56 protein-coding genes and 1 riboswitch (2 of these 57 cut by a window edge) are annotated in these 57,671 nt (G+C 48.8%); of the genes, 13 read left to right on the plus strand and 43 right to left on the minus strand.

What is annotated here, in order from left to right:
• The 8 genes from ABK447_RS18505 to ABK447_RS18540 all read right to left on the minus strand — a co-directional run.
• On the minus strand, positions 1-1,701 hold the 5' portion of the coding sequence (locus ABK447_RS18505; protein WP_072588804.1) for an APC family permease. It extends 120 nt beyond the left edge of the window; 1,701 of the gene's 1,821 nt are visible here — the first part of the coding sequence; the start codon lies at positions 1,699-1,701; the stop codon falls past the left edge of the window.
• 156 nt (positions 1,702-1,857) lie between these two features.
• Positions 1,858-2,004, minus strand: a riboswitch (cyclic di-AMP (ydaO/yuaA leader).
• 134 nt (positions 2,005-2,138) lie between these two features.
• On the minus strand, positions 2,139-4,244 hold the full coding sequence (locus ABK447_RS18510) for a cellulose biosynthesis cyclic di-GMP-binding regulatory protein BcsB (protein WP_094031511.1): 2,106 nt from the start codon (positions 4,242-4,244) through the stop codon (positions 2,139-2,141).
• A 5-nt stretch (positions 4,245-4,249) separates the two neighbouring features.
• Entirely contained in the window at positions 4,250-5,512 is a 1,263-nt protein-coding gene (locus tag ABK447_RS18515) for a glycosyltransferase (RefSeq protein WP_007410185.1), read from the minus strand.
• The gene (locus ABK447_RS18520; RefSeq protein WP_020955341.1) at positions 5,505-7,232 is read right to left on the minus strand and encodes a DUF2334 domain-containing protein; all 1,728 of its coding nucleotides are present in this window, start codon (positions 7,230-7,232) and stop codon (positions 5,505-5,507) included. The genes ABK447_RS18515 and ABK447_RS18520 overlap by 8 nt, the downstream gene beginning before the upstream one ends.
• A complete protein-coding gene (locus ABK447_RS18525; protein WP_033575066.1) occupies positions 7,222-8,070 on the minus strand; it encodes a diguanylate cyclase domain-containing protein in 849 nt (282 codons plus the stop codon). The genes ABK447_RS18520 and ABK447_RS18525 overlap by 11 nt, the downstream gene beginning before the upstream one ends.
• A complete protein-coding gene (locus ABK447_RS18530) occupies positions 8,051-9,136 on the minus strand; it encodes a hypothetical protein (protein WP_039062633.1) in 1,086 nt (361 codons plus the stop codon). The genes ABK447_RS18525 and ABK447_RS18530 overlap by 20 nt, the downstream gene beginning before the upstream one ends.
• A gap of 233 nt (positions 9,137-9,369) precedes the next feature.
• A complete protein-coding gene (locus ABK447_RS18535; protein WP_094031909.1) occupies positions 9,370-11,556 on the minus strand; it encodes a DNA topoisomerase III in 2,187 nt (728 codons plus the stop codon).
• Positions 11,557-11,619: 63 nt separating this feature from the next.
• A complete protein-coding gene (locus tag ABK447_RS18540; protein ID WP_007410180.1) occupies positions 11,620-12,054 on the minus strand; it encodes an Lrp/AsnC family transcriptional regulator in 435 nt (144 codons plus the stop codon).
• 175 nt (positions 12,055-12,229) lie between these two features.
• On the opposite strand from ABK447_RS18540, the gene ABK447_RS18545 reads away from it, so the two are divergent.
• Complete coding sequence (locus ABK447_RS18545) at positions 12,230-12,520, plus strand: DUF3817 domain-containing protein (RefSeq protein WP_007410179.1); 291 nt, start codon at positions 12,230-12,232, stop codon at positions 12,518-12,520.
• 37 nt (positions 12,521-12,557) lie between these two features.
• Here ABK447_RS18545 and ABK447_RS18550 read toward each other — a convergent pair whose 3' ends face one another.
• The 9 genes from ABK447_RS18550 to ABK447_RS18590 all read right to left on the minus strand — a co-directional run bounded on the left by ABK447_RS18550 (position 12,558) and on the right by ABK447_RS18590 (position 23,592).
• A complete protein-coding gene (locus ABK447_RS18550) occupies positions 12,558-13,367 on the minus strand; it encodes a lipid II flippase Amj family protein (RefSeq protein ID WP_012116831.1) in 810 nt (269 codons plus the stop codon).
• A 497-nt stretch (positions 13,368-13,864) separates the two neighbouring features.
• Positions 13,865-14,287, minus strand: a complete 423-nt coding sequence (locus tag ABK447_RS18555; protein ID WP_003156270.1) for a pyridoxamine 5'-phosphate oxidase family protein — start codon at positions 14,285-14,287, stop codon at positions 13,865-13,867.
• Between the two features lie 6 nt (positions 14,288-14,293).
• A complete protein-coding gene (locus ABK447_RS18560) occupies positions 14,294-14,917 on the minus strand; it encodes a GNAT family N-acetyltransferase (protein ID WP_094031510.1) in 624 nt (207 codons plus the stop codon).
• Between the two features lie 86 nt (positions 14,918-15,003).
• The gene (locus ABK447_RS18565; protein WP_025284250.1) at positions 15,004-15,507 is read right to left on the minus strand and encodes a D-lyxose/D-mannose family sugar isomerase; all 504 of its coding nucleotides are present in this window, start codon (positions 15,505-15,507) and stop codon (positions 15,004-15,006) included.
• 12 nt (positions 15,508-15,519) lie between these two features.
• Complete coding sequence (locus ABK447_RS18570; protein WP_007410307.1) at positions 15,520-16,380, minus strand: SDR family oxidoreductase; 861 nt, start codon at positions 16,378-16,380, stop codon at positions 15,520-15,522.
• 158 nt (positions 16,381-16,538) lie between these two features.
• Positions 16,539-18,053: a class I adenylate-forming enzyme family protein gene (locus ABK447_RS18575; RefSeq protein WP_076425687.1), complete on the minus strand. Its 1,515-nt coding sequence runs from the start codon at positions 18,051-18,053 to the stop codon at positions 16,539-16,541.
• 222 nt (positions 18,054-18,275) lie between these two features.
• The gene (locus ABK447_RS18580; RefSeq protein ID WP_038456977.1) at positions 18,276-20,360 is read right to left on the minus strand and encodes a BglG family transcription antiterminator; all 2,085 of its coding nucleotides are present in this window, start codon (positions 20,358-20,360) and stop codon (positions 18,276-18,278) included.
• A 299-nt stretch (positions 20,361-20,659) separates the two neighbouring features.
• Complete coding sequence (locus tag ABK447_RS18585; RefSeq protein ID WP_038456976.1) at positions 20,660-21,562, minus strand: aldo/keto reductase family oxidoreductase; 903 nt, start codon at positions 21,560-21,562, stop codon at positions 20,660-20,662.
• A 113-nt stretch (positions 21,563-21,675) separates the two neighbouring features.
• The gene (locus ABK447_RS18590; RefSeq protein WP_227749561.1) at positions 21,676-23,592 is read right to left on the minus strand and encodes a penicillin-binding transpeptidase domain-containing protein; all 1,917 of its coding nucleotides are present in this window, start codon (positions 23,590-23,592) and stop codon (positions 21,676-21,678) included.
• Between the two features lie 244 nt (positions 23,593-23,836).
• Between ABK447_RS18590 and ABK447_RS18595 the strand changes: the two genes are divergently transcribed.
• Positions 23,837-24,157: an antibiotic biosynthesis monooxygenase gene (locus ABK447_RS18595; RefSeq protein WP_003156282.1), complete on the plus strand. Its 321-nt coding sequence runs from the start codon at positions 23,837-23,839 to the stop codon at positions 24,155-24,157.
• On the opposite strand, the gene ABK447_RS18600 is transcribed toward ABK447_RS18595, so the two are convergent.
• The 9 genes from ABK447_RS18600 to ABK447_RS18640 form a co-directional block, all read right to left on the minus strand.
• Positions 24,128-24,343 carry a YczI family protein gene (locus tag ABK447_RS18600; protein WP_369719110.1) on the minus strand — a complete coding sequence of 72 codons (216 nt, stop codon included), beginning with the start codon at positions 24,341-24,343 and terminating at the stop codon, positions 24,128-24,130. The genes ABK447_RS18595 and ABK447_RS18600 overlap by 30 nt on opposite strands.
• A 195-nt stretch (positions 24,344-24,538) precedes the next feature.
• The gene (locus ABK447_RS18605; RefSeq protein WP_007609458.1) at positions 24,539-25,180 is read right to left on the minus strand and encodes a GDSL-type esterase/lipase family protein; all 642 of its coding nucleotides are present in this window, start codon (positions 25,178-25,180) and stop codon (positions 24,539-24,541) included.
• A 64-nt stretch (positions 25,181-25,244) separates the two neighbouring features.
• Positions 25,245-25,994, minus strand: coding sequence for an IclR family transcriptional regulator (locus ABK447_RS18610; protein WP_007410299.1), 750 nt, complete (start codon positions 25,992-25,994; stop codon positions 25,245-25,247).
• A 17-nt stretch (positions 25,995-26,011) separates the two neighbouring features.
• Positions 26,012-27,019, minus strand: coding sequence for a biotin-dependent carboxyltransferase family protein (locus ABK447_RS18615; protein WP_103715923.1), 1,008 nt, complete (start codon positions 27,017-27,019; stop codon positions 26,012-26,014).
• Between the two features lie 2 nt (positions 27,020-27,021).
• Positions 27,022-27,753, minus strand: a complete 732-nt coding sequence (pxpB, locus tag ABK447_RS18620; RefSeq protein ID WP_012116821.1) for a 5-oxoprolinase subunit PxpB — start codon at positions 27,751-27,753, stop codon at positions 27,022-27,024.
• Positions 27,754-27,782: 29 nt separating this feature from the next.
• The gene (locus ABK447_RS18625) at positions 27,783-28,556 is read right to left on the minus strand and encodes a putative hydro-lyase (protein WP_230245839.1); all 774 of its coding nucleotides are present in this window, start codon (positions 28,554-28,556) and stop codon (positions 27,783-27,785) included.
• 25 nt (positions 28,557-28,581) lie between these two features.
• Positions 28,582-29,796, minus strand: coding sequence for an NRAMP family divalent metal transporter (locus tag ABK447_RS18630; RefSeq protein ID WP_007410295.1), 1,215 nt, complete (start codon positions 29,794-29,796; stop codon positions 28,582-28,584).
• Between the two features lie 22 nt (positions 29,797-29,818).
• Positions 29,819-30,583 carry a 5-oxoprolinase subunit PxpA gene (locus tag ABK447_RS18635; RefSeq protein WP_007410294.1) on the minus strand — a complete coding sequence of 255 codons (765 nt, stop codon included), beginning with the start codon at positions 30,581-30,583 and terminating at the stop codon, positions 29,819-29,821.
• Positions 30,584-30,788: 205 nt separating this feature from the next.
• Entirely contained in the window at positions 30,789-31,538 is a 750-nt protein-coding gene (locus tag ABK447_RS18640; protein WP_007410293.1) for a Cof-type HAD-IIB family hydrolase, read from the minus strand.
• A 127-nt stretch (positions 31,539-31,665) separates the two neighbouring features.
• On the opposite strand from ABK447_RS18640, the gene ABK447_RS18645 reads away from it, so the two are divergent.
• The gene (locus ABK447_RS18645; protein ID WP_003156294.1) at positions 31,666-31,830 is read left to right on the plus strand and encodes a hypothetical protein; all 165 of its coding nucleotides are present in this window, start codon (positions 31,666-31,668) and stop codon (positions 31,828-31,830) included.
• Positions 31,831-31,868: 38 nt separating this feature from the next.
• Here ABK447_RS18645 and ABK447_RS18650 read toward each other — a convergent pair whose 3' ends face one another.
• From ABK447_RS18650 to ABK447_RS18670, 5 genes are all read right to left on the minus strand, one after another.
• On the minus strand, positions 31,869-32,264 hold the full coding sequence (locus ABK447_RS18650; protein ID WP_003156298.1) for a 3-hydroxyacyl-ACP dehydratase FabZ family protein: 396 nt from the start codon (positions 32,262-32,264) through the stop codon (positions 31,869-31,871).
• A gap of 68 nt (positions 32,265-32,332) precedes the next feature.
• On the minus strand, positions 32,333-33,454 hold the full coding sequence (locus tag ABK447_RS18655) for a mannitol-1-phosphate 5-dehydrogenase (RefSeq protein ID WP_020955331.1): 1,122 nt from the start codon (positions 33,452-33,454) through the stop codon (positions 32,333-32,335).
• Position 33,455: 1 nt separating this feature from the next.
• Positions 33,456-33,887, minus strand: coding sequence for a PTS sugar transporter subunit IIA (locus tag ABK447_RS18660; protein WP_216062091.1), 432 nt, complete (start codon positions 33,885-33,887; stop codon positions 33,456-33,458).
• A 24-nt stretch (positions 33,888-33,911) separates the two neighbouring features.
• Positions 33,912-35,351 (minus strand): PTS mannitol transporter subunit IICB, encoded by a 1,440-nt coding sequence (locus ABK447_RS18665; RefSeq protein WP_014720723.1) that lies wholly within the window; start codon positions 35,349-35,351, stop codon positions 33,912-33,914.
• A gap of 174 nt (positions 35,352-35,525) precedes the next feature.
• Positions 35,526-35,867, minus strand: coding sequence for a hypothetical protein (locus tag ABK447_RS18670; RefSeq protein ID WP_003156306.1), 342 nt, complete (start codon positions 35,865-35,867; stop codon positions 35,526-35,528).
• A gap of 176 nt (positions 35,868-36,043) precedes the next feature.
• Here ABK447_RS18670 and ABK447_RS18675 point away from each other — a divergent pair, with 176 nt between their 5' ends.
• From ABK447_RS18675 to ABK447_RS18685, 3 genes are read left to right on the plus strand one after another with little or no spacing between them, the layout of a single operon-like run.
• Positions 36,044-36,616, plus strand: a complete 573-nt coding sequence (locus tag ABK447_RS18675) for a DeoR family transcriptional regulator (protein WP_032870800.1) — start codon at positions 36,044-36,046, stop codon at positions 36,614-36,616.
• 32 nt (positions 36,617-36,648) lie between these two features.
• Entirely contained in the window at positions 36,649-38,277 is a 1,629-nt protein-coding gene (locus tag ABK447_RS18680; protein WP_349909108.1) for a copper resistance CopC/CopD family protein, read from the plus strand.
• A gap of 12 nt (positions 38,278-38,289) precedes the next feature.
• A complete protein-coding gene (locus ABK447_RS18685; RefSeq protein WP_039062620.1) occupies positions 38,290-38,901 on the plus strand; it encodes a YcnI family protein in 612 nt (203 codons plus the stop codon).
• 45 nt (positions 38,902-38,946) lie between these two features.
• On the opposite strand, the gene gdh is transcribed toward ABK447_RS18685, so the two are convergent.
• From gdh to gabT, 4 genes are all read right to left on the minus strand, one after another.
• On the minus strand, positions 38,947-39,732 hold the full coding sequence (gene gdh / locus ABK447_RS18690) for a glucose 1-dehydrogenase (protein ID WP_349909109.1): 786 nt from the start codon (positions 39,730-39,732) through the stop codon (positions 38,947-38,949).
• Positions 39,733-39,752: 20 nt separating this feature from the next.
• Complete coding sequence (locus ABK447_RS18695; protein ID WP_003156317.1) at positions 39,753-40,616, minus strand: RhaT/GlcU family sugar-proton symporter; 864 nt, start codon at positions 40,614-40,616, stop codon at positions 39,753-39,755.
• A gap of 154 nt (positions 40,617-40,770) precedes the next feature.
• On the minus strand, positions 40,771-42,159 hold the full coding sequence (gene gabD, locus ABK447_RS18700; protein ID WP_007410282.1) for a succinate-semialdehyde dehydrogenase: 1,389 nt from the start codon (positions 42,157-42,159) through the stop codon (positions 40,771-40,773).
• Between the two features lie 105 nt (positions 42,160-42,264).
• The gene (gene gabT / locus ABK447_RS18705; RefSeq protein ID WP_023356706.1) at positions 42,265-43,572 is read right to left on the minus strand and encodes a 4-aminobutyrate--2-oxoglutarate transaminase; all 1,308 of its coding nucleotides are present in this window, start codon (positions 43,570-43,572) and stop codon (positions 42,265-42,267) included.
• 107 nt (positions 43,573-43,679) lie between these two features.
• Here gabT and ABK447_RS18710 point away from each other — a divergent pair, with 107 nt between their 5' ends.
• Positions 43,680-45,089 carry a PLP-dependent aminotransferase family protein gene (locus ABK447_RS18710; RefSeq protein ID WP_322544310.1) on the plus strand — a complete coding sequence of 470 codons (1,410 nt, stop codon included), beginning with the start codon at positions 43,680-43,682 and terminating at the stop codon, positions 45,087-45,089.
• Between the two features lie 27 nt (positions 45,090-45,116).
• Here the strand turns inward: ABK447_RS18710 and ABK447_RS18715 are convergent, their stop codons facing one another.
• On the minus strand, positions 45,117-45,431 hold the full coding sequence (locus tag ABK447_RS18715) for a helix-turn-helix transcriptional regulator (RefSeq protein ID WP_003156322.1): 315 nt from the start codon (positions 45,429-45,431) through the stop codon (positions 45,117-45,119).
• 141 nt (positions 45,432-45,572) lie between these two features.
• Here ABK447_RS18715 and ABK447_RS18720 point away from each other — a divergent pair, with 141 nt between their 5' ends.
• The 4 genes from ABK447_RS18720 (at position 45,573) to ABK447_RS18735 (ending at position 49,101) form a co-directional block, all read left to right on the plus strand.
• Positions 45,573-45,860, plus strand: a complete 288-nt coding sequence (locus tag ABK447_RS18720) for a putative quinol monooxygenase (RefSeq protein ID WP_003156323.1) — start codon at positions 45,573-45,575, stop codon at positions 45,858-45,860.
• Positions 45,861-45,876: 16 nt separating this feature from the next.
• Positions 45,877-46,623 carry an oxygen-insensitive NADPH nitroreductase gene (gene nfsA / locus ABK447_RS18725; protein WP_349909110.1) on the plus strand — a complete coding sequence of 249 codons (747 nt, stop codon included), beginning with the start codon at positions 45,877-45,879 and terminating at the stop codon, positions 46,621-46,623.
• 160 nt (positions 46,624-46,783) lie between these two features.
• Entirely contained in the window at positions 46,784-47,659 is an 876-nt protein-coding gene (locus ABK447_RS18730; protein WP_015416814.1) for a TetR/AcrR family transcriptional regulator, read from the plus strand.
• A gap of 17 nt (positions 47,660-47,676) precedes the next feature.
• Positions 47,677-49,101, plus strand: a complete 1,425-nt coding sequence (locus ABK447_RS18735) for an MDR family MFS transporter (protein WP_094031503.1) — start codon at positions 47,677-47,679, stop codon at positions 49,099-49,101.
• A gap of 41 nt (positions 49,102-49,142) precedes the next feature.
• On the opposite strand, the gene ABK447_RS18740 is transcribed toward ABK447_RS18735, so the two are convergent.
• Genes ABK447_RS18740 through ABK447_RS18755 form a run of 4 tightly spaced genes read right to left on the minus strand, consistent with a single transcriptional unit; the run spans position 49,143 to position 52,751 of the window.
• Positions 49,143-50,087 (minus strand): siderophore ABC transporter substrate-binding protein, encoded by a 945-nt coding sequence (locus tag ABK447_RS18740; RefSeq protein WP_007410275.1) that lies wholly within the window; start codon positions 50,085-50,087, stop codon positions 49,143-49,145.
• 21 nt (positions 50,088-50,108) lie between these two features.
• Entirely contained in the window at positions 50,109-50,867 is a 759-nt protein-coding gene (locus ABK447_RS18745) for an ABC transporter ATP-binding protein (RefSeq protein ID WP_349909111.1), read from the minus strand.
• Positions 50,861-51,808: an iron chelate uptake ABC transporter family permease subunit gene (locus ABK447_RS18750; protein WP_014416905.1), complete on the minus strand. Its 948-nt coding sequence runs from the start codon at positions 51,806-51,808 to the stop codon at positions 50,861-50,863. The genes ABK447_RS18745 and ABK447_RS18750 overlap by 7 nt, the downstream gene beginning before the upstream one ends.
• Positions 51,798-52,751, minus strand: a complete 954-nt coding sequence (locus ABK447_RS18755) for an ABC transporter permease (RefSeq protein WP_059366593.1) — start codon at positions 52,749-52,751, stop codon at positions 51,798-51,800. The genes ABK447_RS18750 and ABK447_RS18755 overlap by 11 nt, the downstream gene beginning before the upstream one ends.
• Before the next feature lie 413 nt (positions 52,752-53,164).
• Here ABK447_RS18755 and ABK447_RS18760 point away from each other — a divergent pair, with 413 nt between their 5' ends.
• Together ABK447_RS18760 and ABK447_RS18765 are read left to right on the plus strand one after the other, a co-directional pair.
• Entirely contained in the window at positions 53,165-54,529 is a 1,365-nt protein-coding gene (locus ABK447_RS18760; protein WP_124934871.1) for an aspartate kinase, read from the plus strand.
• 79 nt (positions 54,530-54,608) lie between these two features.
• Positions 54,609-54,719, plus strand: coding sequence for a YjcZ family sporulation protein (locus ABK447_RS18765; protein ID WP_369719092.1), 111 nt, complete (start codon positions 54,609-54,611; stop codon positions 54,717-54,719).
• 148 nt (positions 54,720-54,867) lie between these two features.
• Here the strand turns inward: ABK447_RS18765 and ABK447_RS18770 are convergent, their stop codons facing one another.
• From ABK447_RS18770 to ABK447_RS18780, 3 genes are all read right to left on the minus strand, one after another.
• Positions 54,868-54,987, minus strand: coding sequence for a PhrC/PhrF family phosphatase-inhibitory pheromone (locus tag ABK447_RS18770; protein ID WP_003156334.1), 120 nt, complete (start codon positions 54,985-54,987; stop codon positions 54,868-54,870).
• On the minus strand, positions 54,971-56,119 hold the full coding sequence (locus ABK447_RS18775) for a Rap family tetratricopeptide repeat protein (RefSeq protein ID WP_007410270.1): 1,149 nt from the start codon (positions 56,117-56,119) through the stop codon (positions 54,971-54,973). The genes ABK447_RS18770 and ABK447_RS18775 overlap by 17 nt, the downstream gene beginning before the upstream one ends.
• A 152-nt stretch (positions 56,120-56,271) precedes the next feature.
• Positions 56,272-57,671, minus strand: the 3' portion of a protein-coding gene (locus tag ABK447_RS18780) for a HAMP domain-containing sensor histidine kinase (RefSeq protein ID WP_162303988.1). It continues 34 nt past the right edge of the window; only the last 1,400 of its 1,434 coding nucleotides appear in the window; its start codon lies off the right edge, out of view — the gene reads right to left on this strand; it ends in the stop codon at positions 56,272-56,274.

Below are 57,671 nucleotides of genomic sequence, written 5' to 3' on the forward strand. Positions count from 1 at the left end.
GAATTGCGGAAACAGCACCATCACGGAGAACTGTTCTTTTTTCGCTTTCTGTTCGACCGTTTCTAAAAACTTATCAAACGGATGAACCAGACTGCGGTATGAGGAATGCAGGGTGACGAGGCGGACGCCGTTATGAAGTTCTTCCCAGCGCTTTTCTACCTTTTTTTCGTTTTCTCTGTCAAAGGAAACATGAACCGCAATGACCTGATCTGATAATGATTTCGCATACTGAATCGATTTTTGGACGACGGTGGTGACACCGGCGACAGGCACGATGACGACGGTTCCCCTGATTTCCTCAGGCTGCTGATCAACGACCCGCAGCTGTTCACTGACCGCGGTGTAGTGATTTTTAATGACGAAAAACAGCATCACGACAGCAGGCATGAATAACAGCACCGGCCAGACAAGATTGAACTTCGTCGCGAATAAAATGCACAGCACCATAAATGAAATGGCGGCGCCGCATGAGTTAATCAGCATTTTTACCGCCCAGCCCTTCGGCTTCTGCCTGATCCACTTGATGCACATTCCCGTCTGCGACAGCGTAAACGGAATGAACACGCCGACGGCATAAAGCGGAATTAAATGTTCCGTGCGGCCGCCGAATAAAAGAATGAGCAGGATGGACGCGATACCGAGAAAGATGATGCCGTTTGAAAAGCCTAACCGGTCGCCGCGGACCGTAAACATTCTCGGCATATACTGATCGCGCGCTAAATTAAACGCCAGCTGCGGAAATGCGGAAAAGCCCGTATTCGCCGCAAGCACGAGAATCAATGATGTAACGCCTTGAATGAAATAATACACCGTATGGCGGCCGAAGGTTTCCGCGGCGATTTGTGAAATAACGGTCTCGTTAGGCTTCGGACCCGTGCCGTAGCCGTACGCCAGCACCGTAATCCCCGTAAATAAGATCGCCAGCAGAATCCCCATCATGGCCAAAGTGCGGGCCGCGTTTTTTGCCGGAGGATTTTTAAAGGCCGGGATCGCGTTTGAAATGGCTTCAACACCGGTCAGTGCCGAACAGCCCGAAGAAAAGGCCTTCAGCAATAAAAACAGCGTGATGCCCGCCACAGGTGTGCCGATCGGCGTGTGTTCGGCCGGATGAACCTGGCCCGTCATGAGCTTAAACAGCCCGACGACGATCAAAAGGACAAGCGCCGCCACAAACAGATAGACGGGATACGCCAAAATGGACGCCGACTCTGACAGTCCTCTCAAATTTAAAATCATAATCAGAATCACAAGCAAAACAGCAATGAGCAAATGATGCGGGTGCAAAGCCGGAAATGCCGATGTAATCGCGTCAGTTCCGGCAGAAATGCTTACCGCCACCGTCAGAATATAATCAACAAGCAATGAGCCGCCCGCAATCAGGCCCGGCTTCTCACCAAGGTTTTCTTTTGACACCATATAAGCGCCCCCGCCTTGCGGATAAGCGTAAATAATCTGTCTGTAGGACAGAATCAAAGCAAGCAGCAAAATGAGAACACCCGCTGCGATCGGAATGGAATACCAAAACGCGGCCGCGCTTACCGCAGCCAAAATGATCAGAATCTGTTCCGTTCCGTAAGCAACTGATGACAGCGCGTCTGAAGAAAGCATGGCGAGCGCCTTGAGTTTCGTGAGTTTCTGCTCTCCGGCAGCCTGTGATTTCAGCGGTTTCCCAATCAAAAATCTTTTGATTGAATGGTACATTTGTTGTCTTCCCCTTTTTTTCATTTTCCGTTTGATTTACAAACCCTTACTGCTATGATGTCTCCGAATGCTGATTGCATGCCATATTTCAGCACAGCAAAAAGACACAGAGGCAAACGGATGCCCCTGCGCCATAATCGTGCACAGGTTTCATTCATCTCCTCTCATGAACGCTTACGAGGTTAGCTGTCGGATTCGGGCTGATGAGAGTTGGCCCTACCTGAAAAAGGATTCACCCCAAGCGGCATTACGCGCCGCAAATTGGTTCCCCCGCTCTGATTACAGATTAAGCGATATAGATTATAAAAGAGATCATACTCCCGTCCCGTTCAGTTGTAAAGGGGCTTTTATGCTGTTTCAAAAATAAAAAAATCACCGCCAAAAATGGAAATAAAAATACAAAAAAAGAGGCCTGTTAACGGCCTCTTTTTCCATCATTACTCTTCGCTTTTTTCATGATCCGCTTTTCTTTTTTTCCTTCTTGCCGTCAGCCAGATCAGACCGGCCGCAATGATCATAAGCGCCGCGAAAACAGCAATATACGTAACGTTCAGTGCTGCGGACCGGCTCTTCGTATCAGCCGCCGGACTGCTGTCATCGGACTTGATTTGCTGATGATTCGAAAACAGCTGCCGGCCGGCCGTTTCGTTAATGACGGTTGCGGCATCGCTTGTGCTGTCTAAAAAGCTGATCAGCTCTTTTGTGACAGACGCGCCGCTTCCTGATAACGGAGCAAAAACAGCGATGCTCCGGCCGGAGTCCCAAGGTGATTCCTGGGTAAACGCGACTTGTTTCGTCGTCTCATTAAGCATCTGAAACGAAGAAACATCGTACGCGCCGCTGCGGTCTGACGGCACGAGAAGCTTAGAGGCGTTTGATTTCAAAAGCGGAATTTGCGGCAGGCCTCCGATAAACACAACATTCCGGCCTTTGGCATCCGTTTCCTTCATGTCTGATGCCGTCTTTACGGTAAAGCCGTTTCCGAATGAATCCGCCACCAGAGAAAGTTCTTTCAGTGTCTGTATGTTTACGTCATCCGGGATGACGATCACTGTTTTCTCTTTCACGCCGCCCGCAAACGGGAGCGGCCATTGCCCGAAATCAGCTTTCTGCGCCGCATCGCTTACCGGATACGTCAGCGTGCTGCTTTTATCAATATAGACCCATTTGTTTTCGTCACGGTCGATACACGGATTGTTATGTTTCAAACCTGATGTGACAAATTGCAGATCAATGTACCTGCTGCTTCGCAAAAGCTTCGGATCAATCGGGATGGAGACGTGGTAAAAGCCGTCTTTATCTTTATTGCCGAGATCATCAAGACGCACCGCATTCGGCTGTCCGTTGACCATGACGTTAAGTTCCGCTCTCTCAGCGTCATCATCTGAATCCGCCTTCGTCCGGATCGATTCCGACGTTTTTAATGTAAGTGAAAGCTTGACCTTACCGTCTTTATCAACAGCGGCCGCCGCAGGGTAAAAGAAGTGCTCTGACGCCGTTTTGTTTGATCCGACCGTTACATTTCCCGCGCCGAAGTCCTCTAGTGTCAGTTTATTGCCTGTCTTTTCCGCAGCGGGCTGAAGGCGGCCGATTGTCAAAGTATCTCCGCCCAGCTGGCTTGAATAAGCGCTGTCTGTGATGACGCGGATTTTATCCGCCAGCGTTTTGTCTGATTGCGCCGTGACAAACAGGACGGGCTGCCGTTTGTTCCCTGATGTCAGAACCCGTTCAGCGAGAAGAAGTTTGTTGTCTTCCGCTTTGATGTTCCCCCGTTCGAAAAGTTCTTTTATTTTCCCGTTCCAATGCTGATCAGCGCCGATGACAATTGACGGATTGCTGATTTTGCCGGCGTCGGATTCTTTTACATAGGATACCTTCAGCCTGCTGTCTGCCGTTTTCAGAAATGCTTCTGTTTTGACTGCGGCTTCAGCTTCCGCCGAGGTCGGTTTGTCAGGAAGGACAATATCGGTTTCTTCACCCGTATTGCCTGATTGGGCAAACGGATAAGGGAAATGCCCGAGATCCGCTCCCTTTGACTTGCTTGCTGCTGAAAGCACAAGGCGGCTGTCCGGATAAATTTTTATCCAGTTGCCTGACGTATCCTGCCTGACGCAGACGCCCTCTTTTAATACGCCGTAAAATCGTAATGATACATTGTGATAGCCTTGGGCGGATTGGCTTTCGCTGAGATTGAGCTTCACCGTTTTCCGCTTGGAACTGCCGTCAAGCTTTATGGATTTGACGGGTTCATCATCAATGGCGATGGTTAAAGAAGACGGGGCAATTAATAAGTTTGACGCCTCGTAATCAATCAGAAGCGACTGATCGGCATTCGAAGCTCCCGCAGGAATCTGATAGGTCAGCTCTGCGCTGTCTTTCGCCCCGTACAGTGTCATCAGATCGCCAGTCAGCGCCTGCTGCTCTTTTGCGCCGGCGCTTGTTCCGAGGGCGGAACCGTCCGTTTTCAGTTCCCGGGCCGCGGCCGCCTGCCCGTTATACATCAATAGCAAAAGGCCAGTTATCAATATGATCGCTTTTTTCAAAAAGGTCACCCGCTTTTATTTTGATTGTATCGCTCCGTTTTATACCACTTGACTTCCTGCTTGAACAAGCGGTGCTTGATCTCTGTGAATAATGACCAGATGACGAGCACGATCCAAGCCTGGGAGTATGTAAAGTACATCAGAAATACGATAAAGAAGTTTTGTTTGTTCATTTCTGTTTTTTCAATGCTTAAAGTAATCATGACCTCAGTCATAAACAGGAAAAAGGCCAGTATCCACAAAATCATCGCCAAAAACCCGACAGCCAGATGCAGGTCGTAAAAAAGATTGATGATAAAAATCGTGTTTGACATGATCACACCGAAGAAAAACAAAAAATACGTAAAAAAGAAATAAAACAGATCGAAGATGATCCGCTTGCGTTTCAGCTTAAAAAATTGGGATAAAAACTTGAGAACCACGTATTGGTTGCCGCGCGCCCATCTTGTCCGCTGACGCCACCACACCTTCCATGTCTCAGGCTCCTGCTCCCATGTCACAGCCGCCGGGAAAAAGCGGATATGATAGCCGAGATTATACACGCGGATGGTCAGCTCGGTATCCTCCGCCAGCGCCTTATCATCCCAGCCGCCGAGCCGTTCGATAATGCTCCGCCTGATCGCGAAGTTCGTTCCCGGGATGGTGGCGATTTTGAACCATTTCCATCTGCCGCCCTGCGCCATCCACTGAAAGCAGATGGTTTCAATATTGATAAACTTCGTCAGGATCGTTTTGGCCGCGTTGATGACACGGAATTTCCCGACAACCGCTCCCGCTTTCTCATCATTCATCAGACCGAGAACCAGGTAGTACACCGCCATTTTTTCCGGCGTGTTGTCCGCATCATACACGCAGATCACGTCTCCGTTCGATTCCGCGAACCCTGAGTTCAGCGCCGAAGATTTTCCTTTTCCGGCGTTCGGGGGCTTTGTAATGACCATTTTAATGAAGTCATACTGACGGGAAAATTCATTGACGATGTCTCCCGTCCGGTCGGAGGAGTTATCATTAACGACGATGATCTCAAGCCTGTCTTTCGGATAATACAGATTCACCATCGCCTTCAGCGTCTGCCTGATGACGACCTCTTCGTTATGCGCGGGAATGAGCACGCTGACCTTCGGGAGCTCCCCCATCTTTGCGCGCCATTTCGGAATGTTCCGTTCGAAGGTCATATAATGCCTGAATCCGCCCTGCATCAGAAACATGTGATAGAGAAGCATCACCCATATTAAACTTAATGAGATAAAAAACAGAATGTTACTCAAGGCTTCTTCTCTCCTTAAAGATTCGTTTTTTTAATGTGGCGCGCAAATAAAGAACGTAGCAGGCGAACATGATGATAAACAATAACACCACGCCGGAGAGAATCCAAAGCGCTTTTTCCAGAGGCGTCTGCTGATGGTGATTGAAAAAGGCCGTTATCGGATGAATCTTGTTTTCCACATGAATGGTCCCGTCTCCGTCCGTTTTGATCCTGACGCTGTCCGACGTTACCGTTTGCTTCGTTTTCTTCAGATCGAGCCACTCGCCGCCGGGAATCCGCTCCATCTGATTGACGAGCTCGGGGAGGTATTTCATGCCGAGATACGGATGGTAGAAACCGCCCGCCGTTCCGCCGCCGAAATCAATCATCTGCGAAATATGATTCTCCATATCTCCGAGCGGATTTTCCTTTGAGTTATCGGCATAACCGATTGTTTCAGGGTACAGCGTCATCCCGTCAAGCATAGCCGGCTTTGAGACGAACGGAGGGGCGCCCGAGGTTTTCCACGTCGTGCCGCTGAGCTGCACTTGTCCGAAAATGCTGGAGAAATAAGAAGATGCGATTTTGTAGCCTTCTTCAGACATCGTATAGTGCGGCGCTTCGAATGACAGCGGGTAAAGGCCGAGCTCTGTCAGATCGTCAATCGCCTGCTCCAGCTTCGTTCTCGTGTAGATTTTTTCTTTTTCACGGAAAGGCTTCACATACGCCCGGTACGCTTTTTCATTCGGAAAATCCTGTTCCTTTTCAAGCTTGACCGGAGTATCATCCGCATTTTCTGACGTAATCGGCTGATCCGCTTTGGCATCCCAAAATTCAAAGCCTTCTCCCGTTTCGCTGTATCGGTATGCGTGCGTGTAGCCGTGAATAATGATGCTGCCGCCCATTTGCTGAAGTTTTTTCAGGACGCTGACCATTTTCGGCTTGTCCGCCAAGTATACTTTTTCTCCGTTTTCCGGATTGAGATAGACCGGAATGACCGCCAGAATAAACGGAATGTGTCTTTTATGCAGGTAAGCGCCCGCTTCGTAAAGCAATGTTTCATCTGACATCGGACTGATGTCTTCAAGCCGTAAATAAAGGAGGGTGCCGCCCGCTGATTCTCCGAATGCGTTGCGCAGCGCTTTCGCCGTCAGAAACGAATCATTTAACAGGCTCGTCACACCGAAATAATAGTCAGAGCGCGCCGTTTTCCACATAAAAGGGCGGGTGCTGCCGTCACCGGACCGGTATGTATAAAGGGACTTTCCTTTTACTCCCGATACGCCGAGCACGGACATCCCTTTTTCAAGCGGCATGTCTGTTTTTTCTTCTTTGCCGTAAATACGGTATACCGTTTCTTTCTCTGTCAGGGACAAACCCGCAAATTGGCGGAACTGTCCGGCGTTATAGCCGATGCTGATAAGCTGCTGCGGCATACTGCTGATCAGAGACACAAATGATGTGCTGAGCTTTTTTTTCGTGACGCCGTAATAGATGACGCGCCGATTCTTTTTGAGGTCCGCGGCTGTGATGTCTCCGTCGCTTTTCACGGTGACGGCGGATGAGAAATGGCCCGCGGTCAGATCAAGCATTTTGACCTCAGCGGTTTCTTTGCCGTCCGTGCTTGTATAAATAATGAGAATGCCGTCCTTTTTGTCTTTTGCTTCCGCCGTAAGGGGAACATAAACCGCCGAAATCATGAAGAGCGCCGAGAGTAAGAGACGTATCCATTTAGAGTTCATTCATCATCATCTCGTTTTCCAGTTCATTTAAAAATTGCTCAGCCGTTTGTAAATCCTTTCGGTACGCCAAGTAACATACACGGAAGGTGATGGAGACGTATTTACCGTTTTGCAGCCGGTACGTATCCAATTCCTTTTTCAGCTTCGCCAGAACGGCCGGCATGTTTTCTTCAGGCGTATGGGTCAGCACGATGCCGAACCGTTCGGCGGACGGCCTGAATTTTTTGTCTGTTTCCCGAACGCTTGACCGGATTTGGCGGCTGATAAATGCCAGCAGGCGGTCGGTCTCTTTTTCTCCGTAGAGGGATTTGAATTCCTTGAAATAATGCATGTGCAGCAGCAAAAAGACGAAGGAATTGCCGTAGCGTTCCGCCCGCTTGATCTCCTCGGAAAGCTCCAGCTTCATCCGCAGATGGTTGTCAAAGCCGGTCACCCTGTCGACGGCGACAAAGCTCGTAATCTCTTCACGCAGCTGTTTCACTGAGCGCTCAAGCCCCTTCGCCAACTCGTGAATCCTTCCCGCTATGTAAGAAAAGACGAGCAGCGCAATCCCCCAAATGACCAGCACCTGCAGACTTTCGGCACCGGCAGACGCCATAAAGCTCCCGGTCTGAAACCACAGGAGCAGGCTGCCGAGAACAAATAAGACGAGTAAGGTGATGACGAGCGCGTAGATTGCCCCGAACCATATGCCGGCTCCCGCAACAAGCAATGTGATGCAGGTTATCAGAAGCCCTGCGGATTGCTGAGACGCATAGTAAATAAAAAAAGACAGCAGCACCAGCATAACTGCTGTGTAGCTGCACAGTTTTTGTGATTCATTGAATGATATTTTCATTAAACAATTTCCTTTCAGCCAGAAGCGGCAGCAGGTTATCGAAAGAATGTGTATCGCCCCCGCTCATATAGCCGCCGTAATCAGGTTTCAGCGTGTCCAGTGTTTCAAATGAAGTCATTCTTTCATAAAGCGGCTTGATGACAGCCGGATCAGCTTTTTGTTCTGCTAAAAAAAGAACGGCCAGGGCGTAAACGGACGGTGATTCGTATTGAACCGCCGGCTCCTTCGTGTCTGCGCTGTATCGTCCGTACAGCTGTCCGCGCGACTTAAATTCCTTTATAATCCATTTCGACAGCACAGCGGCTTTGCCATCGCCCCGCTTCAGATTCACGGCGGCATACAGCTGGTCGATGACATTGACTTCGCTGTCATATTTGTATTCCTTAGTTTCGGTATTGAACGATTTCGGCAGAAAACCATTTTTCAGGGGCGCAAGATTGAGAACATCGAGGTTCCGGTTTTCCGTTTTCTCATCGATAATCCCCTTTTCTCTGAGCATCTGTAAGGCGCCGGGATCGACATAGGACAACGTCACGGTCTTTGACGCGGCATTTGAAGCGGCATCATAATAATCCGTAAAATACCCGTCATTCGTATTGTATTTTTCCAGCGCCTTCCCGATCTGCACCGCTGTTTTCCCGTATTCACTGTTTCCCCACAGGGTTCCGGCCTCATTCAGACAGTTCATGATTCTGAAATCGTCAATTAAGGCATTGGTGCCGCTCGCTTTATTCCCGTCAATCTTCCACGACACGAGCCCGTTTTTCGTCAGAAACGAATCGGTGAGAAGCTGATATTGCGCTTGAAACTGCCGTTCATCTTTCCTGTTCAGCAAAAATGCCATCCATAGTCCGAGAGACTCTGATAAATATTCCGGCTCACCGGTTATGTTCGTCCGGATCATCCCCCGCCCGTTCATCAATTTATGATAAATAAAATGCTCTGCGGGCTGAAGCGGCCCGGACGGTTCGGCTGCCGCCTGTTTTTCAGTGCCGGCCTCCGCGCACCCCGCCGTCAGAACGATCGAAATCAAAAGGATCATCAGGCGAAAAACGAATTGCTTCACAGCCCATCCTCCTATTTTATAAATCCTTTTTTAGACCCATATCTTATTTTTTCACAAAGTATTTTTACTATATAGGAAACGATAAAAGAATACTAGCATTTTTTCACATTGGGAAATTTTAAATGGGAGCGCCGTCTGCTCACCTTTTCCCTCTTCGTCTGGATCGTATTCCCATTACAGTTAAAAACACAACAAAAGGCAGCATTTCTTTACAAATGCTGCCTTTCTCTGATCTATTTATCCAGGCCGAGTTTTTTCAGCTGTTCTGCCAGCGCGTTGTTCATCGGCTCCTCTTTGTTTTGGCTTTTCATATAAGAGTTGATGTCCCGCTTGGATGCGCGTCCGGATTTATCTTTCGCCTTGCGCTTTTCAAAGACGGACAGTTTCTCCCGGTGGCCGCATACACATGCGAAGGTTTGGCCTTCGCCCTGGCCGCGAAGCTCCATTTTCTTATGACAGTTCGGACAGCGGGCGTTTGTTTTTCTTGCCAGCGTTTTCCGGCTGCCGCACTCACGATCCTGACATACGAGCATCGTGCCGCGTTTGCCATTGACTTTAAGCATCATTTTGCCGCAATCAGGGCAGGCGGTGCCTGAAATGTTGTCATGTCTGAAAGTCTGGCTGCTGTTTTTGATTTCCTTCACCGTTTTGCCCGCATATGTTTTCATGTCTTTAATGAACACGGCGGATTTCAGTTTGCCCGCTGCGATGGCGGAGAGCTTTTGCTCCCACTCAGCGGTTAAGGCCGGTGATTTTAAATCTTCCGGGACGAGCTGTAAGAGCTGCTTCCCTTTTGACGTGATGAAAATATCTTTTTCTTTTTTCTCGATCAAGAAACTGTTGAACAGTTTTTCAATGATATCAGCGCGGGTGGCCACTGTTCCGAGTCCGCCGGTTTCACCCAATGTTTTCACAAGGTTCTTCTCTTCTCCCTGCATAAAGGCGCTTGGGTTCTCCATCGCGGATAACAGCGTGCCTTCATTAAAGCGCGCCGGCGGTTTCGTCTGTCCGCTCGTTTCTTTCAGTGATGAGACAGTGAGGCGCTGACCCTGCTGAAGATCCGGGAGCGTCTGGTCTTTGTCTTCCTCATGATCGTCGTCATCCTCGTACATATCATACACGGCTTTCCAGCCAGGCGATTGAACCGTTTTCCCTTTTGCGGTAAATGTTTCGCCGCCGATATCGGCTGTGACCTTTGTTTCCTCGTATTCGAACGCCGGCATTAACACGGCGAGAAAACGTTTGGCGATCAGATCGTAAAGCTTTCGTTCTTTGTCGCTGAGGCTTGAAAGGATCAGCGGCTCCTCTGTCGGAATGATGGCATGGTGATCCGATACTTTCGCATCATTGACGAATCCTTTATGCGCTTTGACGCCCCGCTTCAGTATTTGATTGACGTACTGTGCGTACGGCTTAACTTCCATGCCGTTTAAACGGTCTTTTAAAGTCGGCACGATGTCTGCGGAAAGGAATCTGGAATCCGTCCGCGGGTAAGTGACAAGCTTATGCTGTTCATACAGCTTTTGAAGCACGGACAGCGTCTCTTTTGCGGAGAAACCGAAGCGCTTATGAGCGTCCCGCTGCAATTCCGTCAAGTCATAAAGACCGGGAGCGAAGCTTTTCTTCGCCGTTTTTTTCAATTCTGAAATGACCGCCGGCTTTCCTTGCAGGTCTTTTGCCAAACGGCCGGTCACCGTCTGATCGAATGTTCTTGTCTGCTTTGTTTTTTTATCCTGCCATGTCAGCGTCATCTGATCAGCAGCCGCACGGAGACCGTAATAAGGAACGGATTTGAACGCCTGAATGTCCGCTTCACGCTTGGCGATCATCGCCAATGTCGGAGTCTGGACGCGTCCGCATGACAGCTGCGCGTTAAATTTTGTGGTCAGCGCGCGGGTCGCGTTGATGCCGACGATCCAATCCGCTTCCGCTCTGGCAACGGCGGAATGATACAGGTTTTCGTACTCTTTGCCGCTGCGGAGCTTTTGAAATCCTTCTTTAATCGCCTTATCCGTCACAGAGGAAATCCACAGCCGCTTAATCGGTTTGCGGACGTTTGCCTTTTCGATAATCCAGCGGGCCACAAGCTCCCCTTCCCGTCCTGCGTCTGTAGCGATTACGATCTGGCTGACGTCTTTTCGGACAAGCTGAGCTTTGACCGCGTTGAACTGTTTTCCTGTTTTTTTAATGACGACGAGCTTCAAAGGCTCCGGAATAATCGGCAGATCCTCAAGCCGCCATGATTGAAATTCTTTGCCGTATCCTTCAGGGTCAGCGAGCGTTACCAGATGCCCGAGCGCCCATGTGACGATGTAGCGGTCGCCTTCAAGATATCCGTTTCCTTTTTTATGACACTTCAGAACGCGGGCCAAGTCCCGGCCGACTGAAGGTTTTTCAGCTAATACAACTGTTTTTGACATGCTTTTCACTTCTCTTTCTTTCACAATCATCCTGTTATTATAACAGACTTCCTCACGCTCTCTCTAATCGAGGACGTTTTTTGTGTCAATTTCTGAGAAAATGACGTGGGTCACGGTTTGGGCATACGGAGAGGTGCGGTTAATGAAGTGTTCGATCGTTTCCAGGCTGTCCGCGTTCATCTTCAGCATATAACACGCCGCCCCGGCGACCCGAAAACAAAATTCAATGTTGGGAATGGATTGAATGTAGGTTTTAAATTGATCGTATTTTCCGTTTTTCACCGTCGCTTCGACAATGCAGGAAACAGGAAGCCCGATCTTTTTTTGATCAATGTCCAATGTATAGCGCTTAATGACGCCGAAGGATTCAAGCTGTCTGACACGCTCTGTGACGGACGGAGCTGACAATTTGATTTTTCTGCCCAGTTCCCGCATGGACAGGCGGCTGTCCCGCTGCAGCTCTTTAATGATGCTCAGATCAACATTATCTAGTTTCATGACTGTAGTCCTTCCTTACCCTTTTGGCTATATTATCAAGAGAAATCCGAAAAATGACAAGAACAACTGGCTGAATTAATGAAGGTTTTTTTGGAACAGACGCGAAATGGTCATATTAGGACTGCCCTTTGCTTATAGTATAGAGGAAAAAAGATGTCCGACAGGAGGGAGCTGTATGTTACACACGCCGATCGGCAGACTTCGCACGATGGGGTTTATTGAAGGAATGTCGCTTTTGGTGCTGCTGTTTATCGCGATGCCGCTGAAGTATTGGGCTCATCATCCGCTCGCCGTCACCATTGCCGGTTCCATTCACGGCGGTTTGTTTATCATTTATCTGGCGGTGCTGGCGTATGCGGCGTTTACTGTCAAATGGCATGTGAAATGGTCAGCCGCCGGTTTTATCGCGGCCTTTATTCCGTTCGGTAATTTTATTTATGATCGCGGCCTGAGACATTATCAATAAAAAAGCTCCTCTTCTGCAGAGGAGCTTTTTTCATGCGTTACATCCATTTCGTCACCCAGGCGATATAATAAGCGCCGGGGATGAATACGAGCTGGGCGAGAAGCGTACCCGCGACCCTTGATGTGACCATCGTCAATGATGTCCATTTTAAGGAGACGTAGCTGCGCTTGCCCTTCGCCACATCGTCTGCCAGTACGGATACTTTCGGGTCAACAAACACAGCCAGCAGCATAGTCGCAACTCCGTTGATTAAGCCTGATGCCATTACGGCGGTCGTGCTGTGCTCAGGCGCCAGAAGGCCGGCGTACAGAGCGGACAGAACACCGATCGTGTAAATAGACGTAATGACCATATTAATGACAAACAAGCGTTTCGGTATCATTCGGAATTGAAGCCCTTTTAAATAGGAGACTGACGGCAGTCTGATATAAGAACGCGCATGCTTCAGCCCGTTCAGTGAAAATCCTTTTTTAAATACCTGCATGACGGAGCCTCCTCCGTCCGCCAAGTGTATAATCGCCCTGGAGAATAACGCGACGAATGTCGGCAAAAGACAGATGCCGAGCATCGTTCCGACCGTGGAGCCGAATATTAAAAATCGAAACTGGGCGCCCACAAGAGACAGGGCGTTTGATCCGGCGGCATCAATCAGATGTCCGGTAAACGGCTGCTGAACCATGTTTGACATGCGAGACACGATGACCATGACATTAAATAATGACAGCGCGGACGCGATAAAACCGACTCTCGCGCCGGAAAGCCGTGTTGCATAGGCAAGCGTTTCAATCGAATGTATCAGCAGCAGAAAACAGAAGATAAACAGTACTTGTGAAGTAATAACGTGCAATGTATGATTCCTCCAAATCTTTTCTACTGATTAGACTCTGCAGACTGCGGCGAGGTTTCGGCCGGTTACATAAAAAAACCGCCCGGATGTCCGGAGCGGTTTTGTCTTATTCTTTTCTTACGCAAATAAATAATATATGGTTGCCCGCCTTAGCCCGCGGGTGATTCGTATTAACAGTTCCGACAGAATCATTCTTCGAAAGTAAACACCATGGAAGTTCTTGAACACAAGACAACGAAAGCCCTACCTCTCAATCGTCACTGCGGCTCCGAAGCCGCGCCGGTGTGAATTGTAAAACAAAAAGTCTTTTTTCCATCTCTTCGTTAGGGGCGAATGTCAGAAGGAAAAGAATAAGCTCAGCTTTTTTTCAAGCTGTCCGTTGAAGCCTGAAGCTTCTATATCAAAACAGAAAAAAGAAGTTTACTTTCTTTTTTATTTGCATGTTGTCACTTAGCAATTAAGTATAACAGATTGCCCCTGAATAATCAAATGATTTATTAAAGTTCCAGCTCGGCCGGCGTTTTTTCACCCGCGTTCATGAGCTTGATCTGCTTCGGTTCAATTTCAAGAATCACCAGGTTCGGATCGTCTTTTCCGTCAAACCAGCGTTCCAGTTTCGGATCCCACAGCTTTTCTTTTAAATCGGCTGAGTTGTTCAGTTTGGCGGTTCCGGCCACTTCCACATAAGCGTCTCCGAATCCTTCACAGTCATACCCTAACAGAATATGAACATTCGGATTGTTTTCAATTTCTTCCGCTTTATGAGTGTCTTTGCTCGTCGGCGTGTAAATCGTTAAGCCGTCATGGAAAAATGTCATGTAGCGTGAATGCGGTTTGCCTTGCTCTACCGTCGCAAGCGAACCGACTTTATGATGATCCAGTACTTCAAGCACTTTTTCTTTGATTTCATTTTGATTCATGAAGAATCACTCCTTTTTAACGTCTCCACTGTTACTTTTCCACATTGGGGAGACATTTAAACCAAGAAATGTGCTATTCTGCCGATCTTCGCTCCATTCCCGCTTCAGCATGCTGTAGTTCACCGTGTCATGATAGGCGCCCTGTACGAAAATGCCTTCTCTCGTCAGTCCTTCTTTCTGAAATCCGAGCCGTTCCGCCACTGCCCTGCTTTTCGTGTTTTTTTCAGCCGCGCTGATCATAATGCGGTTCAGGCCGAGATCCTGAAATGCATGGGTGATGACCGCCCGGCAGCTTGCGGTGATAATGCCGAATCCTTCATGCTCTCGATCCAGCCAGTAGCCGATCTCTGCTTTTTGATTGGCTGTATCGACATTATGGATGCTGATCATGCCGCAAAACCGGCCCTTCACAAAAATTCCGGCGTCAAACCCATTTTCTTCCGCGTATTTATAGCGCCATTCGGGGATGATCACATCGCGGTACGTATCGATATCAGCCAGGTCTTCCGCCCAGCTGAGCCATTCGCTGAGATGGTTTTGATTTCGCTTCATAACAGAATACAATTCGTCCGTATCTTCTTTGGCAAGCAATCTGATCGTCAGATGTTCCCGGATTTGACAGGAAAACACGATCACACCTTCTTTCCTTTATTAGCCATTATACAGGTAAATTCATTTTTTTCCATACAAAAAAGATGAGGCGTGCAGCCTCATCCTTAAATGCGCGGGTCGGTGAAAATGTCGTGATCATCCGTGCTTGTCGATGACATTTCCGTGACGACCGCCCCTTCTTCTCCCGCTTGAAACCAATGCTTCGTATCCGGCGGAATGGTGTATTGTCCGCCCGGCTCAAGCACAATCTCATGCCAGACGGTGTAGTATTCCTTGTCATCTTCCGGCGGGAGGACGCTTGGGTTCTCTGTCTTTTCGCCTTCCACATAGAGATACACCTTCCCCCAGCGGCAGCGGAATGTCTCTTGTTTTCCCTTCTCGCCGCCGACCGGCGGATGGCGGTGTTCCGGACACGTCTGGCGCGGGAAGAGCACCAATTCTTTCGAACAGTAGCGGTCGGTATTCACGTAAATAAACAGCTGAAGCCCGGTTTCCTCAAGCTTGCCTAAGCCGTAATCCATGATTTGAATGTCTTCGACTTCATTATCAGTCAGAACGATTCCCGCTTTTTGATAGTATGCATTCACATCATGTTTCGATATCGTCATGCTTCAGCCCCCTTATGTGGTTACAAATTTGCCGCCGTTGACATGCAGCGTCTGCCCGGTCATATAAGATGATTCGTCTGAGGCCAAGAGCACATAGCAGCCGACATGTTCAACAGGCTGGCCTGCCCGGCCCATCGGCGTAGTCTGACCGAAGGAAGCGACTGTTTCTTCTGAGAATGTCGCCGGAATGAGCGGTGTCCAGATCGGCCCCGGTGCCACGGCGTTGACACGGATACCGTCGTTGACGAGCGCTTGCGCCATGGATCTCGTAAAACCGTTAATCGCGCCTTTCGTAGCCGTGTAGTCAATCAGCTGCGGATTGCCTGTGTAAGGATTAATGGATGTCGTATTGATGATCGCGCTGCCCGGCTTCATGTAATCAATCGCTTTTTTAGTCAAATAAAATTGTGAGTAAAAGTTTGTTTTAAAGGTTCTGTGGAGCTGCTCGCTTGTGATGTCTTTAATGCTTTCTTTCGGATGCTGTTCCGCGGCGTTATTCACGAGAATATCAAGACGCCCGAATTCTTCAACCGTTTTTTCAACCGCTTCATTGCAAAAGTCTTCCTCACCGACATCGCCGGGGATTAACAGACATTTTACGCCTTCTTCTTCCACTCGTTTTTTTGTATCTTCCGCATCACCGTGTTCATCAAAATAGACGATCGCGACATTTGCGCCTTCCTTCGCGTAAGCAACCGCTACGGCGCGTCCGATACCGCTGTCGCCCCCTGTGATAAGTGCGGTTTTCCCTTTTAATTTATCAGCGCCTTTATATTCTTTGTATTCATAAACAGGCGCCGGATTCATTTCGCTTTCAATGCCCGGCTGGCGATTTTGTGATTCCGCCGGGAATTCCTTCGGATAGTTTTCCATGTCAAGTTCCTCCTTCTTGTTCGATCTCATATTTCTTGTCTACCTCGGCAGTCCTCCGGATAAACATGATTGAGACAGTTCAAAACGTTTTCGGAGAAAAATGTTTCACATGGAACGCAAGAAAAAAACCCGGCTGGCAGCCGGGTTTTTGTTTTCAATTATGAACGGACCGCTTGTTTGCGGAGCACGTCTTTTCTCACTTTTCCAAGGTTGTTTTTCGGAAGTTCGCTGACGAACTCAATTTCCGGAATTTTAAAGGCGGCAAGACGTTCTTGAAGGAATCGGGTCACTTCTTCTTCTGTCAGGCCTTCTCTGCCGTTTGTCACGATGAACGCTTTCGGCTTTTCACCGTAAAGCGGATCAGGGATACCGACAACCGCCGTTTCGAGAATGCCCGGCACTTGCTGAATGACCTCTTCAATCTGGTCGGGATAAATATTGTCGCCGCCGTAGATGATGACATCTTTATAACGTCCGGTGATAAAGATAAATCCGTCTTCATCCACATATCCGGAATCGCCGGTATGGAACCAGCCGTCTTTCAGCACTTTTCGTGTCGCTTCTTCGTTACCTTCGTAGCCTTTGAATAAAAACGGACTTGTCACAACGACTTCTCCGATTGAGCCTTGCGGAAGGACTTCACCTGTTTCCGGATCTACAACGCGGACATCCACTTCTTCCATCGGTTTACCCGCGGAAGCGGCTTTATCCATTCCCATTTGCGGATTCCAAGAGCTGATGCCCCACGCTTCCGTGCTTCCGTATCCGTGCATGAGCGGAATGCCGATGTCGAGATACTGCTGGATCAGGCTGCTTGGCACCTTTGTGCCTCCCGTCATCATATAAACGATAGAAGACATGTCAGTCTGGTGCGTTTCCCATGCTTTCAGCAGGTATGTGAAATAGACTGGCAGCGCCATGATGGTTTGAATTTTTTCTTTTTCGATGAGCTTCAGGTTTTCCACAGGGTCCTGATTGTCTGTCATAATGAATGTCGTTCCGCTCATCGTGCCGACCATCTGGCAGATAATCGCGCTCGTATGGTAATTCGGATGGCATGCTAAGAAGCGGACATGCTGCATTCTCCCCGTGTATGCCAATGTCGCGTTTACGTAGTTGTATATGCCGCCGTGAGTGATCATGCAGCGTTTCGGATTGCCGGTTGTACCTGAGGTAAACATCAGCAATGCCGTATCGTTTTCAGACACCGTTTCGACATCCGGTGTATCACCGGAGCCTGTCAATAAAGCGTCAAACTGAGGCGTTGTCTCCGCAGCTGTTCCGGTCTCGACCTTCAGTTTAAGAGAAGATACCAGCGCAGGAAGCACTTCTTCCATGATCTCTTTAAATTCAGTGCCGTAAAAAACAGCTTTCGGTTCACAGGCTGCTAAAATGCCTTTCATTTCGTAAGGTGTTAATTGCCAGCTGACCGGCACAACCACCGCGCCGATTTCGAGTGCCGCAAACATGACAATGGATGCCGCGTGGCCGTTTTTGCAAAGCATCGCCACTCTGTCGCCTTTTTTTATTCCTTTATCAAGAAGCGCTTGTGCAAGCTGGTTGATTCGTTTTCGATATTCCGCGTAGGTCAGGGTATGCGCACCGCTTTTTACAGCTTCGATCTCTTCGCTATTTGAAATGTCATGCAGAATCAGATGCTGTAATGTCTCCATATTTTCATCTCCCATAATGATAAATCACAAAAAAACTCTGTCAGATTTTCTTTCTCACGCAACCCATTTTAAACCAAAAAATATAACTTGTAAAACTATTTTGTTTTAGAACTATTCCATCAGTGAATGATACAATAGTCCCGTGTTTTTAGTTTCTTCCCTTCCCCTTACCCTCATACATGCACAAAAAAACACACCCCACATGAGGTGTGCGCTTCCTGTTTACCGCTGTCCTTTCTCCTGAATGAAATGATAAAACAGCTTGTTTAAACGTTTGTATAAATCGGCCTCATCCTCCGTCTGGAAGGCTTTTATACTGTCTTCGGACTCGATGATGGCCGAGCTGACCGCACTTAGTATTTCCGCCCCTTCAGCGGGCATATCAGCCGGCGCCATCATCACCAAAGCGCGGTCGACGGTCAGGGAATTTCCGTCCATGCCTTTGACACTGCATGGAGCCGTCAAATCATAAATTTTGAAAAAAGGCGTGACAATTTCTTCATTTTTGAGATGGTACAGGGCCATCGCCGTTCCCGGAATGCCGAGTCCGCCCTGTCGTTCACGCTCAGCAAGGCGCTGTGCGGTTTTTTGGGCATTATGAACCAATCCTTCTTGCTCCAGCATGTCAAACATACGGTTCAAAAACAGCTCATACGCCGTGTTTGAATCAATGGATTTGATCGAAAAGTTCCGCAGCACGCTTTGGATAACCGCCGCGTAATGCGCCATACGGCCGGCCGCTTCCAGCATATCAGGCGTCTCCGGCTGCTTCTCTTCTCTTTTACCGTTTCTTTTTTTGTCAAGAATCAGCGGAATTTTTCTTTTGATGTACTGCTTGACCTGATCAGCGTCTTCTTCGTTTAAAAGCGGACTGACCATGACGTAATCAATATTTTCATACGGGATCGGAACGGTGGATACGATCATGTCATACGCGGTGATGTCTCGATCCTTCAGTTCGATGAGGGAAGACATATCAAAGGAACGGATTTCCGAAAGCTCTTTTTTCAGCCTGGATGCGAGCATTTTGGACGACCCGATGCCGCTTGAACAGACGATCAGCGCTTTGATCTTCGCCTCTTCCCGTTTGATTTCCAAAGCGGAGCCGAAGTGAAGAACGATGAAAGCGATCTCATTATCAGAGAAAAGAAGCCCCGGAAAGAATTTTTCCATTCCTTCTTCTACGGCCATGTACAGCAGAAAGTAGTCGCGTTTAATTTGCTCGGTCATCGGGTTGTACATGTCGATATTTTCTTTTACCCGGTTGATCGCAGGCTCCAGATGGGCGATTAAACCGTCGTATAAAGAACCGTTTTCCGTCAGATCAATTTTAATTTTTTCAGAAATGAAGCCGATCAGCTGCTTCGTTTGCAAGGCCGTTTCAACCTCTATGTCTTCCGGTTTGAATTCCGTTTTGTATTTGCGGTTGGCGCTCCGCAAATGAATGGTGATATATCCGATCTCAGCTTCCGGAATTGAAACGCCGAACGCTTTTTCAAGCTCTTTTGCCATTTCCAGCGCAGAGCCGTACTCCTTCGTCTGCTGCAGCGCTTTTAGTTCCGAATCCTCCATCGTGATGGTTTCTCCGAGCCTGATCCGGTCCATCGCAAAGGTTAAATGAACCGCAAGCGCCATGTATGAGCTGTCAGATAAGGCGATCGCGATTTTTTCCTTGAGCTGAATTAAGAGCCGGTCCATTTTCAAAAGTTCCGCTTTATTTACGACGCCGAACATTTTTTCAGCATCGTCCGGTTTTCCTTTAATATTCAATTCAACCGCTTCCAAAAAGCTTTGAATATCAAGGCGGTTGACGATGAGATTGCCGACGATTTTCCGTTTCGCATTTTCCGGCCCCGTCAGCTGAATGCCGAAGCCCCTTTTTCGGATCAGCGTCAAGCCGAAGGGCGCAATCCAAGTCTCCAGCTCATCCAGGTCATAGCTGATCGTCGCGTTTGTTACTTGCAGTTCGTTCGCCAGACTGTAGAGCTTGATCGGCTCTTGAGACTCTAATAGTGAACATAGAATTAAAAGTTTCCGCTCCTCAGCGCTGTATTCATGCTGTTCATAGGACAGGTCTGACAGGAGTTTTTGTTTGTCCTCCGGGTTTCCTACCGCTTTCAGTCCTTTGCCGGGCTGTTTATCAAGTGCCAGACCGAATGATTCCATTATCGGTTTGATTGTTTTTAACTCGCGGTGAACGGTTCTTGTGCTGACTTGTAAAGCTTCCGCCAGTTCATGCACTGTCTCGTACCGGTTCTGCAGTAATAGATGTTTCATTAATTTTTGTTCTCTCGCTGTCATATACATGAAACGCGCCTCCAGATTTTCTAGTTGTGAGAAGTATGGCATATGGGGAGTGCTGCCGGGGAAAGTGGTGTAAGTTATAATATAAAACGCTTTCAATGATTATTCAACCATTTTCAAATGGCAATTTGGCACTGGGCCGTGTGACAGTATTGAAAAAGAAAAATGTGTCAGATAATATGCCATGACGCTTGTTACTCTTGATCCGCACGGCTATACTTCAAAGTGACCTTACTTGTTTTTAGACATTGCACACCACATAAACAAACGCCCGGAAGATAGCTTCCGGGCGTTTGTTCTGTTTATGGAATATCGCAGCCTTGGACACCGGTATAAATCCGGAACCACTGATCATGGCTGAGTTTGTACGCGGATGCACGCACCGCGGCGGAAATGCGGTTCTCTTTTCCGCTGCCGACAATCGGCATGATGTCTGCCGGGTGGGTGAACAGCCATGCGTACATGACTTCGTCAATGGAAGCGGCGCCGATTTCTTCCTGTACGGAACGAAGCGCGGCACGGATTCGGAGGTCCTTATCTGATTGTCCGGTAAAGACGCTCCCGCCCGCAAGCGGTGACCACGCCATCGGCGGAATGCGTTTTTCCTGACAGAAATCCAGCGTGCCGTCATGAATATTTTCCAGCTCGTACGCCGAGATTTCAATTTGGTTTGTGATGAGCGGATCATCCAAATAGGATTCGAGCATTCTGTACTGGTGCGCTTTAAAGTTCGATACTCCGAAATATCTGACCTTTCCCGAGCTTTTCAGCGCATGAAACGCTTCAGCCACCGCCTCCGGGTCCATAAGCGGGTCCGGTCTGTGAATGAGCAGCACATCCAGATAATCCGTATTCAGATTCAAAAGCGACTGCTCCGCCGACGCTAAAATGTGAGACTTCGACGTATTATAATGATGCGACTTGTTTCCGGGCCGTTCCGGTGATTCAATGACAATCCCGCATTTTGTGACGATTTCGATTCGCTCCCTTATTGAAGGCGAAAGGGACAAAGCGCCGCCGAAGAGCTTTTCACACGTATAACCGCCATATATATCGGCATGGTCGAAGGTGGTGATGCCTTGGCTGATACACCATTCAATCAGATTCAGCAGCTCTCCGTCTGAAACATTCCATTCGTTCAGACGCCAAAGCCCGTGTATCACTCTTGAAAATTCCAGGTCTTCAGCCAATTGAATGCGCTGCATGTGAAATCCCCCTTTTTCTTAGAGCCTCTTGTATCTCTGTTTTCAGGAATTGCCCATGCTGTTTCATTCTGCTTCGGCGGCCGATTTTCCTTTCAGCCCGCAAAAATCGTCATTTAATGATTCTGAAACTGCTTTTTCGCTTTTTCAACGACGTAATGGCTTCCGCCGCGTTTTTTGACGTCTTGAATCATCATCGCGATCAAGAGGTCTTTCTTTTTATAATCGTAACCGACAAACCAGCCGTTTTCTTTGCCGTCTTTATCTTCTTTAGACGTTTTCAGCTCGGCTGTACCGGTTTTTCCGGCTACGGTAATGCCGCTTACGGCCGGCTGATATGCAGAGCCGCGCGGATCTTCAACGACGCCTCTCAGCCCTTTTGTGATTTCTTCGGCATTGGCTTTCGACACCACTTGCTTATGCCAGATTTGCGGTGTTTTTTCTCCGTCTTTGATCAATGTCGGTTTGACGAGATTTCCGTCTGTTACAAATGCGGTATAGTCAGCAGCTAAGTGCAGCGGAGACATCAGCATCTGCCCCTGGCCGTAGCCCGTATCTCCGAGAAGGATCTCGGAATCAAGCTTGCCGTTAGCGATTGAAGACTTTTCAATCGGAAATTGGTACGGAATCTCTTCATCAAAGCCAAATGTTTTTAATCCTTTTGTAAACGCGTCCGCTCCGGCATCTATGGCATTTTGCGCAAAGTAGATGTTGTCCGATGTGATCAGCGCGTTTTCGAGATCCACTTCATTCAGGCGCTCTGATACGCGTGTGACATGGTAACCGCCCCAGCTCGAATCTTTCTGCCACTCTTTTCCGGTGATTTTTTTCTTTTCTGACGCTTTCAATGTGCCATTTGTCAGGCCGACTGCCGCGGCAATCGGTTTAATCGTTGATCCCGGCGCATAAAGTTTGTTGAATTTCGCTGAAAACGGATTGTTTTTATCTTCATTCAGCTTTTTCCATTCTTTGCCGCTCCAGCCGAAAATAAAGCCGTTCGGGTCATAAGACGGTGCGCTGACGAGCGCGAGTGTCTCTCCCGTTTGCGGTTCGAGGGCGACTGCCGCTCCGCTGTCATCTTTCATAGAGTCATACAGCTTCGTCTGCGTTTTCATGTCAATCGTTACATGAATATCCTGCCCGCTTTCGGCTTTCTTTTCAGCAATGACCTCACCTGTTTGCGGGACGTAAATTTTCCAGCCGGTCGTGCCGCGCAGCTTGTCTTCATATACATTCTCAAGGCCGGCGATGCCGATTTTGGAAGTATCGCTGTATTGGCCGACTTTCACTTTTTTCAGCTGCTCCGCTGTGATGGTTTTAATATAGCCGGTCAGATGGGCCGCTTTTTCGCCGTACGGATAGTAGCGGGAGCTGACTTTCGTTTTCGTCACGCCGTCTAATGCGAGCAGGCTTTTGACCTTGCTTTCATCATCCGGTCTGATTTTTTGAAGCGGGACATAGGAGTCGTCTTTTACCCAGCCCTGGTTCAGTTTGCTTTTGATATCGTCTTCAGAAAGGTCCAGTTTTTCAGACAGTTTTTTGATCACGCTGTCTTTATCCTTGCCGAGTTTTCCAGAGATAATGCCGATTTCCGGCACCTCGGTATTCACGGCGAGACCTTTTCCATCTTTGTCGTAAATTTGTCCGCGCTTCGGTTCTTCATTTGCGATCTGCACGGTTTTGTCATCGGAAAGCTGTTTGAAAATAAAAGAAGGATTCCAGTCGATGTTCCATGATTCTCCATCGTCTGTTTTTTCTTTTTTCAGGACGGCCGTGTTTTCAAAAGCGACCTTCCCTGCTTTTGTATCCATGCTGACTTTATAATCGATGTGCTGGAGGTCATCTTTTTTCTTGTCGTCTTCGTCCTGTTTTTCGGCAGTGACTTTCAGATTTTTGACCCCTGCTTGTTCATAAACGGTTTCATATCGCTTTATAAAATCCTTTTTGGATCGTTTTTTCTTTTCATCCTGGGTGAGGCTTTGGTACATCTTATCGTAATGACCGCCGTTCCAGTCTTTTACGAAATCTTTCATTCTGTCTTCGGCCGATTCCGTTTTCGAGCAGCCGATCAAACCTATGATTCCTGCGAGTAAAAGTAATAGGTATAACCCTTTTTTCACTGTCTATTCCCCTGCCTTCCAACTGTTATTTTCTCCTAAACCAAATCAGGCTGGCAAGGATTTTTTTCTCATATTGTTTAAAATTTTTTTGTTTTTCCTGCCGTCACGGGCCATATTCTTATACAATGTATCTATTAAAAAAAGGGGGGAATTTCAGATGATCAGAGAAGCAGCCATGCTGTATGTAAAAGAAGGTCTTGAGGGGGAATTCGAAGAGGCATTCCGCCGGGCGGAGCCGATTATCGCGGGCATGAAAGGTTATCTGTCCCATTCCTTGTCCAAATGTATGGAAAAGACGCATAAATATTTGCTGCTTGTGGAATGGGAGACATTGGAAGATCATACAAAAGGCTTTCGCGGATCGCCGGAATATCAGGAATGGAAAGCCTTACTGCACCGTTTTTATTCACCATTTCCCGTTGTGGAGCATTTTCAGGATCTATCAGACTCAGATCGCGTGAAGCGTAAAACCGATTAAGGAGATCGACCATACAAAAACGGCGGTATAGATATTGAATTTCCCGGAGCCGTCGTTTTCTTTCCGTTTTTCCTCCAGCCCCTGAATGAACATGACCGCACCGAGAAACACGAGCATAACCGGCTGTATGACAGAGGTATGTTCCGCATACGTAAATGCGGCGGCCGCAAGTATAATAATCAGCATCGCGAGTGACAGTTTTAAGGCGCGCAGCAAAGCAATCCATCCTTTCTGTTATCATTTTTTGAACACAATTCTATTTCTGTCTTTATCCCCCATTATTCTAGCGTATTTTTTGCGCGGATAGAACGAAAGTCGGACAATTTTAAGTTTGTTTTAAGGAGCACGAAAAGCGCGCTCCCGATGAAAAGGAGCGCGCGGTTATGAGCGGGCGAGGCTTCCGTATCCGAGCCCCCGCAGGACGCATGCCATGACTTCATACCCCTTGCTGTTGGGGTGTACGCGGTCATGAGAGAGATATTCATTCATTTTTCCTTTGAAAGCGCTGTGGACGTCGGCAATTTTGACGTGCGGCGCCGATGCGAGTGTGCTGAGGTGCGCATTATATGAGGATATCCATTTTTCTGCAATGGAGATGCCCGGGAAAGGATTGTATAAATTGAAGACGCGGATCTCATAAGGAGACGGGTGCGGCCCTTTTAAGGCAGCGATCTTGGCAATCATCTTTTCAAAGTTCTCATGGCAGTGACTGGACACGCTGGTGAACACCGAAGCGTCCGATGTTTGCTGATATGCCTGAACCGAATCGATCAAATCGTTGCCGCAGCCTGTAATCGTAATCATATCAGCAGCCTGAATCCGCCTCTGAATGTACGGCAAGGACATAAGCCCGAGAATTTCTCCCGTCTCAAGGCCTGATTTGGCAAAGATGGATACGTCGGTTCTTGTCTGTAAATCTTCTGCCATCATACGCCCGAACCGCTGGACAAAACCGGCGGAAAACGGCCCGGATCCCCTCCCCGTCGTCAAAGAATCCCCCAGCGCCGTATAAACAAGTCCCATTTACTTTCCTCCACTCGTTACTATCGATATTGTAATGTACGCGAGTGAAGAAAAATTGGCTCGGTCAATAACCCAATTTCTCAGAAATATGCTGTGCGGCGGTTTTGACCTTTTCGGTTAAATACGGCAGCCTGTCCTCTGAAAAACGGGCTTCGAAGCCGGCGATGCTGATTCCGGCAGCCACCTTACCTTCGTGATTGAAAATCGGCGCCCCGATCGCCGCCGTGTAATCTTCTAATTCCGAATAGCTGATCGTATAACCTGATTGTAAGGACCTTTCAATGGATTGAAGCAGTTCAGCCCGATCCGTCATCGTGCCTGAGGCGATTGCGGCAAGCTTTGTCTTCTGAATGTATGTGTCAATCTCCTCTTTTGGCAGAAACGATAGAATGCTTCTGGCGCACGCTCCCGCGTACAGCGGCGACCGGCGGCCGATTGCCGTATACAGGCGGACGGTTTGAGTGCCTTCAATTTTTTCGACGTAAATGGCTTCATCTCCGTCCCTCATGATCAGCTGAACGGCCTCATCCACTTCGCCGCACAGCTCTTCCATAATCGGTTTGGCTATTTTCCTGATGTCCAGACGTTCAGAGACGAGCTGGCCGAATTGTAAAAAGATCAGACCAAGCTGATAACGGCCGTCCGCTGCCCGGGTGAGAAATCCCGTTTCCTCCAGCGAGCTTGCCATCCGGTGAACCGAGGTCTTCGGCATTTCCGATAGAGAAACCAGCTCATTTAAGCTCAGGCTCGGTTCAGTCAGAAATAAATGAAGCAGTTCCATTGATTTGATGACGGTTTTGTTTTTGTTTTCCATGGTCTTTAGCCCCTTTGTCAGATCAGCCATTCCATTTTGAGCCTTGCTTTCAGCTCCTTCAGCTGCTGTTCCTTCTCTAAAAGCAGCATTTCCGCTTCCTCCAGCGAAACGGCCCGGAACGTGATATGTTCCCCCGGCATCGTTTGGGCGACGAGAGGAAGATCGGCGGATATGATATGCGCCATCCGCGGATAGCCCCCCGTCGTCTGTCTGTCAGCCAGCAGAATAATCGGATTGCCGTCCGGCGGCACCTGCACCGTTCCGAACGTCACGGCCTCAGATACCATCTCCAGCGGCTCCCGCAATTCAAGCGGAGCGCCCTTCAGCCGGTAGCCCATTCGGTCGGATTGAGGCGTGACCGTATATGACTCTTGGTAAAAACGTAATTTTGCTTCTTCTGTAAAAGCATGAAATTGAGCGCCTTCAAGCACTCGTATGACCGGATTTTTTTTCAGCGGCAGAAATGCTCTGCTGCTGACAGACCAATCAGGCGCTGAGAAACCATGCTGTCCGAAAGAATCGCTCAGACGGTACGCGATTGATTCCGAACATGGCGTCATACGGCCGAGCGGCAGCTCATCATCTTTTTGCAGCGCTCTTCCGCAAAAACCGCCGATCCCCGCTCTGACATATGTGCTTTTGCTTTCCATGACGGCGGGCACGTCAAATCCCCCCGCGACGGCGAGATAAGCGCGGCTCCCCATCTTGCACGGCCCGAATGAGACGACGCTGTTTTCCTTTATCAAAACCGGTTTCCACAGAGGGGCGGGCTCCCCATTAATATGAAGGGCGAAATCAGCTCCCGTGACAGCAATAACCGCAGGTTCTGAAAATTCAAAGGAAGGCCCGGGCCCCATGAGCGTAATTTCCAGTCCCGCCTCTTTTTCTTGATTTCCGGCAAGAAGATTGGCGATGCGCAGTGAGATCGTATCCATTGCGCCGCTTCCCAGCACACCGTATTTCTGATATCCCGTCCGCCCCTTGTCCTGAACCGTCGTCAAGAGACCGGGCTTTACCACTTTCATACTCATTCGGCTCCCTCCTTGATGCGGCTGTACTCCTCTGCCGTGATCCGGACGAATTTCACCGTATCGCCCGCTCTCAAAAGACTCGGCGGATGTTCTTCCGGCCTGAAAAGACGGAGCGGGGTGCTGCCGATCAGCTGCCAGCCGCCGGGAGTGGATATCGGATACACACCGGTCTGCATTCCCGCGATTCCTACTGAACCGGCCGGGATGGACGGCCTTGGCGACGCCTTTCTCGGCGCTCTGATCCGCTCAGACATTCCTCCTAAAAACGGAAATCCCGGCGCAAATCCAAGCATATAAACGAGATATTCGCCTTCAGTATGAATGCGGATGACGTCTTCCGGGGTCAGATCGTTCATCTCAGCGACCTCTTCTAAATCGGGACCGAAATCACCGCCGTAGCAAACGGGGATTTCCATCACCCGGCGCTCTTCTTTGCGGCCGGTCATTATATGGCTGAGACGTTCTGTCACTTCTTTCTTGACCAGGGCAAAAGGAGAGACGCCTTTTTTTATGTTTGAGACGGCATACACATCATAAAAGATCGTTAAGCTTGTGAATGCCGGAATACATTCAACGAAGCCCGGAAACGGCCGTTCTTCCATACAGGCTGCCGCCGCATGCACCCGGCTGTTGACCTCTTCGCTGATGTGCCCGCCAAAGCGGATGATAACGGCGGAATCACCGTACGGCTGTATATCAAGCGCTGTATTTCCGCTATACTGCATCATTGTCATCACCTCGTTGTATTCTTTCTCACTTACAGGACAGCAAGCGATTCATTTCGTATATCGGTGATCAGCATGTGCCCCGGTGAATGTGTTATTACGATGTCAGGCTTTGCTTCCATGATCACCGCCTGGGGCGTAACGCCGCAAGCCCAGAATACGGGAACTTCGCCTTCCCGCACCGTTACGGCATCTCCGAAATCCGGCTGATGCAAATCGCTGATACCGATGCTTTGCGGATTTCCGATGCGGACGGGGGCGCCGTGCACGGCGGGAAAACGTGACGTGACCTGCGCCGCGCGGACTGCAAGCCTTTCCGGAATCGGTCTCATGCTGACGACCATCTTTCCAGAAAACGGGCCGGCGGGAACACAGTCAATGTCTGTTTTATACATGGGGACATTCACACCCTCATCGATGTGCCTGATTGGAATGTGCTGATTAATAAGGGCCTGCTCGAATGAAAAACTGCAGCCGATTAAAAACCCGACATAATCATCCTTCCAATACGGCGTAATATCCGTTACCTCTTCAGTAAGCACGCCATGCCGATAAATCCTGTATTTCGGAAAGTCCGTCCGGATATCAGCTCCCGGCGCAGCTATTGCCGGAACGGGTGAACCCGCATCCGTCACGTCAAGCACCGGACAAGGCTTTTGATTGCGCTGGCAGAATAAGAGAAAATCAAAGGCAAGATCCTTTTGCAAAACGACGAGATTGGCTTGTGCGTAAGAAGCGGCCATCCCCGCCGTCGGCCCGGTCATCTGCCCCTTCCTGATCAGCTGTCTGACTTCTTCGGGGCTCATGTCACTCATATGGTTTTTCATATCATCAGCTCCATAGCTGCGGCATTTGCGTGAATAATGTATAGATGCCCATAACCGCCATGACAACCACTACGATCGCCCCTGCAATCGTGAGCCAAATCGGATGCTTGTAATCGCCGACGATTTTTTTCTTATAAGCGCCCAACAGAATCATCGCTAATGCAAGCGGCAGAATTAAGCCGTTAAGCGAACCGACCGCGACCAGAATTTTGGCAGGCTGGCCGATCGTAACAAAAATAAGAGTGGATACGATGATAAAACCGATAATGACGCCATGTGAGTGCTTTTCGATTTTTGTTGAAAATGATTTGAAAAATGATACCGATGTATAGGCGGCGCCGATGACAGACGTGATAGCGGCAGACCACATGATGACGCCGAAAATTTTATAGCCTACATTTCCCGCCGCAAGCCGGAATACAGAAGCCGCCGGATTATCAGGATCAATGCTCAGGCCCTTTGAGACGACGCCGAGCACGGCGAGAAACAGGGCAATCCGCATAATCGATGTAATCAGAACGCCTGTGATGGAGCTTTTCGTAACCTGAGGGAGGACTTCCTTCCCTTGGATGCCTGAATCAAGCAAACGGTGGCCGCCGGCAAATGTAATGTATCCGCCGACCGTGCCGCCGACAAGCGTCACGATCGCCAGCACACTGATATGATCAGGCATAAAAGTTTTCACAACGGCGTGTCCGACCGGCGGAGCCGTCGTTACGGCAACATACACAGTCAATACGATCATGACGATTCCGGCGATCTGCATAAAACGGTCCATGACTTTTCCGGCTTCCTTTATGACAAAAATCAGCACCGCGACCGCTGCGCTGATTAAAGCGCCGATCTCCGGTTTGATCCCGAATAATACTTGAAGACCGAGACCCGCGCCGCCGATGTTTCCGATATTAAACGCAAGTCCGCCGAGCACGACCAGAAAAGCAATGGCATAACCGGCGCCCGGAAGCACCATATTGGCAATCTCTTGGCCGCGCTTTCCGGAAACCGCGATAATCCGCCATACATTGGTTTGCGCGAAAATGTCCAAAATAATAGAAATTAAAATGATAAAGCCGAAGCTTGCCGCCAATGTATTGGTAAACGTGGCCGTTTGCGTCAGAAAGCCGGGCCCGATTGATGATGTCGCCATCAAAAATGTCGCGCCTAAAAGAAGCGACCATTTGCCGGAAGCCTTTCCGGCTGTTTTTTTCTTTTGCTCCATGCTGTCTTCCTCCCTCTGCTGCTCAGTCTTTTGAAAGTGCGCTGATTTGAATGTCTGCCGCTTTTAATTCTTTTTTGATTGTTTTTGCGAATGTGAGGGCGTGGGCTCCGTCTCCGTGAATGCAGACCGTGTCCGCTTTCAGGCTTACAGCTTGTCCCTTACGTGATGTCACCGTGCTGTCTTTCACCATTTGAATCACTTGACCGACCGCTTTTTTGTCATCCTGAATCAGCGCATCCGGCTCTGAACGCGGCGTCAGCGTGCCGTCTTCCTGATAGGTGCGGTCCGCAAACACTTCGCTTGCCGTCCTCAGTCCGATTCGATCTCCCGCTTTAATCAGCTCGCTTCCGGAAAGCCCGAAAAGAATAAGCCCGGGATCAAAATGACAGACCGCCTGAGCGATGGCTTCTGACAGGCCGGGATTGACGGCGGCCATATTATATAAAGCGCCGTGCGGCTTCACATGCTGCATCTCGACACCTTCTGCTTTTAAAAACCCTGACAGCGCGCCGATTTGGTACAGCGTCAGATCATACGCTTCCTCGGGTGTAATCGCGATCTGCCGCCGCCCGAATCCCTGCAGATCGAACAGCCCGGGATGAGCGCCGATTTTCACGCCTTTTTCCGCCGCAAGCGCAACCGTTTTGCGCATCACGCTGGGATCACCCGCATGAAAGCCGCAGGCGATGTTTGCAGATGTCACATAATCCAAAATCTCTTCATCCAGCCCGATTTTATAAGCACCGAAACTCTCTCCTAAATCACAATTGATGTCAATCTGAAACATAAGATCCCTCCTGTATTGTAAACGTTTTATATGATTATCATTCCGCTATTCGGAATGACTATTCCGAATTGTTGGATTTCTCTTCATTATATTTATTTCTGACAGGTTTGAACATCCTTTTGTCAGAAAACCTACCATGGACCTAGTCACAAATCTGACAAAACAAAAAAAGAGAGCCTCATACTGAGACTCTCTCTTTTTTCTATTATAACACCCAGTGGCGGATCGCTTTGGCGACCCCGTTTTCCGTGTTGACATCAGTCACCCAGTCAGCTGTTTCTTTCACAATGTCCTGCGCATTCCCCATGGCGACGCCGACACCCGCTTTTTCAATCATGGCAATGTCATTCAGACTGTCACCCATGGCCATCACATTTTCCATCGTGAAGCCGAGTTTTTCCGATACCTTCGCCAGCGCAGCCGCTTTGTTGATACCGAGGGCATTGACTTCGATGTTGATCGGACTGGAGTTTGTGATCTCGAGCTCCTTGTATTCCTTGAGCTCTTTCAGCACCTCATTCCGCACTTCGTCATCCTCGATTTCGAATCCGAACTTGAGCCACTGATGATCCGTAATCGTTTCCGGGAATTCCCCTCTCCACACTCTATCGACGGTAGAGGCCCAGAAATTCGTGTTGTGCTTATTCCTCAGATCCCATAATTTTTGAATATGATCGGTATGAAGAAGCTTGCGCTCAACCAGCTCAAAGTCGGAATCCCAGATTTCGCTGCCGTTTGCCGTGATTAAAAAGGATGACAGCTCGAGAGACTCAGCCAGTTCGCGGCAGGTCATCAGCGTGCGTCCTGTGCTGATGACGACGTGAATTCCTTTCGCCTCCGCTTCCTTGATCGCCCGCCGGTTTTCCTCCGGGATGAGCTGCTCGTCATTGAGCAGGGTTCCGTCCATATCAATCGCGATCAGTTTAATATCTGCGTCTTCTCTTTGTATCGGCATATATGTACCTCACTTTTTATAATGTAGTCGTCTCTATTTTAATACATATGACCCACAGGAACAAAAAACCGCTTCCTGCGTTTGGCGGGGAGAACGTTGAGGAAAAGAAATATTGAGGTGATGGAGGATGAAAGAAAGAAAACAAAAGAACAAACCGAATGAAAATCCTGAACATCATGATTTAACCGATCCGATTCCGCTGGAAGAGCTGAAGGAAAACGCCAATGACGAAAAACACAAACATGACCAAAGGGACAATTCACAAAGTGAAAGAGATTATGATACAAAATAACAGGCTTGTCCGAAAGCCGCCGCTGGAGGCGGCTTTTTTTACGATGGCTGGATAAATATGCTGAGCTCAGCTTCCGCCACAGGCTTCCCGGCAACGGACGCTTTCGCCCGGCCGAACACAAAACCGCGTCTGATTCGCGTGACCTCAAAAAAAAGATCCAGACGGTCTCCCGGCAAAGCGGCACCTAACCTTTCCGCTTTCTTCACCGCGGATAAGAGACCGAGGCCGTCGCCGCCGGTAATTCCCGCGCAAGCCGCCGTTTGGGCCATTGCTTCAACGACGAGCGAAAATGGCATCTCTCTTTGGGATTCAGTTATAAACCAGTCATTTTCACTGATGTTTTTGTAAGCAGCCGCCCATTTTCCGGCTTCACTGTTCGTCGTGCCGTCAATCAAAAGAAACGGAAAACGATGGGGCAATAGCTTCTGATTCATCACGCAGCCTCCCTTCTCTCTCATTATAACGCAAGAAAAAACCCGCGTCCCCCGACGCGGGTTCATTTTTATTGATTGAGCTTTTTGAGCACGATGCCGTGCAGCGGCTCATGCGGCTGAATACCGCAAATGTCTTGAAGAACGCCGCTCGTGCCTTTTTCCGCGATAAGCTTTTGCAGCTCAACCGCTTCCGGATCATCCTGATAGTCAAAACGCAAGGCGGCGGCGATGCCTTCTGCCAGCGCGTTTGGTTCTTTTATTTTTTTGGCCGGCCCTACTAATCTATCATTCGCTCCGAGTTTTCTGAGCGGTGATCTGGCGACTCTTGTCACATCATCCGTGATGTATTCATTTTCAAAGCGGCCGATGATTTTTTTCATGTACTGCTCGTGTTCGGCTTGCTTAAAGCCGTACGCTTTCACTAAGTACTCGCCCGTTTCTGAAAGTGCATCGTACACGACACGCCGGATTTCCGGATGGCCGATGGCCTCTTTGACGGTTTTTAATCCGCGCTGATAGCCAACGTACGCCGTAACGGCATGACCGGTATTGACGGTAAACAGCTTTCTCTCGATGAAAGGCGTAAGATCATCCGTAAACAACGCACCTTCCAGTACCGGCTGGCCGCCGGCAAAGCCGGTTCTGTCTATGACCCATTCAAAAAACGGTTCTACGGATACTTTCAGCGGATCTTCATGGTGCTGAATCGGCACGATCCGATCCACCGCAGAATCCGGGAAGCCGACCGTCCGGTTCACGAGTTCCCGCTCCGCTTCCGTCAAATGTCCGAAAACTTCTTTTTTCAGAAAACTGGTGCCGCCGATCATATTTTCACAGGCAATGATATTGAGAGGCTCAGAGGACGTTCTGCGCTTCAGCCCTTCCGCGATGGACGGGGCGATGAGTCTGAGAACGTTCGGGCCCACCGCCGTCGTAATGATCGCCGCTTCATTGATCAGCCTGTACAGCTCTTGTTCTTGCACCGCGCTGTTGATGGCTGAAACGGGGCCGATGATTTCTGTCTGCCGGCCGCCGTCGGCAAGCTCCACGGTATATTCCTTCTTTTCATTGAGAAGGCTGACCATCGTTTCATTCACATCAGCGAAAACTACCTCATAGCCGGAATGATGGAGCAGGGCGCCGATAAAGCCCCGCCCGATGTTTCCCGCTCCGAAATGAAGGGCAATCATGTCAGTTCACCTCGCTGAAAATAGTGGCCAGTTCTTCTTCCGTCTTTGCACTGATCAGCCGTTCGATGTTTTCTTCCTCTGAGCAGATGATGGCGATGTTTGACAGGATGTCTAAGTGTTCATTGTTTTTTCCGGCGATACCGAAAACGACCTTTGCCGTATTGCCTTCACCGTATTCCACACCGTCCGGAATCTGGATGACGGAAATGCCTGAATGAAGCACCTCATCCTTCGCATCTTCCGTGCCGTGCGGGATCGCGATGAAATTCCCCATAAACGTGGATGATGTTTCTTCACGTTCGAACATTTTTTCCACATAGCCGTTCTTCACGTAGCCGTTATCAATCAATGTCTGTCCCGCGAGGCGGATGGCATCCTCTTTTGAGTTCACCGTCTGGTTCAGTTTGATGTTCGCTTTAGCCAATACTTCCATGATGAAGATCCCTCTTTCTGTTGATTAGTTTTTAAGCTTTTCAATCAGTTCATCGTATTTCGGGCTGTTCAAGAAATTATCAACCGAAATGTGCACCGCCTGCGGCAGCTTCGCTTTCGCGCGGTCAGTCAGGTCCTTATGCGTAATGACGATATCCGCGTCATTCGGAAGATTATTGATCGACGTATTTGTCACATCAATATCCAGGTCTGCTTTTTTCACTTTGTTTCTTAAAATGGAGGCGCCCATTGCGCTCGATCCCATACCCGCGTCACACGCGAAGATAATGCGGCTGACTTGGTCGGCGGAAATATCAGCGGCGCTGTTTTCCGGCTCTTCCTCTTTGTCCGCCAACGCGGCCGCAGCTTCGCTTTTCCTGCCTTTCATTTCCTGCATTTTTTCCGCCGCGGCTGTCAAATCTTCTTCGCCCGCTTTAGACGATTTCAGAATAAGCGCCGAGACGATAAACGATACGGCCGCGGCAACGATGACGCCCGCCAGCACGCCGAGATAGCTTCCTTTCGGCGTCAGCGCCAAAATGGCGATGATGCTTCCCGGAGATGATGCGGCGACAAGACCCGCGTTAAAGATCGAGAATGTAAGCAGTCCGCTCGCTCCCCCGGCGATCGCCGCGAGGATCAGCATCGGTTTCATTAAAATGTAAGGGAAATAGATTTCATGAATCCCCCCGAAGAAATGAATGATCGCCGCTCCCGGAGCCGTCGATCTTGAAGAGCCTTTCCCAAAGAACATATATGCCAGTAAAATACCGAGTCCCGGCCCGGGGTTCGCTTCCACTAAGAACAGAATGGATTTACCCGCTTTGGCGGCCTGCTCGATTCCGATCGGACTTAAAATGCCGTGGTTGATCGCGTTATTCAGGAACAGAACTTTCGCCGGTTCTACGAAAACGCTTGCAATCGGCAGCAAATTCGCGTGGACAATGACTTCCACACCTGCCGCCAGCAATTTGTTAAGAGACAGGACGACCGGGCCGATCGCATAAAATGCGATAATCGTCAGCACAGCTCCGATAATTCCCGCCGTGAAGTTGTTGATCAGCATTTCAAAACCCTGTCTGACTTTATCTTTAAACACACGGTCTAATTGTTTAATGAGATAACCGCCCAAAGGCCCCATAATCATTGCCCCTAAGAACATCGGAATGTCCGCTCCGACAATGACTCCGATGGCGGCCGTCGCTCCGACGACTCCCCCGCGGTGATCGTAAATCATTTTTCCGCCCGTATATGCGATTAAAAGCGGCAGTAGATACGTAATCATCGGGCTTACCAATGTATTCAGCTGCGGATTCGGAAACCATCCCGCAGGAATAAACAGCGCGGTGATAATTCCCCATGCGATAAATGCGCCGATATTCGGCATGATCATACCGCTTAAATAACTGCCGAACCGCTGTATCTTCACTTTCATGCCAGCTTGCTGTTCTTGCTGCATGTTCATTCCCTCCCTGTTTGCTTGCCTTCAGATGAAAATAAATAAGACACGGGGTTTCTCTCTCCCCTGTGTCTTCATCATAAAACGCTTACAATCCCCATTCAATGAAAAGTAAAGAGGAGTTTGGCACAGAGACTGTGACAACTCCTTAACAAAAAAAGACACCTCATCAAAGGTGTCTTACCGCTTTCTGTATATAATGTGTCCTTTTGTGACGACGAGTTTGGCAATGAGCCGCTCACTGACAATAAACACCGGATACGCACATACGAGCGCGAAAATGGCGGCCGGCACATACCGCGCTGCCGGAAACATCGGCATGACGGCGGTTCTGGCCATCTGCACAAGATAAATCAAAAGCACCGTGATCGCAATGGCCGCAGCCATAATCGGAGCTGATACTTTATATTCACGCAATTTCACATGGCAATGCCCGCACTGAAACTGGCACGGGATCATGGATGATCTGACCATGTCGCCTGTAATCGGCTTGCCGCAGTTCGGGCAGGTCGTTTCTTTCATGTTTATTCCTCCATTCAACTCTTCTATTATAACAGAGTCTGACTACGTCTTTTACATTTGTGATTGTTCAACATTTTTTCACATATTTTATCATCAGGCTCTTGTGTGCATTTGTGAAAACATCTACTCTTAGAGGGAGGTTCATCACTCATTCGCATAAAAAGGAGGATGCAGAATTGCTTCCGATTCACAGACAGCAAACCTTGCTTGAATGGCTGAAAGAAGAGGGCGCGCTGAAAATCTCTGACATAAGCGAGAGATTCGGCGTCTCCGAGATGACCGTGTACAGAGACGTCAATCAGCTGGCGGATGCAAACCGGATTATCCGGACACCCGGCGGCATTACGCTCCCTCCCGCTTCAGAACGAAGCGCCAATCAATGCGGCTATTGCCTGCGGCCGATTCAGCATTCGTATTCTGTTCAGCTTATTACCGTTTCACAAGCCGTTGAGCAGATGTGCTGCATTCATTGCGCGATTTTGCGGTATGAGGATAAAAAGGAAGAAGTGTCCCACGTCATTTGTAAAGATTTTCTTCTCCAGACGACGCTGACGGCCGCTTCCGCATACTTTTTAGTCCATGCCGATATTGACCTTCACTGCTGCCGGCCTCAGGCGATTCCCTTCTCAACGCTTGATTACGCAGAACGGTTTCAAAAAGGATTCGGCGGGATCATTTGCACCTTTGACGAGGCGGCGGACATCATCTTACACGACAGGCAGAAGGGATGCACCTGCAGCAAGACATAACAACAACCAACCGGAAGGCGGTGTCATCATCCATGAGACAGAACAAACGCTGGCTCATCTTTTTGCTGTTCCTTGTTTTGATTCCGAAAACAAGCTTCGCCCACGCCTACATCACAAACTCAAATCCGGGTGAGAACAGTGAATTAAAACAAGCGCCGAAGCAGATTGAAATTGAGTTTAATGAACAGATTGAAGAAGGCTTCCACTCCATTAAGGTCTATAATTCATCCGGCGAACGGGTCGACGCGGGCAAAACAGTGATTCAAAAAAATGATGCCCGCATCATGACCGCGGCATTGAAAAAAAATCTGCCGCATGATATTTACAGAGCGGAATGGAACGCGGTATCGGCCGACGGACATCCGGTATCCGGCGTCATCCCTTTCAGTATCGGAAAAGCCGGCGGAGAACTTCAGGAGCAGACATCATCGCAAGCGGCGCTTCATCCCGAAGCGGCCATCGACCGCGGTATTTTGTACACCGCTCTCTCCCTGTTTATCGGCACGGCTTTTTTCCATCTGTTTTGGTACAGAAATAATAAAGATTCATCAAAAGCAAAACGAACTGTAAAGCTGCTCGTGATTTCTTTATGTGTAACGGGGCTCGCGCTTATCTGCCAGCTCCCGATCCAGACGAAAGAAAACGCGGGCGGCGCTTGGAGCGCCGCGTTCCAGCCGGACTATGTAAAAGAAACGCTTCTGAAAACGGCAGGCGGGTACGTCTGGATGATCCAGATCAGCTTATTTATCCTGCTCGCCCTGTCCATGATCCCGCTGTTGAAGAAGAAAGCATTCCGGTCATTTGCGTACTGGACGGCGCCGCTGTTGTTCTTCTTCGCTTCGCTTTTGGCAAAAGCATTCGCCGGGCATGCGGCGGTTATCGACGAAAAAGCGGTCGGCATCGCGATGGACTTTCTCCATTTATCGGCCGCGTCTGTATGGATGGGCGGTATCGCCGCGCTTGTGCTGCTGCTTTCATCAGAGTGGAGAAAACCCGATAAAACCATCGCTTGGGAGGCGGTCAGACGGTTTTCTCCTTGGGCGTTCGCCTCTGTCGGTGTGCTGTTATTTTCAGGTGTGCTGAACGGATTTTTCATTATCCGCACGTTTGATTCACTCTTTCACACCGCTTACGGTAAGACGCTCCTTTTGAAAATCGGACTGTTTGTTATCATGCTTGTGCTCGGCGCCGTTCACGTATGGATGACGAAGTTCAGCAGAAAAAGGAGCATCAGCGCAACGATAAAGGCCGAATGGGCACTAGGCATCGCGGTATTATTTACAACCGCCGTCTTCACAAGCCTGCCCAGCCCGCCGCCGCCTGCGCCATTGCCTTTTAACGGCTCAGAAACGATCGGAAACGGGGAAACCCTGTCCTTGCACATTACGCCGAACCAGCCGGGTAAAAATGAATTTCAAGTCATTGTCACCGATCACAACGGCAGCTTGGTAAAAGACATTCAGCAATTTACGGTCACTGTTTACCAGACGGGCTTCAGCGGCAAACAGCATGAAAGCACCTTTGATTTGAAGAAGACGAAGGAAGGCACATTCGAAGCCGCCAACCTGTCCATCACCGAAAAGGGAAACTGGAAGATCAAAGTCCACGGGCTGACAAACGATTTTAATGAAATCAACCAAATATTCTCAACGACAAACTAAGGAGTGTATCTCATGTTGAAAAAAAAGGCTTTATTATTCATATCCGCCGTGACCCTGTCACTCGTCGGTTTTACGGCGACAGCAAGCGCCCACGTCTCAGTCAAACCCGCGGAATCCGCGGCCGGTTCCTGGGAAACCTACACGATGAAAGTGCCTGTGGAAAAGAATGAGCCGACAACGAAAGTCGTGCTGAAAATGCCCGCCGGCGTTGAATTTCAGCAGTATCAGCCGATTCCGGGCTGGAAAACATCCGTATCCAAACATGATGACAAAGCGGTCTCCGTCACTTGGGAAGCAAAAGACGGCGGCATTCAGCCCGGCCAATTCCAGCAGTTCACGTTCGTTGCGAAAAATCCTGAAAAGAGCGGAGATGCCGCTTGGGACGCTTACCAATATTACAAAGACGGCAGCATTGTAGAATGGACGGGTGATGAGAAAGCCGACACGCCTCACTCGATTACGAAAATCACGAAATCGGCCAGCGTGACGGATGCGCACGGAGCTGAACAGTCAAACGTAGAAAGCAAATCCGGCGTATCAGCGCTTGATATTGCAGCCATCGTTCTGTCAGCTGCGGCGATTATCCTTTCCATCGCGGCGCTTGTAAAGAAAAAACGCGCGTAAGCAAAAAGCGATCCGGCTCTAAAGAGCCTGCGATCGCTTTTTTTCTTATCCGCGGCCTGCCTGGAATGACGGATATTTGGTCATTCCCCCGTCAGCAAACAGCGTAATGCCGGTTACGTAGCTTGATTCCTTTGAAGCAAGCCAGACGGCGACAGCCGCGATTTCTTCCGGCTCACCGATATATCCCATCGGAATCATGCTTTCCACATCTTTTTTCTGAACGGGATCCGCAAATTTTTCCGCGTTGATCGGCGTATTGATGGCTCCCGGTCCGATATTGTTAACACGGATGCGCTTCGGCGCGTACTCCAGCGCCAGCGTTTCCGTCATCAATTTGATGCCGCCTTTACTCGCCGCGTAGTGAACAAACAGAGGCCATGGAATCATTTCATGTACGCTTGACATGTTAATGACGTTTCCTTGAATATCATTCTCTACGTAATATTTAATGGCTTCGCGGCTTCCTAAAAAAGCGCCGGTCAGATTGGTATTGATGACTTTGTTCCAGTCTTTGAGCGGCATTTCATGCGACTGAACCGGATTTTCCATACCGGCGTTATTGATCATGACATCCAATGTGCCGAATTCCTTCACCGCGGTCTGCACGATGTTTTTGACATCTTCTTCTTTTGTGACGTCGCCTTGAATGATGACCGCTTCGCCTCCCGCTTTTTGAATCTCTTCTTTAACGGTTTGGGCGTCTTTTTCATTACTATAGTAGTTAACCACGACTTTCGCCTGCTCCTGTCCGAAGCGGAGCGCCATCGCTTTTCCTAATCCTGATGAAGCTCCCGTAATGGCAACGACTTTTCCTTTTAAATCCGTGTACATGTTCAAACCTCCTGCATTTGTTATGAATTTGATTTCGCCACGCCTAAGAATACCGCGGCCACAATGATCAGGATAATCCCGATGGCAATGGCGACCAGCTGACGCTTCGTTTTGCTCTCACGGAGAATGAAGATTCCGCCGAGCGTGCTGATGACGATCCCCATTTGAGAGAGGGAAAAACTTGTCGCAACTCCGACGCGCGGCTGTGAGATGAACAGAAACATATTCCCGAGCGCCCAGATGATTCCCGGCAGAATGTTCTTGAGGGCGTACTTATTAAACGGTTTATGCTTGTACGTCAGGAGCAGTCCGCCGATGACCATCCCGATCGCCTGCGGCAGGAGCGCTGACCATCCGGATACGCCGAACAGCCGGGCCACAACGACATAGACCAAATAACCGAGCGTGGAGATCAGCAGGATGACAATGCCTTTTTTTAAGTTTCCCGGTTCTCCGTCCGCCCGCCCCTTTTTATCTTCTAAAGATGTGAGCACAATCCCGATGATGATAAAAATAAGGGCGAGAATACCCAGCGTAATCGCGATCGGGGTTGACCATTCTTTGAATACGATCACACCGAACAAAGAAGTCGAGACGAGCTGCATTCCCGTTGATATCGGCATCGTTTTTGAAACGCCCATCAGCTGTATGCTTTTAAGCTGATTGCTTTGGCCGAGTGACCAAAACAGCCCCGAGATGATGCCGACAATAAAAATGCGCCCAGACAGCACCGGGTGGACAAACAGATACAACACAAACGAAACGATGAGCGCCCCGATTGTCGTTCCCAGCGTCTGGCTGTAAGGCCCGCCGCCTAATTTGACGTTAAATAACACGATGCTCCCCCAAAATAAAGCCGGGAGAAGAGCCAATAATATATCCATGATGGCGACCTTCTTTCAATCGTATTTGCTGTTATTTTGTCTGGAATCGAACCGATTATTCCCGCAAGATCAAAAAAGCCTGCCGGCGATATTCACCGGCAGACTGCTCAATAAAAACAGCCCCGCTTAGAAGCGGGGCTTACTTTTCGGCTCATTAAAGTCCGATAGACATGTATTTGGTTTCCAGGTACGGCTCAATGCCTTCCGTACCGCCTTCACGGCCGATGCCGCTTTCTTTCATTCCTCCGAACGGCGCTTGAACCGCGGACGGACCGCCGTCATTCCAGCCGATGATGCCGTATTCAAGCTGTTCAGAAATATAGATGCCGCGGCGGTAGTTTTCTGTGAAGAAATAAGCCGCAAGCCCGAACGGCGTATCGTTCGCAAGCTTGATCGCTTCATCAATATCTGAGAACGTAACGATCGGCGCAACCGGGCCGAATGTTTCTTCATGCATGATGTTCATGGATGTATCTACATTTGACAGCACGGTCGGTGTCACGAAATAGCAGCCTTTTTCATCGTTTTGGTCATACGTTCCGCCCGTCAGCACTTTTGCGCCTTTTTCCACGGCGTCATTAATTTGGCCGACGATTTTATCGAAGCCTTTTTTGTTGATGACAGGGCCGACGTTTACGCCTTTTTCAAGACCGTTTCCGACTTTGAGTTTCGCAGCTTCTTCACTCAGTTTTTTCGCAAACTCGTCTTTTACGGATTCGTGTACGATCAGCCGGTTCGCACAGACGCAGGTTTGGCCGGCATTTCTGAATTTAGAGGCCATTGTTTGGGCTACCGCCAGATCAAGATCAGCGTCTTCATCCACGATCAGCGGCGCATGTCCGCCAAGCTCCATTGACATATGTTTTACGGTGTCGGCGCTGTTTTTCATCAGGATTTTGCCGACAGGCGTTGAGCCGGTAAAGGTAATTTTGCGGATTTTCGGGCTGCTGGTGAAGACGTTTCCGATTTCGGCTCCGTCACCGATCACCACTTGCAGCACGTCCTTCGGAATTCCCGCTTCATATGCGAGACGCGCAAGGGCGTAAGCGGAAAGCGGCGTATCCTCCGCCGGTTTGATGATGAACGTACAGCCTGCCGCCAAAGCGGGCGCGGCTTTTCTTGTAATCATCGCATTCGGGAAATTCCACGGCGTGATCGCGGCTACCGGGCCGACCGCCTGACGGGTGACGACAATCCGTTTGCCCGTTGTCGGCGCAGGTACTGTTCTGCCGTAAATCCGTTTTGCTTCTTCGGCGAACCATTCAATATAGCCGGCGCCGTATAAAACTTCTCCGACCGCTTCTTCGTACGGTTTGCCGTTTTCTTTCGTAATTAATTCCGCAAGTTCTTCTTTATTTTCAACAATCAGCTCATACCATTTTCTCAGCAGTGAGGCACGTTCTCCCGCTGATGTTTTGGACCATGATTGAAACGCTTGATGTGAACGTTCAATCGCTTTTTCAACATCTTCGGCCGTCTGCTGGGGGATGCTTTCGATCGCCTCTCCCGTTGCCGGGTTGTACACTGTTAATTGTTCTGGCATATTGAACATTCCTTTCTCTGCTATAGTAAAGCCATTGAATGCTAGTTGATGTATCTCACACTTTCATGATAGCAGACACATCCGCCGGCATTCCAATAATTGAACTCACAGAGCTGCTTCGATAATGGAAAGGCCTTCTTTGAGCTGCTCATCCGTCACGACAAGCGGCGTCAGGAATCTGATAATGTTGCCGTTAATGCCGGCCGTCAGCAGCAGCAGTCCGTTCTCGTTCGCCGTTTTGGCGATCGCCGCGGCTTTTGCTTTGTCCGGTTCCCGCGTGTCCGGATCTTTGACAATTTCGATGGCCGCCATCGCGCCGAGTCTGCGCACTTCTCCGATGCAGGCATGCTCTTTTTTCCACTCGAGCGCTTGATGCTCGATGATCCGGCCGATCTCCTCGGAACGCTGATTCAGCCCTTCTTCTTCAATAATATCCAAGACCGCAAGCGCAGCCGCACAGCCGAGCGGGCTTCCCGCATATGTGCCCCCGAGTTCCCCTGGCGCGGCGGCATCAAGCATTTCCGCCCGGCCGATGACGCCGCTCAGCGGCAATCCGGCCGCAAGTGATTTGGAAACGGTGATCAAATCAGGAACGGCCCCGAAATGTTCAATCGCAAAATACGTTCCCGTTCTGGCAAAACCGGTCTGAATCTCATCCGCTACAAAAACGATGCCGTGTTTTTGACAAAAAGCGGCGACGTGCTGCACGAAACGTTTTGACGGAATGATGAAGCCGCCCTCTCCCTGAACCGGCTCCATGACGACACAGGCGACGGTTTCCGGTGCAACTGCGGCGATAAAGAAATCCTCAAAAGCGCTGATGATAAAGTCGTCATACTGCTCGTCGCTCATGCCGGCCGGCTTTTGATAATAATAAGGAAACGGCGCCTGATACACCTCTGAGGCAAACGGGCCGAAACCGAATTTATAAGGCTTCACCTTGCTCGTCATGCTCATCGTCATGTTCGTGCGGCCGTGGAACCCTCTTGTAAATGACACGACAGCCTGGCGCTTCGTATATTTTCTGGCGATTTTCACGGCGTTTTCCACCGCTTCCGCCCCCGAATTGAGAAAAATCGCTTTTTTCGCATGATCTCCCGGCGCAAGGGCGCAAAGTTTTTCGGCCAGCTCAATATAAGACGGATACATCATGACGTTAAATCCCGGGTGAATCAGATCCTCCGCCTGTTTCTTCACGGCCTCCACCACTTTCGGATGGGAATGGCCGACATTCAGCGTTCCGATCGCTCCGGCAAAATCAATGAATCGTCTGCCGTCCAAATCGTACAAAAGCGCCCCTTCCCCTTTTACCGCCATGCTGCGGTTTCCGTTGCCGACCCCCTTGGAAACGAATTGATCCCGTTTTTGCTGCCACTGGGCAGTTGTCACTTCCGATGATGCTGTTCGACTCATAGATTCCATCCCCCTGCATTGTTTTCTTATCATTCTGACTTCTTTTTGGTATGATGAAAAGTACCAAAACCAATTTATCCATGGTATCAGAAAGGGGCAGGGTCTGGATGCTGACGATTTCCATTGACCATTCGGAAACGGCGGATTATATCTATCAGCAGATCTATCAGCACATAAAAGCGGCCGTTTTAAAGCGCAGCCTGATGCCTCATACAAAGGTGCCGTCTAAACGGGAGCTTGCCGAGACGCTGAAGGTCAGCGTGAATTCAGTGAATTCAGCTTATCAGCAGCTGCTTTCGGAAGGTTATTTATATGCGGTCGAAAGAAAAGGTTTTTTCGTGGAGGAAATTGATACGGTTTATCATGAAGAAACGCCTTCGCTCCTATTGCCTGATGATTTGAAAGAGCGGGAGACGGATAAAAGCGGCTGGATTTCATTTTCACATATGAGCGTGGATACGGCGCATTTCCCCCTGAAAAGCTGGTTCCGCTGTGAGCAGAAAGCAGCCGCCCGTTCATTTCATACACTCGGAGAACTCGTCCATCCTCAAGGTTTATATGAAGTCCGTGAAACAATTTCACGGCTTATTTCCCTGACAAGGGGCGTTACATGCCGCCCGGAACAAATCGTGCTCGGAGCGGGCACACAAATGCTGATGCAGCTGCTGACGGAACTGCTGCCAAAAAACGCGCTCTACGCCATGGAGAACCCGGGATATATGAGGATGTACCGGCTGCTGCAAAACCTCGGGAAAAAGGTTGCGACGATCAGCCTTGATGAAAAAGGCATGTCCATGGACGAAATCGAAAAACGCCGGCCCTCTGTATTGATCACCACGCCTTCCCATCAATTCCCCTCAGGCGTGATCATGCCCGCTTCCCGGCGGATTCAGCTTTTAAACTGGGCCGCCGAACAGAACGGCCGCTTCATCATTGAAGATGATTATGACAGTGAATTTAAATATGACGCCGATACGATACCGGCGCTTCAAAGCCTTGACCGGTTTCAAAATGTCATCTACATGGGGACCTTTTCAAAATCCCTTTTCCCAGGTCTGCGCATCAGCTATATGGTTCTGCCGCCCGGGCTTTTGCGGACGTTCAAAGAGAGAACGTATGACCTGCATACGTGCAGCACGCTTGCCCAGCTCGCGCTTAAAGAATTTATCGACTCAGGTGAATATCAGAAACATATTAAAAAGATGAAGCAGCATTATAAGAACATGCGGGAATGCCTCATTTCGGCTTTGGAAGAAACATTCGGAGAAAGAATCAGTGTAAAGGGCGCCAATGCGGGGCTTCATTTTGTCACTGAGTTTGAATGCGCCCGTTCAGAAAAAGAGATATTGGCACGGGCGGATGCAGAACAGCTGGATCTGTTTGCGATGAGCCGGTTCCGTCTGAAAGCGGGAGGCGATTCAAACAAACCGCAGCTTATCCTGGGGTTCGCACGCCTGAAGGAGAGCGATATTCAAGAAGGCGTCTACAGGCTTTACCGGGCGGTTTTCGGCGCATAAAAAAACCCCCGGAATTCGGGGACTTATTTACCAGCGGTCCGGTTCTGTCTGCAAAATCGCCTCCAACAGGCCGGGAAACGCCGCTTGTAAATCATCTTTGCGCAGGGAATAATAACGGTGCTTCCCGTCTATGCGCACTTGGGCGATCCCCGCTTCCCGCAGCACTTTGAAGTGATGGGACAGCGTTGATTTGGCGACCCGGACATCAGCACAGGTACCGCACGTTTTTTCTGTTGTTTCCGCCAATTGTTTGACCAGCTCTAAGCGGAGCGGATCACTCAGAGCATGAAGAACCTTTGTCAGCTGTAAGCGGTCGGTTTCAGGATGGTTTGGAATGTTCATGAGTCAAATGTAACACAGATCAGCGGCGGGTGACAATTTAGGCGGTGAGGGTTTTTCCTTTACCATTCGCAGCGAAACATGTTACAGTTAGTTCGATAATATTCGAACTATAACAAATAAACCCAATCAGGAGGAATAACAATGATCGTCTTACAGGCTTACATGAAAGTAAAAGCGGATAAACGCGAGGAATTTTTAGGAGAAGCGCAATCACTTGTTCAGCATTCACGCGCGGAAGAAGGAAATGTGCAATACGATCTTTTCGAAAAAGTCGGTGAGGAAAATACATTCGTTATGCTTGAGCAATGGAAAGATGAAGAAGCGATGAAATTCCACAACGCAACTGACCATTTCCAAGGATTCGTGGCAAAAGCAAAAGAAGTGCTGAGTGCGCCGCTTGACGTCGTCCGCACAGAACTGTCAGAGTAACGAAAGGATGAATGACATGAACGAAGTCCTTCAAATATTAACAGACCACCGTTCCATCCGCAGCTACACAGATGAACCCGTATCGGATGAGCAGCTGGACCTTATCATCCAAGCCGCTCAGGCAGCGCCCACTTCCATTAACGGCCAGCAATTTACCGTTATTGCGGTGAAAGATAAGGAGCGGAAGAAAAAAATATCCGAATTGGCTGGCGGCCAGCCGTGGATTGACCAAGCGCCGGTTTTCCTTTTATTCTGCGCTGATTTTAACCGCGCCAAAATTGCGCTTGAAGAGTATAATGATACACCGCTTGAGATCACGAACGGTTTAGAGTCCGTCTTAGTCGGAGCCGTAGATGTCGGGATTGCGCTGGGTACGGCAACGGCTGCGGCTGAATCAATGGGACTCGGCACTGTGCCGATCGGCGCCGTGCGCGGCAAGCCGGACGAACTCATTGAATTGCTGAAACTTCCGAAATACGTTTTCCCGGTTTCCGGTCTCGTCATCGGCCATCCGGCAGACCGCTCCGCGAAAAAACCTCGTCTGCCGCAAGCAGCCGTTCTGCATCATGAAACGTATCAAGAAGAAGATTTAAGAACACATATCGAGGCCTATGACAAGCAGATGTCCGAATACATGAAAAAACGCACCGACGGACAGGAAACGAGAAACTGGTCACAAGGCATCACCTCCTACTATAAGCAGCTTTATTATCCTCACATTCGTGAAATGCTTGAAAAACAAGGGTTTAAGACGGATAAATAAGCGGATCAGCCTGCCGGAACACTCCGGCAGGTTTTTTCTGTTCCTCAAACAAAAGCGTTGACACTATGTAAAAATTTTTGTTAATATTTTCATCATATACTCATTGGTTTTCTGTGAACCGATGGGTTTTCTATTGTGACGAAAGAAGGAATCTGGGCTTATGAATGATAAGAAAACGGATATTCTGCTGGCGGCAAGGAAGCTTTTTTCCGGGAAAAGCTTTTCGTCGGTTTCGATGCAGGCGATCGCAGAGGAGTGCAAAGTCTCCAAAGCGTCTTTATATAAGCTGTTTGAATCAAAGGAAGACCTGCTGTTGGAGCTGCTCGACTTTAACCAGAAACAGATGGTAGCCGCCGCTTCATTATTGAATGAAGAAACAAGCCTCTCCCCTGAGGAACGGTTTGCCAAAAAACTGATGGCTGAGCTTGAAGGCTTCAGGCGCAATCAGCAGTTTTTTAATATGCTGATGTACGGAAGCCCCTCTTCCATTAATGAGCGGGTAAAACGGCATATCCACAGAGCCCGCTCCACCTTTATCTGCTGGCATCGCGATTCACTGATTCAGACGTACGGCGAAGACATTATTCCTTATGTATGGGAGCTGGTGATCGTCCTGCAGGGGCTCCTGAGAGAATGCATCACGCTGATTAAGCTGGAAAAAGAACCGCTCGCCCTGGAGCCGCTCACGGAGTTTATCATCCGCCACCTCAATCTCATCGTCGAAAACAGGACAGCCGAAACCGCTTTGCCTCAGGAGATGATTGACCTTTATATCGCCTCCGCTTCCTCATTTGAGCCGAAAGACAAAACCGTATTGCTGGCTGAAAGCCTGAAGGAACTGAAAGAAGCCGTCTCAGCCCTTCCGGAGGAAAAATATGACGCCGCAGGACTCGCTTCCGCGGCGGCTATGCTGGAGAAAGAATCAGCGGACAAACAGCCGCGGGATTTTCTCATCAAAGCGCTTATCGGTTATTTGGAGCAGGCCGGACCGCTGCACCAGCCGCTTGCAGCCGTTAAAACATTGCTCAAACTATAAAGAAAGAAGGAATCAGCTTGAATAAGAGTATTAAAACTGCACCATACAACCGCTCTGTCATTGTCGGGATTCTTTTGGCGGGTGCGTTCGTCGCCATTTTGAACCAGACACTGCTTATTACGGCGCTGCCGCACATTATGAATGACTTCAATATAGACGCCAACAAAGCGCAATGGCTGACAACATCGTTTATGCTGACGAACGGGATTTTGATTCCGATTACCGCGTTTTTAATAGAGAAATTCACAAGCCGCACCCTCTTGATTTCCGCCATGAGTATTTTCACGGCGGGCACCATTGTCGGCGCATTTGCTCCAAACTTTCCGGTGCTCTTAACGGCCCGGATTATTCAGGCGGCCGGCGCCGGAATTATGATGCCGCTCATGCAGACGGTATTTCTCACGATTTTCCCGATGGAAAAGCGCGGCCGCGCCATGGGTATGGTCGGCTTGGTTATTTCGTTCGCGCCGGCGATCGGCCCGACGCTTTCCGGATGGGCGGTCGAAGCATTCTCTTGGCGGTCTTTGTTTTATATTATCTTCCCGATCGCAGTCATCGATTTGCTTTTAGCGATTATTCTGATGAAAAACGTCACGACATTACGAGAAACACAGATTGATATTTTATCTGTGATCTTATCGACCCTCGGATTCGGCGGTCTGCTTTACGGCTTCTCAAGCGCCGGTTCATCAGGGTGGACCAGTACTGAAGTGCTGACTTCGCTGCTTGTCGGAGCGGTCGCGCTGATTTTCTTTATCGCAAGACAGATGAAGCTCAAAAAACCGATGCTGGAATTCCGCGTGTTTTCTTTCGGGATTTTCAGCCTGACCACCCTGCTCGGAACGCTTGTTTTCGCGCTGCTGATCGGAACGGAAACCATTCTCCCGCTTTACACGCAAAAAGTCCGGGGCGTATCCGCGTTTGATACCGGATTAATGCTTTTGCCGGGCGCGATTGTGATGGGGATGATGTCTCCGTTTATCGGCCGGGTGTTTGACAAAATCGGCGGAAAGGGCCTTGCGATGACCGGATTCTTCATCATCCTGCTCACGTCCCTGCCGTTTATGAATCTGACGGACTCGACGTCTCTCATTTGGATTGTCGTCGTTTATACCGCGCGGCTTTTGGGAACAGCCATGATTATGATGCCGGTGACGACAGCGGGTATCAACGCCCTGCCGCGCCACTTAATTCCGCACGGCACAGCCATGAACAATACCGTCCGCCAAGTCGGCGGTTCTATCGGTACGGCGCTGCTAGTTTCCGTGATGAGCAGCCAGGCCGCGCACGCAAATGCGACAACTCCGGCAAACGCCGCCCTGCACGGCATGAATGCGGCATTTGTCGTAGCCGCCTGCATCGCGCTGGCCGGCTTCCTCCTATCTTTTATATTGAAGAAAAAACCGCGTCAGCCCGAGCAGCAGCAGGCCGTTACGCGGTAAACCAAAAAGAACCCGATCACGTATGTGACCGGGTTCTTTTTTTACTTCTCGATTCCGTCTTTAACTTCTTTCACCATTTGCGCCATGGATTCCAGGCCGCCTCCTGATAAATACCATGTAGCTGAATCAAGGTAGACAACATGGTTGTTTTTCACGGCTTTCACCGATTTTACATAATCATTTTCAACCACTTGTTTTGTTGAAGATTTTGTGCCGATCGCTGTTCCGCGGTCAACGACAAACATATAATCAGGGTTTGTTTTGGCGATATATTCATAAGAAATGCTTTGTCCGTGCAATGAGGCTTCGATGTTTTTGTCAGCCGGTTTGACGCCGAACACATCATGAATGAAGCCGTATCTTGATTTAGATCCGAACGCGCTGATTTTGCCGTCGTTCGCCATCACCACTAACCCGTTTTTATCCGTGCTGCTTGTCTTTTTCTTCAGATCCGCAATGGATTTGTCAATTTTCGCAAGCTTATCTTTCACTTCATTTTCTTTGTTAAAGATTTTGCCGATCACTTCGGTGTTGTGCTTGAATCTGTCAACGTAGTTTGTATAGTCATCATCAAGGTAAATCGTCGGCGCGATTTTTGAGAACTCTTTATAAGAATCAGATTGTCTGTGAGCGATAATGATTAAATCCGGGTCAATATCCGCGACTTTTTCAAAATCCGGTTCTTTTAAACCGCCTGTATTGGTGTATTTATCACTTTTATATGAAGATAAGTATTTTGGAATGTTTTGTTTCGGAAGTCCCGCCACATGATCCTGTAAACCGAGTTCATCCATCGTATCCAGCATTCCGAAGTTGAATACGACGACTTTTTTCGGATTCTTCGGCACTTTGACTCCTTCTTTGTTCAGATCATCTTTGATTGTGATTGTTTCTTTTGATTTGCCTGATGTTTTGTCCCCGTTTCCGCATGCAGAAACAACAAAAATCGTAACGAGCGCAATGAATAGCAATGCGAATTTTTTCATGATTTTCACCTCATCTGGTTTTTAAGAAAAGTACACACCGATCCGCTGACTGTCAATCTCTTGAATCGGGATAGTCATATCATAAATATCTTCAAGCACGGAGGTTTCAATGATCTTCTCCGCCGGCCCTTCTTTGACGATCCGGCCGTTTTTCAGTGCGACGATATGGTCTGAATATACGGATGCGAAGTTGATATCGTGAATCACTACGACGACCGTTTTTCCGAAGTCTTCCACAAGCCGCTTCAACAGCTTCATCATTTCAACGGAATGCTTCATATCTAAATTGTTCAGCGGCTCATCGAGAAAAATATAGTCCGTATCCTGAGCGATGATCATCGCGATAAACGCCCTCTGGCACTGGCCTCCGCTGAGCTGATCGAGGTATTTATCCTTTAATTCATCCAGCTTCATATAACTGAGGGCCTGGTTGATATGCACCCAATCTTCATCCGTCAGTTTCCCCTGGGAATACGGAAATCTGCCGAAGCTGACCAGGTCTTTAATCGTCAGCCTGATATTGATTTGGTTCGTCTGCTTCAGGATGCTGATTTTTTTTGCCAGATCGTTGCTTTTGCAGGCCCCGATCTCTTGCCCGTCGACCGTAATTTCCCCGGAATCCGTCTTAATCAGCCGGCTCATGATAGACAGCAGCGTGCTTTTTCCCGCGCCGTTCGGACCGATAAATGAGGTGAGCCTGCCCTTTTGAATGGATAGAGACGTTTTCTCAAGGACGGTTTTCCCTCCGTATTGTTTGCTTACATTTTTGACCTCTACCATGATTTATTCTCCTTTAACAGCAGATAGATAAAATAAATCCCGCCGGCAAAATTAATGATGACGCTCAGCGTCGTGGAAAACGTGAACACTTTCTCCACGACGAACTGGCCCCCGACGAGCGCGACGATGCTGATCAGGACAGAACCCGCGATTAAATACGTGTGCCTGTAGGTTTTTAAAAACTCTCTCGCCAGATTGACGACAAGCAGTCCTAAAAACATAATCGGCCCGACAAGAGCCGTAGAGACAGACACAAGAATGGCGACGACAATGAGCATCTGTTTCACAAGCTTATCGTAATCAATCCCCAGGTTGACGGCGTGCTCCCTGCCGAGCGACAGCACATCAAAAAACCGCGTGAACCGCCAGACATAAATGCCCGTCAGAAGAAAGACAGCACCGGCAAACCATAAAAGATCGGTGTTGATATTGTTAAAGCTGGCAAACATTTTGTCCTGAACAACCTGGAACTCATTCGGATCAATCAGCATCTGCATAAAGGATGACAGACTGTTGAACAGCGTGCCGAACACGACGCCGACAAGCAGAAGGAAAAACACGTTCCGCCCCTCGCCTTTAAACATGAGCTGATACAAAACGAGTGACAAGAGCACCATCAGCCCGACGGAGATGACGAAATTAAGATTTTTGTTCATCATGACGATATTCATTGAACCGAACAGGAACACGATGACGGTCTGAATGAGCATATACAGGGAATCGAGGCCTAAAATGCCCGGTGTCAGTATGCGGTTATTTGTAATCGTCTGGAAGATGACCGTTGAAAACGCGATCGCTCCTCCGGTAAGCATCATGGCAAGCACTTTGAAGCATCGTCTCGGCAGGGAGTATTCCCAATTGCCCAGTCCGTAGAACAGGAAGAATCCGATACATATCATGGCGAGCGCCGCCAGCAGCGTAATTTTTTTATTATGACTCATATGCTTTTCTCCTTAACAGCATATACAGGAAGATGCCGCTGCCGATAACACCGACCATCAGGCCGATGGAAATTTCGTACGGGAAGATGATCACCCTTCCCAAAATGTCGCAAAACAGCACAAAAACAGCGCCCAGCAGAGCGGTGTGAGGCAGGCTGCTCCTCAGGTTGTCCCCTTTGTAAATCGACACCATATTGGGAATGATCAAACCGAGAAACGGCAGCATCCCGACGGTCAGGATCACCAGTGAAGCGATGAGCGACACGATAATCAGACCGATATTGACGACGCGTTTGTATTTCAGGCCGAGATTGACGGAAAAGCTCTCTCCCATTCCCGCCACCGTAAATTTATCCGCATACACATAAGCGATGATCAAAAGCGGGATACTCAGATATAAAAGCTCATACCGGCCTTTGACGACCAGTGAGAAATCTCCCTGCAGCCAAGACGACAGGTTTTGGATCAGGTCATATTTATATGCTATAAACGTGGCGATTGAGCTGACGATGTTCCCAAGCATTAAACCGACGAGAGGAATAAAAATCGCATCATTGAACTTGATTCTCTCGAGAATTTTCATGAAAAGGAAATTTCCCGCCAACGCGAAAACGAAAGCGATAGACATTTTCACAAGCGGACTCGCTGACGTAAAAAGCATTAATGAAATCAAGATTCCGAGCCTTGCCCAATCCATCGTTCCCGCAGTCGTCGGCGATACAAATTTATTCCGGCTGATCTGCTGCATGATTAATCCGCAGATGCTCAGGCTCATGCCGGCGATGATAATGCTCACCAAACGCGGCAGCCGGCTGTCAAACAATGTACCCGCCTGTTCTTTATTTAAATGAAAAATATCCAGCGGCGACAAATCTTCTACACCGATAAATATAGAAGTACACGCCAAAACCGCCAGTAGCAAAAGTAAGTAACGTAGCTTCATGCTGCCTCCCTGCACCCATCACAAACGGTATGACTGATTGCCAAACAACTCCCATATATCCCACTCGTAATGATTATCATTATCAACGACAATTATAATCTTATCATCTTTCCAAGCGCAGTCAATACAGTTTTGCTTTCAAAAGCGGTCATCCGCGGGCCGTACACTAAATTGTCTTACAATCAGTCTATCAAGAATTTGCAGGATTTTCTATAACCTACATTTGGCTGCTTATCATTTTTTGCACATGATGACACGCTTGAGGGAAACAAATCTGACAAACAGCGGCAAAATTCCTCCACTAAAATACAAATGTTCTCCCCACGTAGAAAAAATCCTTGATTTACATGTTTGAAAGAGAGATAATAAAAATTAAATTTGTGAGAAAATTTAAATATTAGGGGATGTAAATCATGAAAGTTGTAAAATTCGGAGGCAGCTCTCTTGCGTCAGGAGCACAGCTTGAGAAAGTGTTTCAAATCGTGACGGCTGATCCCGCGCGGAAAGCCGTCGTCGTATCGGCACCGGGAAAACGCTTCTCGGACGATACAAAGGTGACGGATCTGTTAATCCGCTGTGCGGAGCATTATTTGCAAAAAGGTGCAGCGCCCGAGCTTGCCGAAACGGTCATTGAACGGTACGCCGCCATCGCGCGTGAGCTGAACCTGGATTTCTCTATTATAGAAAGAATCCGCAGTAACCTATTCGCTCTTTTAAACAGCTGTAAAACCAATCCCAAACAATATATGGATGCGGTGAAGGCGAGCGGCGAGGACAACAACGCGAAGCTGATCGCAGCCTACTTCCGACGGCAGGGCGTGAAAGCGGAATACGTAAGTCCGAAAGAAGCGGGGCTGTTTGTGACGAATGAACCCGGAAGCGCGCAGGTGCTCCCTGAGTCTTATGATCATTTGTACCGTCTGAGAAACCGTGAAGGCTTGATCATTTTTCCGGGATTCTTCGGTTACACGAAGGAGCATGAGATTGTGACGTTTTCCAGGAGCGGTTCTGATATTACCGGCTCCATTCTCGCCAGCGGCTTAAAAGCCGACCTGTACGAAAACTTTACTGATGTGGACGCCGTCTATTCCGTCAACCCGTCAATCGTGCGGCATCCGAAAGAAATTAACGAACTGACGTATCGGGAAATGCGTGAGCTCTCCTATGCCGGATTTTCCGTTTTTCATGATGAAGCGCTGATTCCCGCATTTCGGGCCGGCATCCCCGTTCAGATTAAGAATACGAATAATCCGGATGCGAAAGGAACACGCGTCGTCAGCAGCCGTGACAATACGAACGGGCCAGTCATCGGCATCGCAAGCGACACGGGCTTTTGCAGCATTTACATAAGCAAATATTTAATGAACCGGGAAATCGGTTTCGGCCGCAAAGCCCTTCACATTTTGGAGGAAGAAGGATTGACGTATGAACACGTTCCATCCGGCATTGACGACATCACGATCATCCTTCGGCACAATCAGATGGACTCAGAACTGGAACACAGGCTCGTCACCCGCCTGAAGCAGGAACTTCAAGCAGATGAAGTCACAGTCAGGCACAATCTGGCGCTGATTATGGTCGTCGGGGAAGCGATGCGCCATAATGTCGGCACAACCGCCAGGGCATCCAAAGCACTGTCGGAAGCCGGCGTCAACATCGAGATGATCAATCAAGGGTCATCGGAAGTCAGCATGATGTTCGGAGTGAAAGAAGAACAGGAAAAACACGCGGTGCGGGCACTGTATGACGAATTTTTCGCCGGAGTCTTACTCTCATAGGACACCGCCTCTTTTTTCTCTTGTCCACTAATATCCCTTACAAAGCAGCTTCTTTTACATATTGTATGGTATAGACAATATGGAGGTGAAGCTCATGTCAGGATATTCTGGAATCAGCTCTTTCGCTTTGATCGTTGTTTTATTTATCCTGTTGGTTATTGTAGGTACTGCCTATGTTGGCGGCTTCTAAGCATCACTCCGTCTATATGAGGACGCTGCGGGTTTTGACCTGCGGCGTTTTCTTTTGTTTTCCGCCGCTGTCCGAGTCCGGCCGCGCAAAAAAAGACTGCCGGGAACATTCCCATGCAGTCTTTTCCTTTGTTCAGGCTATTTTCTTCTCACGTCATTCCTCTTTCAGCTACATGGAATTCAGCCTGATCTGTCTGGCCTGCACCTGTCACTGTAAAAATCGCGGCGGCTGCTAAACAAATAACAAACCATTTAGATTTCAATTTCATACAAACCCTCACTCCTTTGTATTTGTTTCCTTGCCTCTTCGACTTTCAGAAAATAGTCAGAAGAAATTTTAAAGCAATTTTGTTCATAGTAATATTTAGCTGCTTCTAGTGCTAAATCCTCTATATCGGCGTATAAATTTTTATCTTCCAGGTAACGGAAACACGCGCTGATTGTTTCCTCATCCGGTTTCGCCTGATACAGAGCCTGCAGCCATTCGAATTTTACCGTGTAAACGGGATCGTCTGTTTCTTTAGCATATTCATATCCCCGCTTGTGATATTCCGATGCTTTTTCTTTTTTTCCGAGTTTAAAGTAAATGAGTGTGATTAGAAAATATGCTTGAGGAAGAGAATTGACGATTCTTTGTGATTCAAATGTATCGACCGCCCGTTCAAAGTACGGAATCGCTTCGCCGATGCGGTCCTGATTGTAATAGCACAGTCCGAGGTTATACAGCGCCCTCCCGACAAGCTGCGCTTTTTGTTCTTTTTCGGCCATTTGCAGAGCGTGCTGAAAATGTTTGGCCGCCTGTTCAAAGCGCCTTTCATCCATTAAATTGACGCCGAATACAAAATGGCATTGAATGATCCGGACGTTATATGTGTCCTGCTCTACGTAAATTTCATAAGCATTTTTTATATGTATCAAAGAAAAATACGTTTGTTTCATATGATAATAAGCTTCGGCCACTTTAAAATAAAACTCCGCCCGTTCCACGTGGTCCGATACGAAGGCCAGTTTTTTCTCAGCTTGTTTATAATATGTAATCGCTGAGATAAATTCTCTTTTATCAAATTCAAACATGCCTTTGAAAAAGTTGACGTAATAATCGAGAAGCCCTTTGAGGCCGGCCTGGCTGTTATCAATGTTATCAAGAATTTCCGACAGGGTCGGCTGGTCTTCTATCTTCAGTTTTTCCAGCGGCTCCAAGTAGTCCAGCATCAGCTGATGGCGAAATTCCATGAGGGAATAATAAAGCACTAAGTTCGAATCAGGCTCCATATGGTCAAGCTCTTGTTTGATCTCGGCCTTCAAGATCTCCGCATCCGGCACGCTGAATGTTCTGATGTATCGATACCACTCGTTAATTTTCTGCCCGACTGCTGAAGAAGGAATTAACCCGCTCTTCATTCCTTCACCCTCCCCATCCAAGACCTGTTTACCAGTTATTTTATCACGTTTCCGTCTCTTTCCATCCCGAAAAACACGCAAACTTTGTTTCGGCAGAGCGCAATTTTCCGAGTGGAGATAAAACAGACGGCGGCCAGACGGGACCGCCGGTTTCAAGATGATTCATGTTTCGTGTTCAGCGGAAGGCGGATTGTAAAGGTCGTGCCTTTTCCTTTTTCGCTGTCAATATCTATCGTACCCTTGTGCATTTCGACGAGCTGCCTGACGATGGAAAGGCCGAGTCCGTATTCGCCGTATGCCGTATTCGTCCGGGACACGTCCGCCTTATAAAACCGCTCCCATATATGCTCAATTTCCTCTTTGGAGATGCCGATCCCGGTGTCTTCGATTTCAATCACCGTTTCTTTATAGCCTTCATACCCGCGCAGTGTGATGTCTCCCTTTTGCGTAAATTGTATGCTGTTTTTCGTGATGTTGACGAGAATCTGGATCAGCCTGTCATAATCGGCGAATACTTTGACGCCGTCCTCCACTTGAATCCGCAGCTGATTTTGTTTTTCCTCCGCCTGCTGATTGAGATGCTCTTTAATAATTTCAAACACCTCGATGAGCGGCAGACTGAGCTTGTCCAGTTTGATTTGCTGGGATCTGATTTTTTCATAATCCAGGTTTTCTTTCACGAGCCTGAGCATCCGCTTCGTTTCTTCGCTGATCAGCGAGAAGCATTTCTCTTTATCTTTTTCCGGGATGGTGTTGCTGTTAAGCCCCTCCACAAGTCCGTTAATGGTCGTCAAAGGCGTTCTCAGCTCATGGGAGACATCGGCGATAAATTGGCGCCTCCGTTTTTCAAGGCGGTCAATCTGCTCTCTCGATTGCTTCAGATTTTTGGCCATGGTGTTGAAATCAGACGCCAGCATGCCGATTTCATCGCCGCCGCTGTTCTTGAGCGAAATATCGTAATCACCGGATGCCACTTTTCCGGTCGCATCCCGCAATGTCTGAATCCGCTTGACGTGAAATTTAGATAAAAGCCAGCTCAGCAGAATCGTGATGATAAGGGTGCTGATGATCGCGTAAATCATATAGCGGTTGACCTGGCTGATCATCTGCTCGACCCCTCTGACGGGAGACACGAGCAGCACCGCGCCTTTAAATTGATCGTTGATAAAAAGCGGTTTTGCGACAAGCGATACTTCTAAACCTTCTGTATTAAAACGGTTCATCTCCGCTCTGATCTGAACGGTTTTCCCTTGCTTCAGCATGTGCCACTCTTTACTTTTCAGCTTCTCGCGCGGCGGCATATCGTCAGGAAAAAAGTAAGGCCGCTGATGTTCATCGAAAATAATAAACCTGGTCTCGCGCGTTTTTAACATGTCCTGATACGGATACAGGCGGCGCAGATCAAGATCGCGGCCGTTCAGCTCGCTTGTGATCTGCTGCGCGTAAGAAGACAGCTCATCCACTTTATTTTGATACGCAAAATCTTTCACAAAGTGCGAAAACAGGGAAATGATGATGAAAAAGGCCAAAATCAAAATGCTGACATGACTTA

This window comes from Bacillus sp. hwrm1 (assembly GCF_040207805.1).
In the GTDB taxonomy this organism is placed as follows: Bacteria; Bacillota; Bacilli; order Bacillales; family Bacillaceae; genus Bacillus; species Bacillus velezensis.

Excerpts from the sequence above, each read along its gene's own strand:
- nfsA (WP_349909110.1), top strand. The coding sequence starts at position 45,877 with ATGAACGAAGTCCTTCAAATATTAACAGACCACCGTTCCATCCGCAGC.
- ABK447_RS18535 (WP_094031909.1), bottom strand. The coding sequence starts at position 11,556 with ATGTCAAAAACAGTTGTATTAGCTGAAAAACCTTCAGTCGGCCGGGAC.
- ABK447_RS18770 (WP_003156334.1), bottom strand. The coding sequence starts at position 54,987 with ATGAAATTGAAATCTAAATGGTTTGTTATTTGTTTAGCAGCCGCCGCG.
- ABK447_RS18600 (WP_369719110.1), bottom strand. The coding sequence starts at position 24,343 with ATGCTGATTATTATACTTGCGGCCGCCGCATTTACGTATGCGGAACAT.
- ABK447_RS18585 (WP_038456976.1), bottom strand. The coding sequence starts at position 21,562 with ATGCAGCGCATTCAATTGGCTGAAGACCTGGAATTTTCAAGAGTGATA.
- pxpB (WP_012116821.1), bottom strand. The coding sequence starts at position 27,753 with ATGATGCAGTATAGCGGAAATACAGCGCTTGATATACAGCCGTACGGT.
- gabT (WP_023356706.1), bottom strand. The coding sequence starts at position 43,572 with ATGAGTCGAACAGCATCATCGGAAGTGACAACTGCCCAGTGGCAGCAA.
- ABK447_RS18555 (WP_003156270.1), bottom strand. The coding sequence starts at position 14,287 with ATGAATCAAAATGAAATCAAAGAAAAAGTGCTTGAAGTACTGGATCAT.
- ABK447_RS18615 (WP_103715923.1), bottom strand. The coding sequence starts at position 27,019 with ATGAAAGTGGTAAAGCCCGGTCTCTTGACGACGGTTCAGGACAAGGGG.
- ABK447_RS18665 (WP_014720723.1), bottom strand. The coding sequence starts at position 35,351 with ATGAACATGCAGCAAGAACAGCAAGCTGGCATGAAAGTGAAGATACAG.
- gdh (WP_349909109.1), bottom strand. The coding sequence starts at position 39,732 with ATGTACACGGATTTAAAAGGAAAAGTCGTTGCCATTACGGGAGCTTCA.
- ABK447_RS18650 (WP_003156298.1), bottom strand. The coding sequence starts at position 32,264 with ATGAATCAGAAGCTATTGCCCCATCGTTTTCCGTTTCTTTTGATTGAC.
- ABK447_RS18755 (WP_059366593.1), bottom strand. The coding sequence starts at position 52,751 with ATGAAGCTACGTTACTTACTTTTGCTACTGGCGGTTTTGGCGTGTACT.
- ABK447_RS18715 (WP_003156322.1), bottom strand. The coding sequence starts at position 45,431 with ATGAACATTCCAAACCATCCTGAAACCGACCGCTTACAGCTGACAAAG.
- ABK447_RS18745 (WP_349909111.1), bottom strand. The coding sequence starts at position 50,867 with ATGGTAGAGGTCAAAAATGTAAGCAAACAATACGGAGGGAAAACCGTC.
- ABK447_RS18760 (WP_124934871.1), top strand. The coding sequence starts at position 53,165 with ATGAAAGTTGTAAAATTCGGAGGCAGCTCTCTTGCGTCAGGAGCACAG.
- ABK447_RS18570 (WP_007410307.1), bottom strand. The coding sequence starts at position 16,380 with ATGGAAAACTATCCGAAGGAATTCCCGGCGGAATCACAAAATCGCCAG.
- ABK447_RS18670 (WP_003156306.1), bottom strand. The coding sequence starts at position 35,867 with ATGAAAGAAACGACCTGCCCGAACTGCGGCAAGCCGATTACAGGCGAC.
- ABK447_RS18640 (WP_007410293.1), bottom strand. The coding sequence starts at position 31,538 with ATGCCGATACAAAGAGAAGACGCAGATATTAAACTGATCGCGATTGAT.
- ABK447_RS18710 (WP_322544310.1), top strand. The coding sequence starts at position 43,680 with ATGCTGACGATTTCCATTGACCATTCGGAAACGGCGGATTATATCTAT.
- ABK447_RS18720 (WP_003156323.1), top strand. The coding sequence starts at position 45,573 with ATGATCGTCTTACAGGCTTACATGAAAGTAAAAGCGGATAAACGCGAG.
- ABK447_RS18730 (WP_015416814.1), top strand. The coding sequence starts at position 46,784 with ATGAATGATAAGAAAACGGATATTCTGCTGGCGGCAAGGAAGCTTTTT.
- gabD (WP_007410282.1), bottom strand. The coding sequence starts at position 42,159 with ATGCCAGAACAATTAACAGTGTACAACCCGGCAACGGGAGAGGCGATC.
- ABK447_RS18565 (WP_025284250.1), bottom strand. The coding sequence starts at position 15,507 with ATGACGATATCGAAACATGATGTGAATGCATACTATCAAAAAGCGGGA.
- ABK447_RS18740 (WP_007410275.1), bottom strand. The coding sequence starts at position 50,087 with ATGAAAAAATTCGCATTGCTATTCATTGCGCTCGTTACGATTTTTGTT.
- ABK447_RS18610 (WP_007410299.1), bottom strand. The coding sequence starts at position 25,994 with ATGGAAAACAAAAACAAAACCGTCATCAAATCAATGGAACTGCTTCAT.
- ABK447_RS18630 (WP_007410295.1), bottom strand. The coding sequence starts at position 29,796 with ATGGAGCAAAAGAAAAAAACAGCCGGAAAGGCTTCCGGCAAATGGTCG.
- ABK447_RS18680 (WP_349909108.1), top strand. The coding sequence starts at position 36,649 with ATGAGACAGAACAAACGCTGGCTCATCTTTTTGCTGTTCCTTGTTTTG.
- ABK447_RS18635 (WP_007410294.1), bottom strand. The coding sequence starts at position 30,583 with ATGTTTCAGATTGACATCAATTGTGATTTAGGAGAGAGTTTCGGTGCT.
- ABK447_RS18595 (WP_003156282.1), top strand. The coding sequence starts at position 23,837 with ATGATCAGAGAAGCAGCCATGCTGTATGTAAAAGAAGGTCTTGAGGGG.
- ABK447_RS18520 (WP_020955341.1), bottom strand. The coding sequence starts at position 7,232 with ATGAACTCTAAATGGATACGTCTCTTACTCTCGGCGCTCTTCATGATT.
- ABK447_RS18695 (WP_003156317.1), bottom strand. The coding sequence starts at position 40,616 with ATGGATATATTATTGGCTCTTCTCCCGGCTTTATTTTGGGGGAGCATC.
- ABK447_RS18575 (WP_076425687.1), bottom strand. The coding sequence starts at position 18,053 with ATGGAGACATTACAGCATCTGATTCTGCATGACATTTCAAATAGCGAA.
- ABK447_RS18765 (WP_369719092.1), top strand. The coding sequence starts at position 54,609 with ATGGAGGTGAAGCTCATGTCAGGATATTCTGGAATCAGCTCTTTCGCT.
- ABK447_RS18605 (WP_007609458.1), bottom strand. The coding sequence starts at position 25,180 with ATGGGACTTGTTTATACGGCGCTGGGGGATTCTTTGACGACGGGGAGG.
- ABK447_RS18660 (WP_216062091.1), bottom strand. The coding sequence starts at position 33,887 with ATGGAAGTATTGGCTAAAGCGAACATCAAACTGAACCAGACGGTGAAC.
- ABK447_RS18540 (WP_007410180.1), bottom strand. The coding sequence starts at position 12,054 with ATGAAACTAGATAATGTTGATCTGAGCATCATTAAAGAGCTGCAGCGG.
- ABK447_RS18775 (WP_007410270.1), bottom strand. The coding sequence starts at position 56,119 with ATGAAGAGCGGGTTAATTCCTTCTTCAGCAGTCGGGCAGAAAATTAAC.
- ABK447_RS18685 (WP_039062620.1), top strand. The coding sequence starts at position 38,290 with ATGTTGAAAAAAAAGGCTTTATTATTCATATCCGCCGTGACCCTGTCA.
- ABK447_RS18625 (WP_230245839.1), bottom strand. The coding sequence starts at position 28,556 with ATGAGCCCCGAAGAAGTCAGACAGCTGATCAGGAAGGGGCAGATGACC.
- ABK447_RS18645 (WP_003156294.1), top strand. The coding sequence starts at position 31,666 with ATGAAAGAAAGAAAACAAAAGAACAAACCGAATGAAAATCCTGAACAT.
- ABK447_RS18525 (WP_033575066.1), bottom strand. The coding sequence starts at position 8,070 with ATGAAAATATCATTCAATGAATCACAAAAACTGTGCAGCTACACAGCA.
- ABK447_RS18655 (WP_020955331.1), bottom strand. The coding sequence starts at position 33,454 with ATGATTGCCCTTCATTTCGGAGCGGGAAACATCGGGCGGGGCTTTATC.
- ABK447_RS18750 (WP_014416905.1), bottom strand. The coding sequence starts at position 51,808 with ATGAGTCATAATAAAAAAATTACGCTGCTGGCGGCGCTCGCCATGATA.
- ABK447_RS18590 (WP_227749561.1), bottom strand. The coding sequence starts at position 23,592 with ATGAAAGATTTCGTAAAAGACTGGAACGGCGGTCATTACGATAAGATG.
- ABK447_RS18545 (WP_007410179.1), top strand. The coding sequence starts at position 12,230 with ATGTTACACACGCCGATCGGCAGACTTCGCACGATGGGGTTTATTGAA.
- ABK447_RS18580 (WP_038456977.1), bottom strand. The coding sequence starts at position 20,360 with ATGTATATGACAGCGAGAGAACAAAAATTAATGAAACATCTATTACTG.